This is a genomic window from Mycolicibacterium palauense, assembly GCF_002592005.1.
GTDB lineage: Bacteria > Actinomycetota > Actinomycetes > Mycobacteriales > Mycobacteriaceae > Mycobacterium > Mycobacterium palauense.
Genome location: NZ_NVQF01000020.1, coordinates 1 through 55,511, shown reverse-complemented (window position 1 = coordinate 55,511; position 55,511 = coordinate 1). Strand labels below are relative to the sequence as shown.

Below are 55,511 nucleotides of genomic sequence, written 5' to 3'. Positions count from 1 at the left end.
GCTGCTCAACGGCCAGAAGATCTGGAGTTCGCGAGCACCGTTCGGCGAGCGCGGTTTCGGGCTGTTCCGCAGCGATCCCGACGCCGAACGGCACCGCGGCCTGACCTATCTGATGTTCGACCTCAAGGCCGACGGTGTCACCGTGCGGCCCATCGCCCAGCTCGGTGGTGACACCGGCTTCGGCGAGATCTTCCTCGACGACGTCTTCGTGCCCGACGCCGACGTGATCGGCACCGTCAACGACGGATGGCGGGCGGCGATGAGCACCTCCAGCAACGAGCGCGGGATGTCGCTGCGCAGCCCGGCACGCTTCACCGCCCCGGCCGCCCGACTGGTAGAACTGTGGAAGTCTCAGCCCGACAGCGGCACCCGCGAAAGATTCGCCGACCGGGTGGCCGACGCGTGGATCAAGGCGCAGGCCTACCGGCTGCAGACGTTCGGCACCGTGACCCGGCTGGCCGCCGGCGGTGAGCTCGGTGCGGAGTCCTCGGTGACGAAGGTGTTCTGGTCCGAGCTCGACGTCGCGCTGCACCAGACCGCACTGGATCTGCGCGGTGCCGACGGCGAAATCACCGATGCCTGGACCGACGGGTATCTGTTCGCTCTCGGTGGCCCGATCTATGCGGGCACCAACGAGATCCAGCGCAACATCATCGCCGAGCGGCTGCTGGGTCTTCCCCGGGAAAGCCAGGTGAAAGCGAAATGAGATTCGACCTCGACGAACAGCAGCGCGACTTCGCCGCGAGCATCGACGCTGCACTCGGCGCCGCCGCGCTGCCCGCCGCCGTGCGGGCCTGGGCGGCCGGCGACACCGCCCCGGCCCGCAAGGTGTGGTCGACACTGGCCGACCTCGGGGTGACGGCGCTGATGGTGCCCGAGCGGTACGACGGGATCGACGCGCACCCGGCCGATCTGGTGGTGGCCTGCGAGCGGCTGGGCTACTGGTGTGTTCCCGGGCCCGTCACCGAATCCGTCGCGGTGGCACCGGTGCTGCTGGCCGCCGATGACCGCGGCGCCGCCCTGGCCGCGGGTGAACTCGTCGCCACCGTCGCGGCGCCGCCGCTGCAGCCACGCGCGGTCGGCACCGAGATCGCCGGGCTGGTCCTGTTCGCGAGCGACGGGCGGGTGCACGAGGCCACCGCGAGGGCGCGGCACGAGTCGGTCGATCCCAGCCGCACCCTGGCAGACGTGACGACCGACGTGACGACCGACCACGAAGGCGGCCCGGCCGGATGGTCGGCCGACACCGGACGCGCCGTCGAACTCGGCGTCCTGGCGACCGCCGCCCAACTGGTCGGAGCCGGGCAGGCCCTGCTGGACGCCTCGGTGGACTACGCCAAACAACGCACCCAGTTCGGCCGGGCGATCGGCTCCTACCAGGCGATCAAACACAAGCTCGCCGACGTGCACATCGCACTCGAACTGGCCCGTCCACTGGTCTTCGGCGCCGCACTGGCGCTGGCCGCCGGCCCACCCGAGGCGGCCCGCGACGTCAGTGCGGCGAAGGCGGCCCGCGACGTCAGTGCGGCGAAGGCGGCCCGCGACGTCAGTGCGGCGAAGGCCGCAGCCGCGGACGCGGCGCTGCTGGCGGCCCGCTCCGCGCTGCAGACCCACGGGGCGATCGGCTTCACCCAGGAGCACGATCTGGGCCTGCTGCTGCTGCGGGTCCAGGCCCTGCGCCCGGCCTGGGGCGATCCGACGACCCACCGGCGACGCGTACTGGAGGCGCTCTAGATGTCCGGCCCGACCAACGAGGAACGAGAACTGCTGGCCCGGACCGTGCGCGACCTGGTCGCCCGGCACGCCGGCCCCGAGGCGGTGCGCGCGGCCATGGAGTCACCGCGCGGCTACGACGAGAAGCTGTGGACGGTGCTCTGCGAGCAGGTGGGCGCGGCGGCGCTGGTGGTCCCCGAGGAGCTGGGCGGGGCCGGCGGCGAACTCGCCGATGCCGCGGCGGTGCTCACCGAGCTGGGCCGCGCCCTGGTTCCCACTCCGCTGCTGGGCACCACGCTGGCCGAGCTCGCCCTGCTCGGCGCCGACGAACCCGACGCCCAGACGCTGGAGCGGCTCGCCGCGGGTGAAGCGACCGGGGCGCTGGTGCTCGACCGCGGCTACGTCGTCAACGGCGACATCGCCGATGTGGTGGTCGCCGCCGAGGATGGCAAGCTCGTGCGCTGGAAAGAGTTCCGCGCCGAGCCGATCCGGCCGATGGATCCGACCCGCCGGCTGGCGCGGCTGACCGCCACCGACACCACCGTCATCGGCGCCGACCCCGGGGTGGCCGACGCCGCGGCGCTGCTGCTGGCCGCCGAGCAGGTGGGGGCCGCCACCCGCTGCCTGGAGCTGACCGTCGAATACACCAAGGAGCGGGTGCAGTTCGGCCGGCCGATCGGCAGCTTCCAGGCGCTCAAACACCGGATGGCCGACCTGTACGTCACGGTGCAGACCGCCGGTGCGGTGGTCGACGAGGCCCTGGAGTCGCCGTCGCCGACCACGGCCGCACTGGCGCTGTTCACCGCGTCCGAGGCCTTCACCGACGTGGCCGCCGAGGCCATCCAGATGCACGGCGGCATCGCGATCACCTGGGAACACGACATCCAGCTGTACTTCAAACGGGCGCACGGCAGTTCACAGCTGCTGGGCCGGCCCAGCGAACAGCTGCGCCGGCTGGAGGCCGAGGCACTTTCCGGCGCCGCCGGGCTCACCTAATGTCGAACGGGTGAAGACCGCGCTGCGGGCCGGGATCCCGCCGTTCTACGTGATGGACGTCTGGCTGGCCGCCGCCGAACGGCAACGCAGCCACGGCGACCTGGTGAACCTGTCGGCCGGGCAGCCCAGCGTGGGTGCGCCCGGGCCGGTGCGCGCCGCGGCGGCCGAGGCGCTGGCCGCCGGCCCGCTCGGCTACACCGTCGCCCTGGGCATTCCCGAGCTGCGCGAAGCGATCGCCGCGTCCTACGCCGACATCCACGGACTGGCCGTCGACCCCGCCGACATCGTGATCACCACCGGCTCCTCCGGCGGCTTCCTGCTCGCCTTCCTGGCCTGCTTCGACGTCGGGGACCGGGTGGTGGTCACCAGCCCCGGATATCCCTGCTACCGCAACATTCTCTCGGCGCTTGGCTGTGAGGTCGTCGACCTCCGGTGCGACGCCGGGACCCGGTTCCAGCCCACCGCCGCGATGCTCGACGAGATCGACCCGCCGCCCGATGGCGTCGTGGTGGCCAGCCCGGCCAACCCGACCGGCACCGTGATCGCCCCCGACGAACTGGCCGCCATCGCGTCCTGGTGTGCCGAGCGCGGGGTACGGCTGATCAGCGACGAGGTCTACCACGGCCTGGTGTACCCGGGTGCACCGTCGACCAGCTGCGCCTGGGCCACCTCGCGCGACGCGGTGGTGGTCAACAGCTTCTCGAAGTACTTCGCGATGACGGGGTGGCGGCTGGGCTGGCTGGTGGTGCCCGAGTCGCTGCAGCGAGCCGTGGACCGTCTGACCGGCAATTTCACCATCTGCCCCCCGGTGCTCTCGCAGTTCGCCGGTGTCGCGGCGTTCACCCCGGAGTCCCGCGCGGAGGCCGATGCGCACCTGGCGCACTACGGCGCCAATCGGCAGCGGCTGCTGTCGGGGCTGCGCGGGATCGGCATCGACCGGCTGGCCCCCACCGACGGCGCCTTCTACGTCTACGCCGACGTCTCGGAGTTCACCGACGACTCGCTGTCGTTCTGCGCGAAACTCCTCGACGCGACCGGGGTCGCGATCGCGCCGGGCATCGACTTCGACACCACCCGCGGCGGGTCGTTCGTGCGGCTGTCGTTCGCGGGGCCCTCCGCGGACATCGACGAGGCGGTGGCCCGCATCGGTGACTGGCTGCCGCGCCGGTAGCCGGACCGTTTGAGTCCCCGGGGTTGCCCCGACCGGCCGCGCCTGGTGGGGTCGAGGCATGCCCTTCATCGACACCGACGCCGGACCGGTCTACTACCGACACTGGGCGGCCGAGCGGCCCCGCGCCGCGGTCATCTTCCTGCACGGCTTCGGCGAGCACACCGGTGTCTACCACCGGCTCGGCTTCACCCTCAACGCGGCCGGGATCGACCTGTGGGCCGCCGATCAGCTGGGCCACGGCCTGTCGGGAGGCGCACGCGGCGACTTCGGCTCCGTGCAGGCCAGCTCCTCGATCGCGGCGGCGCTGACCGACCTGGCCGAGCGCGCCACCCCCGGCATCCCCCTGTTCGCCCAGGGGCACTCCTTCGGCGCGGTGGTCACCCTCTTCCGGCTGCTGGAGAACCCGAACCGGTACCGGGCCGGGGTGATCTCCGGCGCCCCGCTGGTACCGATCCCGGGAATGCTCGAAGACCAGGACGCCGAATTCGAGCTGGAGCCGTCGGCGCTGTCGGCCGACCCGTTCTACCTCGACTCCATGGAGAACGATCCGCTGGCGTTCGTCGACGCCGACGGGGCCCCGCTGGCCCGCGCCCTGGACTGGGCCTGGGACCGGATGGGTGACGCGCTGCCGACGCTGACGGTGCCGACCCTGGCAGTGCACGGCGAGTCCGATCCGGTCGCCGATATCGGGGCGGTGCGCGCCTACGCCGAACAGGTCGGCCCGCTGCGGCTGGCGGCCTTCCCCGGGGCCCACGACATCCTCAACGAAACGGTGCACCGGCAGGTGGCCGCCACGATCAGCGATTTCATCACCACCCACCTGTAGACCGCGCGGTCATCCCCAGGACGTATCCACACTGGGGATGAATCACAGCGGTGTTATTCACCGGGAGTCCGCGGAAGCCGGTCGGGCGGCTCGGTAGGGTCGGCGCATGCGCAGGATCCGAACCCTGGCCGCGGGGGCGGCACTGATCACCGGGCCGATGCTGGCCGCCGGCGTCGGGTTGGCGGCCCCGGCCGTCGCCGAGCCCGGACCGCCCCCGTGCGGCCCGTCACTCTTTCCGATCTGCAACTTCCTGCCGATCGCGCCGCAGCTCGACGGGGATGTCGACCTGACCACCAACCAGCCCGAGGCCCCCGGGCTCGAGGACGTGCCACCGGTCGACCCCTGCGCGGCGGGATGCATCTAAGGGCGGGGACCCGGGGGCCCGGCCGTCGCGACGTGGAACCGGTTCTTCACAGCCAGGTGTCGGGTGTGGTCGCGGTGAGGAAGGCCTCCAGATCGTCGCGCCACTGGGCCGGGCTGTTCTTGTCCGGTTCGATCCCGGTGTACTCGCCCCGATAGAACAGCAGCGGGCGCGGCTTCTTCTTGGGCACCTCGGAGAGCGACTGCACGGCACCGAAGACCACGAAGTGGTCGCCACCGTCGTGCACCGAGTGCACGGTGCAGTCGATATGGGCCAGCGCGCCGTCGATGACCGGCGAACCGAGCTCGGAGGGACTCCAGTCGATCCCGGCGAACTTGTCCGGTTCCCTGGAGCCGAACCGCGCCGAGACGTCCTTCTGATGCTCGTGCAGGATGTTCACGCAGAAGCGGCCGCTGGCCTCGATGGCCTGCCATGACCGCGACACCTTCGTCGGGCAGAACAGGACCAGCGGCGGATCCAGCGACAGGGCCGCGAAGGACTGGCACGCGAACCCGATCGGGGTCTCGTCGTGCACGGTGGTGATGATCGTGATGCCGGTGCAGAACTGGCCGAGCACGGTGCGGAACGTGCGCGGGTCGATCTGGGCATTCGTCACTGGGCGTGGGCCCCCACCGAGAAGTCGTGGCCCCACAGGCTCACCGCGGTGCTCTCCCGGGCGATCCAATCCTGGTCGTCGACCTGCCTTCCCTCACAGCCGAACTCGACGTCGAAGCCGCCGGGTGTGCGCATGTAGAAGGAGAGCATCAGGTCGTTGACGTGCCGGCCCAACGTCGCCGACATCGGAACCTTGCGCCGCAACGCGCGGTCCAGGCACAGGCCCACGTCGTCGCTGTTCTCCACCTCGACCATCAGGTGCACGATGCCGCTGGGGGTCTCACCGGGCATGAACGCCAGGCTGTGGTGGCGCGGATTGACGCCGAAGAAGCGCAGCCACGCCGGCTCGCCGTCGGCTGGCCGGCCCACCAGCTGGGGCGGCAGCCGCATCGAGTCACGCAGCGCGAACCCGAGCACGTCACGGTAGAAGTGCAGCGACTCCGCGTCGTCACGGGTGGTGAGCACCACGTGTCCCAGGCCCTGGTCCTCGGTGACGAACCTGTGGCCGTAGGGGCTGACCACCCGGCGGTGCTCCAGGGCGGCGCCGTGGAACACCTCCAGCGTGTTGCCGGACGGGTCGTCGAAGACGATCATCTCGGCCACCCGACGGTCGGCCAGTTCGACCCCGCCGGCCTCCTTGTATGGGGTGCCCTCGACGTCGAGGCGGTCGCGGATGTCCTGCAGGTCGGCGGCGTTGGCGGCCTCCCAGCCCGAGACCAGCAACCGGTCGCGGTCGCCGGGCACGATCACCAGCCGGGCCGGGAAGTCGTCCATCCGCAGGTACAGCGCGCCCTCGGTGGCACCCTTGCCCTCGACCATGCCGAGGACCTTCAGCGCGTACTCGCGCCACGCGGCCATGTCGGTGGCCTCGATACGCAGATACCCCAGTGAACGGATGCTCATCAGGTACCTCCCAGAAAGTCCATCGTGAGCTTGTTGAACTCGTCGAATTTCTCCAGCTGCGCCCAGTGCCCACACTGCCCGAAAACGTGGAGCTGCACACGCGGAATCTGTTTCAGTGCCACCAGGGCCCCGTCGAGCGGGTTGACCCGGTCCTCGCGGCCCCAGATCAACAGCACCCGCTGGCGCAGTTTGTACACCTCGCGCCACATCATCCCCAGCTCGAAATCGGGGCCCGCGAACGACTTGCCCATCGCCTTCGCGGCGGCCAGCGACTCCGGGGTGCTGGCGATCGCAAAGCGCTCGTCGATGAGCTCGGGGGTGACGAGCTTCTGGTCGTAGACCATGATGCGCAGGAACTTCTCCATGTTCTCGCGCGTGGGATCGGCGGTGAACCGGCCCAGCAGCTTCACGCCCTCGGTGGGGTCGGGTGCGAACAGGTTGACGCTGAGCCCGCCCGGACCCATCAACACCAGCCGGCCGGCGCGATCCGGGTTGTCCAGCGCGAAGCGCACCGCGGTGCCGCCGCCGAGCGAATTCCCCACCAGCGCAGGGCGGTCGATAGCGAGGTGGTCGAACAGGTTGAGCAGCGCGGTGGCGCTGTACCGGTTGTACTGCTCGTGTTCGGTGTGCTTGTCGGAGTGCCCGTAGCCGGGCTGGTCGACCGCGAGCACGTGGAACTTCTCGGCGAGCACCCCGATGTTGCGGCTGAAGTTCGACCAGCTGGAGGCCCCGGGCCCGCCGCCGTGCAGCAGCACCACCGTCGGCGACTCGGGGTCGCCGGCCTCGTGGTAGTGCAGCTTCATGTCCTCGCGGACCTGGGCGTAGCGCGAGGTCGACTCGAAGGTCACCTTCTGCTGGTGCTGCGTTTCGGAGATGAAGGAAGTCATCGGTCGTCGATCAGACCATCGTGTCCTGCGGCGGCAACCCGAACTCGTTGTTGCCGAAGATCAGGTAGGCCCGTTCCGGGTCGTTGGCCGCGTGCACGCGGCCGGCATGGGCGTCACGCCAGAATCGCTGCACCGGAGCATCGTTGACCAACGCGGTGGCACCGGAGGCCTCGAAGAGCCGGTCGATCGAGGCGATCGCGCGGCCGGTGGCGCGCACCTGGTCGCGTCGGGCGCACGTCCGCAGCGCGAACGGGATCTCCTTGCCCTCGCGCAGCAGCGTGTACTCGTCGCCGACGTTGCCGATCAGCTGGCGCCACGCCGCATCGATGTCGCTGGCCGCCTCGGCGATGCGGATCTTGGCGAACGGATCATCCTTGGACTTCTCGCCGGCGAACGCCGCGCGCACCCGCTTGCCCTGGTGCTCGACGTGGGCCTCATAGGCGCCGTAGGCCATGCCGACGATGGGCGCCGAGATCGTGGTGGGATGCACGGTGCCCCAGGGCATCTTGTACACCGGGGCGGTATTGTTCTCATACCCGCCGGCGGTGCCGTCGTTCATCGCCTTGTACGACAGGAACCGGTGCCGGGGCACGAACACGTCCTTGACCACCACGGTGTTGGAGCCGGTGCCGCGCAGGCCCACCACGTGCCAGACGTCGTCGATGGTGTAGTCGGTGCGCGGGATCAGGAAGCTGCCGAAGTCGACGGGCTTGCCGTCCTTGATGACCGGCCCACCGAGGAACGCCCACGTCGCGTGGTCACAACCCGAGGACCACTGCCAGGCACCGCTGACCAGGTAGCCGCCGTCGACGACGGTGCCCGCCCCCATGGGCGCATACGAGGAGGAGATCCGCACGCCGGGATCGTCACCCCAGACGTCCTCCTGGGCCTGCTGATCGAACAGCGCCAGGTGCCAGTTGTGCACGCCCAGGATCGACGACACCCAGCCGGTGGAACCGCAGGCGCTGGCCAGCCGGCGGACCGCCTCGTAGAAGATCGTCGGGTCACACTGCATGCCGCCCCACTGTTCGGGCTGCAGCAGCGCGAAGAAGCCGATGTCCTCCAGCGCCTTGATGTTCTCGTCGGGCAGCCGGCGCAGATCCTCGGTGGTCTGGGCGCGGTCCCGAAGCTGCGGGAGCAGCTCGTCGACACCGGCCAGCACCGACTGCGCGTCGCGTTGTTGAATGGACGTCACGGCATTGCCTCCCACGATCTTGAGCCGCCGCGGCTGTTGAGCGGCTACTGCGCCAACTATGTTGTGTCGTTAGGGCTAACACTAGAACACGTTACGATTTGTGTCGAGTAGCGCACACCTACAGGGACTGGACCTGCGGAAGTGCATTTTTGTAACCTGTTCTAGTTCTTGTTCTGGTTCGACAGTCGAAAGGAGGGGCCCGGTCGTGACCGACGAGCCGCTCGGCAACCACGTGCTCGAACTGGAGATAGCCGAGGTGATCGCCGAAACCGACGACGCCCGGTCCCTGGTGTTCAGGGTGCCCACCGGGGCCGACGGGCCCAGCGTCCCGGCCGACAAGCTGCGCTACGCGCCCGGCCAGTTCCTGACGCTGCGCGTCCCCAGCGACCGCACCGGGTCGGTGGCCCGCTGCTACTCGTTGTGCAGCTCACCGCACACCGACGACGCGCTGGCCGTGACGGTCAAGCGCACCGCCGAGGGCTACGCCTCGAACTGGCTGTGCGACAACGCCCACGTGGGGATGCGCCTGCACGTCCTGGCCCCCTCGGGCACCTTCGTGCCGCGGACCCTGGACACCGATTTCCTGCTCGTCGCGGCCGGCAGCGGGATCACCCCCATGATGGCGATCTGCAAGTCCGCGTTGTCGGAGGGCTCCGGTCAGGTGACGCTGCTCTACGCCAACCGCGACGAGAGCTCGGTGATCTTCGCCGCCGCGCTGCGCGAGCTGGCCGCCAAGTACCCCGACCGCTTCTCGGTGGTGCACTGGCTGGAGTCGGTTCAAGGGCTGCCCACCGCTGCGGCGCTGGCCCGGCTCGCCGCGCCCTACACCGCCCGCGAGGTCTTCCTGTGCGGCCCGGGCCCGTTCATGGCCGCGGCCCGCGACGCGCTGACGGGCCTGCAGGTGCCCGAGAACCGGGTGCACATCGAGGTGTTCCGCTCCCTGGACTCCGACCCGTTCGCCGCGGTCGTCATCCCCGACGAGGGCGAGGGTGCCGAGCCTCCCGCCACCGCGGTGGTCACCATCGACGGGCAGACCCACGAGGTCAGCTGGCCACGCTCGGCCAAGCTGCTCGATGTGCTGCTCGACAAGGGGATCGACGCGCCGTTCTCCTGCCGCGAGGGGCACTGCGGCGCGTGCGCGGTGCTGAAGAAGAGCGGGGAGGTCGAGATGGAGGTCAACGACGTGCTCGAGCAGTCCGACCTCGACGAGGGCCTCATCCTGGGCTGCCAGGCGCGACCGACGTCCGATTCGGTCGAAGTCACCTACGACGAATAGGGAGCGGCTAGTTTCGTGACGATGAAGCGCTGGACGAAGCACGGTGGGTCACCGGCAACCGGCCTGGCGATCGGTACCGCGGCGCTGACCGCGGCGTCGCTGCTGTGCCCCGGTGTCGCCGCGGCCGCCGACCGCGCCGACTCCTCGGTCCCGGTGGGCCCCGACACCCAGCTGGAGATCCACACCACCGCCGACTGCGTCGCGGGTACGAACACCTGTCACTTCACCACCGGCGCCAACCTGATGACCCCGCAGGGCCCCGTCGGCTTCCCCGGCGATCTGTGGGCCCGCCAGACGGTCACGGTGCGCAGCTCGAACCGCGACGTCTGGCAGGAGACCAGCTACAGCGCGCCGGCGGGCACGCCCCGGGAGACCAAGGGCGCCAACCATGACAACGCGCTGTCGGAGATGTACCGCTCGCTGAGCTCCAACGAGATCTCGGTGACCTACTTCGGGGGCGGCCCGATCGAACGGTTCACCGTCGAGGGCGATTCGGCGCCGATCGACTGGGCCAGCGGCCGCCCCGACACCGAGGCCACGTTCATCGTGTGCAGCAACATCCACGTGGTCTACGGCGGCCACGATCTGATGTCGCCGACCGCCTGCAGCCAGACCGGCTTCTGAAGCTTCTGAACCCGCCGATTTCGGTGCAGTGGGTCCCGCCCAGCGGGACCCACTGCACCGAAATCGCGGTCAGCGGGGCAGCCCCAGCAGCCGTTCACCGGCCATGGTCAGCAGGATCTGCTCTGAGCCACCGGCGATGGTCAGGCACCGCGAATTCAGGAAGTCGTGCACGTTGGGGTTGAACACCAGACCCCGGCCCTCCGAGAGCTCCATTCGGAATTCCGAGAGGTTCTGCCGGTACCGCACGCCGATCAGCTTGCGGGCGCTGGCCTGTGGACCGGGATCACCGCCACCGACGGCGAGCTGGGCGATGCGCTGATCCAGCAGCGCACCGACCTGCGCGGCCACGATCAACGCACCCAGCCGGTCCTGTTCGGCGGCATCGATGTCGAGCTCGTCGACCCGCTCCAGCAGCTGCTCCATCGGGTTGCCCAGCGCGGTCCCCTGCGCCATGGCCACCCGCTCGTTGGCCAGCGTGGTGCGGGCCAGCCGCCAGCCGTCGTCGACGGTCCCGACCACCATCTCGTCGGGCACGAAGACGTCGTCGAAGAACACCTCGTTGAACAGCTCGTCGCCGGTGATCTCTCGCAGCGGGCGGACCACGATGCCCGGCGCTGTCATGTCGATGAGGAAGTAGGTGATCCCCTTGTGCTTGGGGGCGTCGGGGTTGGTCCTGGCCAGGCAGACACCCCAGTGCGCCTTCTGCGCCGCGGAGGTCCACACCTTCTGACCGGTCAGCCTCCAGCCGCCGTCGGTGCGCACCGCCTTCATCCGCAGCGAGGCCAGATCCGAACCGGCACCGGGTTCGCTGAACAGCTGGCACCACTGCAGCTCGCCGCTCAGCGTGGCCGGCACGAAGCGGTCGACCTGGGCGGGGCTGCCGTGCTCCAGGATGGTCGGTGCGGCCCACCACCCGATCACCAGGTCGGGCCGCTGCACCCCGGCGGCGGCCAGCTCCTGGTCGATGAGCAGCTGTTCGGCCGGTGCGGCGTCGCGACCGTAGGGCCGCGGCCAGTGCGGTGCCTGCAGGCCCGCTTCGGCCAGGGCGGCCTGCTGCCGTTCGGCCGGCAGCCCGGCGACCTCGGCGACCGCGGCCGCGATGTCGGGGCGCAGGTGCTCCACCGAGCTCAGGTCCACGTCGAGACTGCGACGCACCCCGGCCCGGGTGAGCTCGACGACGGTGCGCAGCCAGCGGGAGCGTCCCCCCAGCAGCTGGGAGATCCCGTAGGCCCGGCGCAGATACAGATGCGCGTCATGCTCCCAGGTGATGCCGATACCGCCGAGCACCTGGATGCAGTCCTTGGTGTTGGCCTTGGCGGCGTCGATGCCCGCCGCGGCGGCGACCGCGGCGGCCAGCGACAGCTGGCGGGCGTCCTGCCCGCCGGGACCGGACGTCTGCTCCCCCGCGTGGGCGGCGTCGCCGGCGGCCACCGAGACCTGCTCGGATCGCAGCAGCATCTCCGCGCACATGTGCTTGATGGCCTGGAAACTGCCGATCGGCCTGCCGAACTGTTCGCGGACCTTCGCGTAGTCCGCGGCGGTGTCCAGGGCCCAACGCGCCACCCCGGCGGCCTCGGCCGCCAGGATCGCCGCGGCCAGGTCGAGCACCCGCCGCGGGGCGGTCGACAGCGCCGTCACCGGCGCGCCGTCCAGGACGACACGGGCCAGCGGACGGGAGAAGTCGGTGGCCTGCAGGGCCGCCACGGAAACGCCGGACTCACCGGCGTCGACGAGCACCCACGCCGATCCGGCCGGCAGCAGCAGCAGGCCGTCGGCGGTGGCGCCCAGGACGTGCTCGGCCGCCCCGGTGGCGCGGCCGTCGGTGACGGTGATCTCGGCCGACAGCGCGACACCGGCGGTGCGCTCGCCGGCGGCCAGCGACTCCAGCAGGGCCGGATCGTCGAGCACCAGGGTGGCCAGCGCGGTCGGGGCGACCGGCCCGGGCACCAGCGCCCGCGCCGCCTCCTCGACCATGGCGCACAGGTCGGCGACGGTCCCACCGGCGCCTCCGGCCTCCTCGGGTACGGCGACCCCGAAGATCCCCAGCTCGGCCAGCGCCGCGTACACCGGGCGCCAGGCATCCGGTTGCCCGTGCTCGACGTCACGGGTGGCCGCGATGGCGCCGGCCCCAGCGGCCCAACTGCGCACCAGATCCCTGGCCGCAAACTGCTCGTCGGTGACGGTCCCTGACACCCCAGCCACGTCGGGTCTCCTCAAATCGCCGCGAAGAAGGTCCGTACGACCCACTAGAACGTGTTCTAATATTGCCAGTGAACCAGCGTCAAGTCGAATGCCATCACGCCAGCACACGGGCGTGTCCGGCAAGGGGCGCGGGACGGACACGGCGAGCAGGGAGGTGAGCAATTCCCAACGGCCATGCGTATCGTTTCGAGCAGATACGCCAGAAGAAGGAGCTGCCCGCCGCATGTCGACGTCAGCCCGCTCGCAACCACGAGAGGTCATGACCGTGGCCGTCCTTGCCGAGTCCGAACTCGGTTCCGAAGCTCAGCGGGAGCGCCGGAAACGCATTCTCGACGCCACCATGGCCATCGCCAGCAAGGGCGGCTACGAGGCCGTCCAGATGCGCGCCGTGGCCGACCGCGCCGACGTGGCCGTCGGCACGCTGTACCGCTACTTCCCGTCGAAGGTGCACCTGCTGGTGTCGGCGCTGGGCCGCGAGTTCGAACGCATCGACGCCAAGACCGACCGCACCGCGGTCGCCGGCGGAACACCCTACGAGCGGCTGAACTTCATGGTCAGCAAGCTCAATCGGGCGATGCAGCGCAACCCGCTGCTGACCGAGGCGATGACCCGCGCCTACGTGTTCGCCGACGCGTCGGCCGCCGGTGAGGTTGATCACGTCGAGAAGATCATCGACTCGATGTTCGCCCGGGCGATGGCCGACGGTGAACCGAACGAAGACCAGTACCACATCGCCCGCGTCATCTCCGACGTCTGGCTGTCCAATCTGCTGGCGTGGCTGACCCGGCGCGCCTCGGCCACCGATGTCAGCAAACGTCTGGATCTGGCCGTGCGGCTGCTCATCGGCAACAGCGACGGAAACGGCGACGGGAACGGGGACCGGGACCGCCCTAAGATCTGAACACGTGGGCTCACTTCCTCCCGATCTGCGCCAGGCGCTGACCACCGCCGCACGGGTCACGCGGCTGCTGATCACGTCGGACTTCGACGGCACCCTGGCGCCCATCGTCAGCCATCCCGCCGACGCCCGGCCGCTGCCGCGGGCCGCCGACGCGTTCCGGACGCTGGCCGGGCTGCCGTCGACGACCACCGCCCTGATCTCCGGACGTTCGGTGCACGACCTGGCCGTACTGTCGGGCCTGGGTGGCGAGGCCGTGCTCGTCGGCAGTCACGGTGCCGAGTTCGACACCGGTTTCGCCCACGAGATCGACGAGCTGCTGCTCGAGCGCATGCGCACGACCCTCGACGACATCGTCTCGCGCCATCCCGGTGCCACCGTCGAGACCAAACCCGCCAGCGTCGCACTGCACGTCCGCAACGCCTCGACGACCGACGCCGAACGGGCCCTGGCCGAGGCGTGGCGCGCCTCCGGCGACTGGGACGCCCACATCACCGAGGGCAAGGCCGTGCTGGAGTTCGCCGTCATCGACACCGACAAGGGCGAGGCCATCGACATCCTGCGCGAGCGGACCTCGGCCTCGATGGTGGTCTACTTCGGCGACGACGTCACCGATGAGAAGGCGTTCCGCCGGCTGCGCGGCGAGGACATCGGAGTGAAGGTGGGCCCGGGGGACACCCTCGCGCGGTACCGGGTCGATTCGCCCGAGGACGTCGGGGAGGCCCTGGACTTCGTCTACCGGCAGCGCTCCGGGGCTCACTGAACCGTCCCGAACCGTCCCGAACCGTCCTGAGCCGTCCGGTCAGGGCGCCCGGCCGGCGGTACGGCCGCGGATCAGCTCCGTGGGCAGCTCCTCGATCACCGGCAGGCCGGACCGGGGTGGGCTGTGCAGCAGCCGGCCCGCGGCCCGCCCCTTCTCCATGTTCGGCTGCCGGACGGTGGTCAGGCCGCGCCGCACGGCCTCGCTCACGCCGTCGAAACCGGTGACGGTCATCTGACCGGGGACGTAGATGCCCTTGGACCGCAGGTGATCCATCGCCGACAGCGCCAGGACGTCGGCGGTGCTCATCAGGGCGGTGATCCGCGGATTGGCCGTGAGCGCCAACTCGGCGGCGACTCCACCGGAAAGCGGTCCGTGCTCGTAACTCTCGACGACGGTCAACGTGTCGGGGTCCAGCCCGGCGGCCGCCATCGCGTCCCGGACGCCCTCGACACGCTCGCGCTGAGCGTGAAAGTGGCTGGCGGACAGACGCTGCGTCGACACCACCGCCGCCGGGGCGTCCCCGTGCCGCTCGCGCCCCAGCCGCATGGTCAGCAGACCGATCTCGCGGTGTCCCAGGCCGGTGACGTAGGAGGCCAGTTCCCGCATGGCGCAACGGTCGTCGATGCCCACATAGGAGGCCCCGGGGATCCCGCGCGGCTGGTCGACGACGACCAGCGGCAGCCGACGCTCCAGGACGACCTGCAGATAGGGGTCGTCGTCGGAGGCCGCGTACACGACGAATCCGTCGACACCGGCCGAGAGCACCGCCCGGGACCCCTCGGCCAGGCTGCGGCCCGGCCCGACGGCCACCAGCAACAGGCCCAGGCCGGCGTCCTCGCACGACTCCGCCAGCCCCTCAACGAAGTTCAGGGCCGCGGGATCACTGAAGGAGTACGTCAACCGCTCGGTGACGACCAGGCCGACCGCCCCGGCCTTGCGTGTCCGCAGCGACCGGGCCACCGGGTCCGGCCCGGCGTATCCCATCCGTTTGGCGGTGGCGAAGACCCGCTCGCGCAGTTCCGCCGAGAGCTGGTCGGGCCGGTTGTAGGCATTGGAGACGGTGGTCCGCGAGACCTTGAGCTCGGCGGCCAACGAGGCCAGGGTGGCCCGGCGCCTGGGCGTCGGACTCCGGGACATGCCTCATGAGACTAGCCCATGTCGACACGGTCGTCGGTGTGCTGAGCACCGTGGCCCGTCGTCACCGGCCTGGGTGCGGCACCTACGCTGCGCACGGCGAGCCAAACCAGCAGCCAGATCGCACACACGATGGTGACGATCGCGAAGCTCGGCGGCACGTTGAGGACGGCCGAGATGACCAGCCCCGCCCACACCGACACGAGGGCGAGCACCGTCGAGACCACCATCGCGACGGCCGGCCTGGCGGTCACCATAATCGCGGTCGCGGCGGGCGTGACCACCAACGCGAACAGCAGCAGCGTTCCGACCGCCTGCACGGCCATGGTGACGGCCAGACCCAGCAGCACCATGAAGATCACCGACAGTGCGCGCACCGGGACACCCTTGGCCTCGGCGACCTCGGCATTGACCGAGGCGAACAGCAGCGGCCGGTAGATGAAGGCGACGACGACCGCGAGCAGGACCACCCCCACAGAGAAACTGACCAGCTGTTGATGCGTGACCGCCAGCAGATTTCCGAACAGCACGTTCGTTACGACACTGCTGCTCTTGGTGGCCAGCGAGCTGAAGAACAGCCCCAGCCCCATCGCGGCGGCCAGCACGGTACCCGTGGCGACCTCGCGTTCGTCGGCCCGCTTGCCGAGCGCACCGATCACCAGCGCGCCGCCGACACAGAACGCCGCCAGCCCGGCCGAGACGGGCAGGCCGAGCAGCAGCGCGCCGGTGGCCCCGGGAAAACCGATGTGTGCCAGCGCGTGCGCGGCGAAGGCGCTGTTGCGCACCACGATGAAATACCCGATCAGTCCGGCTGCCAGGGCCACGAGCGTGCCCCCGATCACGGCGTTGCGCATGAAAGAGGAGGTCAGGATGTCCAACCAGTTCTCCTGGTAACCAAGGGCGATCAGGTCGGTCCGCATCAGGCACTCCGTACGAAGAGGTCGCCCTGCGGGGTATGAACGACCCGAATCCTCGTTCCGTAGAGATGACTCAACAGATCTTCGTTGACAACCTCATCCATAGTGTCGAAATGAGCATGGCCGTCCAAGAGGTAGATCGCACTGTCGAGAATCCCCAACAACGGGTTCAGATCGTGGGCCACCACCAATATCGTCACGCCGAACTCGGCCCTGATGCGCGCGACCAGCCCCACGATGTCGCGCTGGTTCCGCAGATCGAGCGATGTCAACGGTTCGTCGAGGATCAGCAGCTGTGGGCGTCCGACGAGGGCCTCGGCGATGGCGATGCGCTGTCGTTGCCCACCGGACAGGTTGGACAGTCGCTGGTGGGCAAACGCCGTCGCGTCCACGGCGGACAGGATCTCCTGCACCTGCTGGCGTTGCGCAGCGCCCGCACGGCCGAATCCCCAGCGGTGACCAGTCAGGCCGAGCAGCACCGCGTCACAGGCCCGGATCGCGTTGCCCGCCGTCGCGGCATAATTCTGCGGCACGTAACCGATCAACCCGGTGGCCTGGCCCGGGGGCCGGCCCAGCACCCGGACGGTGCCCGAGGCCACCGGAATAAGGCCCAGCAGGACGTGCAAGAGCGTGGTCTTGCCCGCCCCGCTGGGGCCGATCACCGCGGAGATCCCGCCCACGGGCACGTCGAAGGTAGCTTCCGACCAGATCACGTGGCCGCCACGAACCACGCTGACGTTGTCCAACGACAGCGCGGTCGCAGCATCGGCGCGTGATGGGCGTTGGTCAGAGAGTGACACCGAGCGCCTTGGCCAGGGAGGTGAGTTGGTCCACCTGCCAAGCCTCGAACGAATCGGCTCCCGGCGCCACCGTTTCGGTGACTTCCACGACCGGGATACCGGCACCTTCGGCGGCGCTGCGGATCTGCTGGGGAACCGACCCCTCGGTCTGCGTGTTGTAGATCAGCACGTCGACCCCCCTGTCGCCGAGCAGGGTCAGGAAGGCGTTCAGATCGGCCGGCGAGGGGTCGGTTTCGTTGCTGGAACTGGCCTGATACCCCTGGGGCGTCTTGTTCTGCAGGCCCAGCGCCGCGGCCATGTCGTCGAAGACGCTCTCGGTGGCCGCATAGCTCTTGCCGGTGGCTCCCGCCTTGATTTTGGCGATCGCGTTGTCGTACGGCTGCATGGACTCGGCGAACTCGCTGCGCCGTCCCTTGAAGTAGTCGGACGCGTCGGGGGCGATGGTGCTCAGTTGCGCGGTCACAGCATCGACGACCGCGGTCACTGTGGAGGGGTTGTACCAGACGTGCGGGTTGATCCCGTCGGCGTGGTCGTGGTCGTGCTCGTCGGCATGTTCGTCGGCATGTTCGTCGGCACCGTGCGCTCCCTCGGTCAGTTCGATGGCGTTGACCACCGGGGCGTTCGGGGCCGAGCTTTCCGCCAGTTTGGCGGCCCACTCGTCGTAGTGGCCACCGTTGAGAACCACGAGTTGCGCGCCATTGAAGGCTGCAGCGTCGGCCGGGGAGGGTTCGTAGTCGTGCGGGTCGACCGAGGAGCTCTGCAGCACGGTGGTCACGTCGGCGCAGCCACCGCCGAGGGCAGAGACGATATCGCCCCACTGGTCCACGCTGGTGGTCACCGCGACCGGTTCCGTCGGGCACGACCCGGCCGCCACCGCCGAGGTCGTCCCCGACGTCTCGCTAGTCGGTGGGGTTTCGCTGCTCGACGAGCACGAGGCCAGCACGAACGGTGCGGCGAGAACGGTGGCGGCGGCCAGGGCGCGCAGCGGGGAGAGACGCAGAGAGTGGGGAGACTGTCGGTTCACGGCGATAATGGTAATCGTTTCCATTAGCGACCGCACACGGAGGGGCCTTAATGGAAATCGTTATCATTAAGGTTATGACCCTCAGCATCCCCGAACGCCTGCCCGTCACCGTCTTGTCCGGCTTCCTCGGTTCCGGCAAGACGACACTGCTCAACCACATCCTGGCCAACCGGGAGGGCCGGCGGGTGGCGGTGATCGTCAACGACATGAGCGAGGTGAACATCGACGCCGCCCTGGTCGCCGGGCAGGGCCATCTGGACCGCACCGAGGAGAAGCTCGTCGAACTGACCAACGGCTGCATCTGCTGCACGCTGCGGGAAGACCTCATCGAGGCGGTGGCCGCGTTGGCCAAGCAAGGCCGGTTCGACCAGCTGGTCATCGAGTCCACGGGCATCTCCGAACCGATGCCCGTGGCCGCGACGTTCGACTGGGAGTTCGAAGACGGTTTCAGCCTGGGCCGGCTGGCACGGCTGGACACCATGGTCACCGTCATCGACGCCGCGACCTTCCTGACCGAGCTGACCCGGGGCGAGGCGCTGGCCGAACGGGACCTGAGCGCCGGGGAAGGGGACGCCCGCAGCATCGCCGACCTGCTCGTCGACCAGGTCGAATTCGCCGACGTCCTGATTCTCAACAAGACCGACCTCGTGGGCGTGCAGCAGCTCGGCGCCGTCGAAGCGGTGGTGCGCCGGCTCAACCCCAACGCCGAACTGATCCACACCGATCACGGCAAGGTCGACCTCGCCGAGGTGCTCGACACCGGCCTGTTTGACCCGATCACTGCGGCACAGGCACCGGGGTGGGACGAGGAAATCGCGGGCGGCCACACCCCCGAGACCGAGGAGTACGGAATCGGCTCGATGACCTTCCGCGCCCAACGTCCGTTCCATCCGCAACGGCTCGTCGGTGTTCTGGCACGGATGAACGGCGTACTGCGCAGCAAGGGGTTCTGTTGGATCGCCAGCCGGCCGGCGATCGCCGCCATCTGGTCGCAGGCCGGCCCGAACCTGGTCATCGAACCCGCGCAGTACTGGGCGACGACCGAGATCCCGCCGGGCCAGGAGATCGTCTTCATCGGCGTGCGCATCGACCGCGCGGCGATCACCGCACAGTTGGAGTCCGCGCTGCTCACCGACGACGAACTCGTCATCGGAGAACAACACTGGCAGCGATTTCCCGACCCGCTACCGGCGTGGGGGGCGACGCATACCCATTCCGACTGACCTCCGTAGGCGGCCCGCGGCAGGTCCCACAGCGCCTAGGCTGATGCCTCGTGGGCGCGGAATCCTCGGTCGACCTCAACGCCGACCTCGGTGAGGGGTTCGGCGTGTGGCAGCTCGGCGACGACGAGGCCATGCTCGACATCGTCACCAGCGCCAACGTCGCCTGCGGATTCCATGCCGGCGACCCCACCAGCCTGCTGCGGGTGTGCCACGGCGCCGCCGGCCGCGGTGTCCGGGTCGGCGCCCAGGTCAGCTACCGCGACCTGGCCGGTTTCGGCCGCCGCTACATCGACGTCGCGCCGACCGACCTCACCGCCGACGTCGTCTATCAGATCGGCGCCCTGCAGGCGCTGGCCACGGCCGGCGGAACCACCGTCAGTTATGTCAAACCCCATGGCGCGCTGTACAACACGGCGATGACCGATCCGCGTCAGGCCAGGGCCGTCGCCGAGGCGGTCCGCGCGGTCGACCCCGGGCTGCCGGTGCTCGGGCAGGCCGGGTCGGCGTTCTTCGCCGAGGCCCGAAACGCCGGACTGCGCACGGTCGCCGAGGCCTTCGCCGACCGCGCCTACCGGCCCGACGGCCGGCTCGTGCCGCGCGGCGAACCCGGCGCCGTTCTGCATCAGCCCGAGGAGATCGCCCAGCGCGTCATCGACATGGTGACCACCCGCCGGGTGACGGCCATCGACGGCACCGACATCGACATCGACGTGGAATCGGTGTGCGTGCACGGCGACTCCCCCGGCGCCATCCACATCGCCGGCGCGGTCTGGGAGCAGCTGCGCGACGCCGGCATTCACCTGCGGGCGTTCTGCTGATGCGTCTCAAGCCCGGCCGGCCGGACCTGACCCGGCACGCGGCGCTCTTCGGGGTGCCCGCGGCCACCTCCTCGTCGCCGTTGTCCGCCACCTGGCTCGGGGTGTCGACGCTGCTCCTCGACGACGGCGAGTCGGCGCTGATGACCGACGGGTTCTTCTCCCGGCCCGGCCTGTTGCGGGTGGGCGCCGGGCGGATAGCGCCCGCACTGCCGCGCATCGAGGGCTGCCTGTCCCGCGCCGGGGTCCGCAAGCTCGACGCCGTGCTGTGCGTGCACAGCCACTTCGACCACGCCATGGACTCCGCGGTGGTGGCCGAGCGCACCGGGGCGCCGCTGGTGGGCGGAACCTCGACGGCCAACGTCGGACGCGGTCACGGGCTGCCCGACGACCGCATCCGGGTGGCGACACCGGGTGTACCGATGAGCCTCGGCCACTTCGAGGTCACCCTGGTCGAATCGAGCCACTGCCCACCCGACCGCTACCCCGGTGTCATCGACCACCCGGTCCGGCCGCCGGTGCGCGCATCGGCCTACCGGTGCGGCGAAGCGTGGTCGATGCTCGTCGAGCACCGGCCCTCGGGGCGGCGGTGCCTGATCCAGGGCAGCGCCGGTTTTCGGCCGGGAGTCCTCGACGGCTACCGGGCCGAGGTCGCCTACCTGGGGATCGGTCAGCTCGGGGTGCTGCCACGCCGCTATCTGACCGACTACTGGGAGCACACCGTCGCCGCGGTCGGCGCCCGCACCGTCGTCGCCATCCACTGGGACGACTTCTTCCGGCCGCTGTCCAAGCCGCTGCGCGCGCTGCCGTTCGCCGGTGACGACCTGGACGTCTCGCTGCGGGTGCTGACCGAGCTGGCCGGCCGCGACGGCGCGGCCCTGCACCTGCCCACGGTCTGGCGCGCCGAGGACCCCTGGGCGTGAACGCCGCGTTGCTGCTGGCGCTGGCCCTGCTCGCGCTGGTCCTGGCGTTCGCCATCGCGCGGCCACGGGGGTGGTCCGAGGCGGTCGTGGCGGTGCCCGCGGCGGGGATCCTCATCGCCGTCGGTGTGGTGACGACGACCGAGGCCGTGGCGGAGGCCCGCCGGCTGCTGCCGGTCGTCGCGTTCCTGGCCGCGGTGCTGGTGCTGGCCAAGCTGTGCGACGACGAGGGCCTGTTCCGGGCGTTCGGGGCGTTGATGGCGCGCTCGTCCGCCGGGAACCCGCGCCGCCTGCTGGGCCGGGTCTTCGTGATCGCCGCGGCCACCACCGCGGTGCTGTCGCTGGACGCCACCGTCGTGCTGCTCACCCCGGTCGTGCTGGCCACCGCCCGCACCCTGGACGTGCCGGTGCGTCCACACGCCTACGCCACCGCGCACCTGTCGAACACCGCGTCGCTGTTGCTTCCGGTGTCCAATCTGACCAATCTGCTGGCCTTCGCCACCGCCGGGTTGTCCTTCCTGCATTTCAGCGCACTGATGGCGCTGCCGTGGGCGGTGGCGATCGCCGCGGAGTACCTGCTGTTCCGCCGCGTGTTCGCCGTCGACCTGCGCCCGGTGCCGCCGCCACCGGCGGTGGATCCGCCGCGGCTGCCCCGGTTCACGCTGGCGGTGCTCGGGTTGACGCTGGCCGGTTTCGCGGTGACCTCCATGCTGGGTGTCGAGCCGGTGTGGGCCGCGGCGGCGGGGGCCGCGCTGCTGGCCGGGCGGGCGCTCTGGGACGGGCGCAGCTCGGTGGTCGGCATCGCCCGGGCCGCCAACCTGCCGTTCCTGGTGTTCGTTCCCGCGCTGGGCATCGTGGTGGCCGCGGTCATGGCCAACGGTCTGCAGAGCTGGATGCGGTGGATCCTGCCCGAGGGCAGCGGCCTGCTCGCGCTGCTGGGTTACGCCGCGGTGGCGGCGGTGCTGGCCAACGTCGTCAACAACCTGCCCGCCGTGCTGGTGCTGCTACCGCTGGTCGCGCAGGCGGGACCGGCCGCGGTGCTGGCGGTGCTGATCGGGGTCAACATCGGCCCGAACCTGACCTATGTGGGGTCGCTGTCCAACTTGCTGTGGCGGCGGGTGCTCAACGCCGACGGGGTGCCGACCCGGGTCGGCGAGTTCACCGTCCTGGGACTGTTGTCGGTACCGCTGACGTTGGTGCCGGCGGTGCTGGCGTTGTGGGGTGGCTGGTGGCTCCTCGGCTCCTGACGCGCGCCGGCCCGGTGCGGCGACTTGACGGCGGGCACGGCCCGCGTGCTTTGCTCACACCCGATATGCCACGTCTGATGATTCTGCTGATGCTCTGGGCGGTAGCGGCGGGCGCCGCGGGATGCTCGTGGTCTGCCACCGGCCCGGAGTCGGCGTTCGAGGGGTTCGCGCACGCGGTGCAGGGGCGAAATGCCGAGGCCGCCGCCGCCGAGACGGACGATCCCGCTGCGGCCCAGCCGCCGATCCGGTCCATGCTGGACGGGATGGGCGCCGACGCGCGGGTGGGCGTCTCCGTCGGCGACGTCCGGGACGACGGCGACACCGCACACACCACCCTGGCCTACACCTGGTCGTTCGGTGGCGACCGTGAGTTCCGTTACGACGCCGAGGCCACCGCGTCACGGGCCGACGGCCGCTGGCGCGTCGACTGGTCGCCCACCGTGCTGCACCCGAAGCTGCGGCCGGGCCTGACGTTTCGGTTCAGCGACGACAAGGACCTCCTGACGCCGATCGTGGACCGCGACGGTCAACCGCTGATGGACTGGCAGACCGTCGGACTGGTCACGTTGGACCGCGCACACCGGGATTCGGCGGCGGCCCTGGCCGATGTGCTGGGCCGCTTCGACACCGTCAGCGCCGACTCGATCCAGGCACAGTTCGGCGCCGGTGCTCCCGGAGACGACGAAGACGCCGAGGACACCGTGACCGTGATGACGCTGCGCCGGGCCGACCTCGACCAGGTCTCGGCGCAGCTGGACTCGATTCCCGGGGTCGCGGTCCGCCGCCAGGGTGCGTTGCTGACAGCCAACCCGCAGCTGTCCTCGCCGGTGATCGACGGCCTGAAACCACTGTGGCAGCGGGCGATCGACGCGACGGCCGGCTGGTCGGTGGCGCTGGTGTCCGAGGACGGCTCACCCGCCGAGGAGCTGACGTCCACGCCTGCGCGCGACACCCCGCCGATCCGGACCACCATCGACACCCGCATGCAGCTGCTGGCTCAGCAGGCGGTGGCCACCGATCCGCGGCCGACGGTCCTGGTGGCACTGTCCACGACCACCGGCGGGATCCTGGCGATCGCCCAGAACGACGCCGCCGACGCCCAGGGACCGATCTCGGTCACCGGCCTGTACCCGCCGGGGTCGACGTTCAAGACCATCACTACCGCCGCCGCGATGCAGGCGGGCCTGGTCACCCCCGATACCGCGGTGCAGTGCCCCGGACAGATCACCATCGAGAACCGGACCATCCCCAATGAAGACGAATTCGATCTGGGCACGGTGCCGCTGCGGGAGGCGTTCGCACACTCGTGCAACACCACCATGGCCCGGCTTGCCGACCAGCTGTCCCCCGACGCGCTGGGCAGGACCGCGCGAATGTTCGGGATCGGGGTCGACTACGTCATCCCGGGCCTGACCACCGTCACCGGCCGGGTACCCGATGCCGACACCCCGGCGCAGCGGGTGGAGAACGGGATCGGGCAGGGCACCGTGACGGTCAGCCCGTTCGGCCTGGCGGTGGCCGAGGCCAGCCTGGGCCACGGCTCCACCGTGATCCCGACGCTGGTCATCGGCGATGCGGCCGGGAGTCAGACCGATACTCAGACCGGTAGTCAGACACGGGCCGACGCCGACCCGCAGACCATCCCCACCGATGTCGCCGCCGGCCTGCGGGAGATGATGCGGCTGACGGTCAGCGAGGGCACCGCCACCGAGCTCGCCGACATCGACGGCCTGGGTGGCAAGACCGGGACCGCCGAGTACGGCGACAACACGCACTCACACGGCTGGTTCGCCGGGATCGCCGCCGACGTGGCGTTCGCGACCCTGGTTGTCGGTGGTGACAGTTCCGCGCCGGCGGTCGAGGTCTCCGGGGCGTTCCTGCGCCCGATGCTGGCCGGCTGAGGCCGCTGACAGCGCTGACAGCGCTGACAGCGTTGTCGGTGTTGTCGGTGGGTGTCAGTAGGGTGTCGGTGCGTCTCAGTGCCGGCGCTGACGGGCGATCTCGGCCAGCACCACCCCGGCGGCCACCGAGGCGTTGAGCGACTCCGTCGGGCCGGCCATCGGGATCGAGACGATGGTGTCGCAGTTCTCGCGGACCAACCGGGACAACCCCTTGCCCTCGGAGCCGACCACCACCACGATCGGGCCGGACGCGTCGAGTTCGTCGACGGTGGTGTCGCCGCCGGCGTCGAGCCCGACGACCTGCAACCCGGCCCCGGCCCAGTCCTTGAGGGTGCGGGTCAGGTTGGTGGCCCGGGCCACCGGCAGCCGGGCCGCCGCACCGGCGCTGGTGCGCCAGGCCACCGCGGACACCGAGGCCGAGCGGCGCTGGGGAATCACCACACCGTGGCCGCCGAACGCGGCCACCGAACGCACGATCGCCCCCAGGTTGCGGGGGTCGGAGATGTTGTCCAGGGCCACCAGCAGCGCCGGCTCGACGTCGGTGTCCGCCGCCCGCAGCAGATCGTCGGGGTGGGCGTAGTCGTAGGGCGGCACCTGCAGCGCCAGCCCCTGATGCAGCCCGTTGGCCGCGATCCGGTCCAGGTCGGTGCGGGGGACCTCGAGGATCGCGATGCCCGCGTCGGCGGCCCGGGTGACCGATTCGGTGAGCCGCTCGTCGGAGTCCGCACCGAGGGCGACGTAGAGCGCGGTGGCCGGAACACCGGCCCGCAGACATTCGACCACCGGGTTGCGGCCGAGGACGATCTCGGTGTCGTCGGTCTTCTTGGGCCGCCCCTGCTGCTGCCGGGCCGCCTTGTCGGCACGCTTGGCCGCCGGGTGCCCGGGGCGCATGTGCGCCGGGGGGGTGGCGCCGCGACCCTCCAGCCCGCGGCGGCGGACACCGCCCGAACCGACCGTCGGGCCCTTCTTGCTGCCGGGCTTGCGCACCGCGCCCCGGCGCCGCGAGTTGCCGGCCACTACTTGCCGTCCGCGTCGGAAAGGGCCCACTGCGGACCGTCGGCGGTGTCGGTGACCTCGATGCCCGCCTCCTTGAGCCGGTCCCGGATCTCGTCGGCCTGCGCCCAGTCGCGGCGGGTCCGGGCCTCCTGGCGGCTGGCCAGCGCCCACTGCACCAGGACGTCGATGGCGGCCAGCGCCGCCGACGTCTCGTCGCGGGTCTCCCAGCGTTCGTCGAGCGGGTCACAGCCCAGGATCCCCATCATCGCCCGGATGGACGTCGCGGCGCTCATGGCGCCGTTGTGATCACCGGATTCCAGCGCGCGGTTGCCCTCGGCCCGGGTGGCATGCACTTCGGCCAACGCGGCCGGCACGGCCAGGTCGTCGTCGAGCGCGGCCCCGAAGCGGCCGCTCCACTGCCCGGGTACGACGGCGCCGACCCGGACGCGGACCCGGTGCAGGAACTCCTCGATGCCGCTGTAGGCGCGCACCGCGTCCTGCAGCGCGGTCTCGGAGAACTCCAGCATCGACCGGTAGTGCGCGCTGCCCAGGTAGTAGCGCAGTTCGGCGGGCCGGACCCGTTGCAGCACCGCGGGAATCGACAGGACGTTGCCGAGCGACTTGCTCATCTTCTCGCCGCCCATGGTCACCCAGCCGTTGTGCAGCCAGTACTGGGCGAACCCGTCACCGGCGGCGCGGCTCTGCGCGATCTCGTTCTCGTGGTGCGGGAACACCAGGTCCATCCCGCCGCAGTGGATGTCGAAGGCCGGTCCGAGATAGGTGTGCGCCATCGCCGAGCACTCCAGGTGCCAGCCCGGGCGCCCGCGTCCCCACGGCGTCGGCCAGGACGGCTCACCGGGTTTGGCGCCCTTCCACAGCGTGAAGTCGCGCTGGTCGCGCTTGCCGGTGGCCACGCCCTCGCCCTGGTGGACGTCGTCGATGCGGTGCCCCGACAGGGCCCCGTACTCGGGATAGCTGAGGACGTCGAAGTAGACGTCTCCCCCGCCGGCGTAGGCGTGACCGGTCTCGATGAGCCGATCGATCAGCTCGACCATCTGGGTGATGTGGCCGGTGGCACGGGGCTCCGCCGACGGCGGCAGCACGCCCAGCGCGTCATAGGCCGCGGAGAAGGCGCGCTCGTGGGTGGCCGCCCACTCCCACCACGGCCGCTGCGCCGCGGCGGCCTTGGCCAGGATCTTGTCGTCGATGTCGGTCACGTTGCGGATGAACGCCACGTCGTAGCCCTTGGCGGTCAGCCAGCGCCGCAACACGTCGAAGGCCACCCCCGAACGCACGTGGCCGATGTGCGGTAGGCCCTGGACGGTGGCGCCGCACAGGTAGATCGAGGCGTGGCCGGGCCGCAACGGGGTGAACTCGCGCACGGCACCGGTCATGGTGTCGTGGAGTCTCAGGCCCCCCAGGTGGCCAGCGCTGTCGGTCACGACGTGCCAGCTTACCGGTCTGTCGCCGACGGCTTGACCGCCGTGCGGCCCCCGCTCACCGAGTGTGCGCGGGGATCGCCGCTTTCGAGTGGACAACGATCGGGATACACGCTCGGTGCGCGCCGGCCCCCGCGACGGGGCGATCCGGCGACATCGCGGCGTTCAGCGCACGTCAGCCGGCGATCACCAGCGCGGTGGCGATCGCCGCCAGCCCCTCGCCGCGCCCGGTGAGCCCCAGCCCGTCGGTGGTGGTCGCCGACACCGACACCGCGGCGCCCAGCAGCTCCGAGAGCACCCGCTGGGCCTCTCCACGGCGCGGGCCGATCTTGGGGCGGTTGCCGACCACCTGCACGACGGCGTTGCCGACCCGAAAACCGTTGTCGGTCAGCAGCCCCCGGACATGCTCCAGCATCTGCGCGCCCGTCACCCCGGACCAGCGTGGATCGTCCACACCGAACACCCCGCCGATATCCCCGAGGCCCGCGGCCGACAACAACGCATCGCAGAGTGCGTGGGCGGCGACGTCACCGTCGGAATGGCCGGCGCACCCGTCGGCGCCCTCGAAGTGCAGGCACAGCAGCCGGCACGGCCGGCCCGGTTCGATCGGGTGGACGTCGACGCCCAGGCCTATCCGCGGCACTGAATCGATGGGGTTGTTGATCGGCGTGTTCACGGGGGTGTTCTACCGCGACAGCACCGCGGTGGCCAGCGTGAGGTCCAGCGAGGTGGTGATCTTGAACGCCAGCGGATCGCCCTCGACGGTCTGCACCTGGCCTCCGATGTTCTCGACCATGGACGCGTCGTCGGTGAAGCCGCCGGACCCGGCGCGCTGGTAGGCACGACGCAACACCTCGGCGGTGAAGCCCTGCGGCGTCTGCACCGCACGCAACCCGGCCCGCTCCGGCGTGCCCAGCACCACGCCGTTTCCGTCGACGGCCTTGATGGTGTCGGCCAGCGGGATGACCGGAACGACGGCACTGTGACCGGCGCGCAGCGCCTCCACCACCCGAACCACCACCGCGGGCGGGGTCAGCGGGCGGGCGGCGTCATGCACGAGCACCAGCTCGGCGTCACCGGCGGCGTCGAGGGCCAGCCGAACCGACTCGGTGCGGTCGGCGCCGCCGGCGACCACCGTGGCATCGTCGCCGAGGATCAGCGTGGCTTCATCGGTGCGCGCGGGCGGCACGGCGACGATGAAGTCGTCGACCACACCGGAGTCACGAAGACCGGCCAGCGCCCGTTCGATCAGGGTCTGACCGCACAGTTCGACGAACGCCTTCGGCACACCCGCGGCCAGACGCAATCCCGATCCGGCGGCCGGGATGATCGCAACCGTGCGCATCCGGGTCAGGATGCGGCGGCGAGCACCTCGTCGAGAATGGTCTCGGCCTTGGCGTCGTCGGTGTTCTCGGCGAGCGCGAGCTCACCCACGAGGATCTGCCGGGCCTTGGCCAGCATCCGCTTCTCGCCCGCGGACAGGCCGCGTTCCTGATCCCGGCGCCAGAGGTCACGGACCACTTCGGCAACCTTGTTCACGTCCCCGGAGGCCAGCTTTTCCAGGTTGGCCTTGTACCGCCGCGACCAGTTCGTCGGTTCTTCGGTGTGCGGGGCGCGAAGCACCTGGAACACCTTGTCGAGACCCTCTTGCCCAACGACATCACGCACGCCGACATACTCGGCGTTCTCTGCGGGAACCCGAACGGTCAGATCGCCCTGGGCCACCTTGAGAACCAAATACTCTTTCTGTTCTCCCTTGATGGTTCGGGTTTCGATCGCCTCGATCAACGCAGCACCGTGATGTGGATAGACAACGGTGTCTCCGACCTTGAAAATCATCAGATTCGAGCCCCTTTCGCTCCTCCAGGATAGCACGGGGCCCGACACGGCGCGGAACAACTATGCAGGTCAGGGGCACAACGGGTTAAGACTGGGGGTTGACACGGTGACGAAACCGTGCAACGGGCGGCCGCAAAATCGAACATGTGTGCCCATACCGTACCCATACCGTACCCAACCCGCACCGGCCCCGCACCGGCCCCGCACCGGCCCCGGGTTGCCGCGCGCCGGCCGTGAGGGCGCGCCGGCACCCACGGCTTCCGCTCGCCGTGGCCTCCTACTACGCTGCGTACTAGGGTCCGTTCAGGAAGTCCGCCGGGACCGACCCTCCCGGGAATTCCGACAGGAATTCCGACATGATGTCCGAACGGCTCTTGTCGACCACCGGGCCATCGACCGCGATGACCCACAGCACGGCGCCACGAGGAGGCTCTCAGTGCTTTCAGCGCTTTCAGCGATTTCAGCGATTCCCGCGATCGCTCACGACATCCGCCGGGCGTCGACGAGCCGGGGCGTCCTGATGGTCGGCGCCGCGCTGGCCGCCACCGCGCTCACCGCGTGCAGCGCCGGCCAGGTCTCACAGGTCGCCATGCAGGAGCCCGCGGTCAACGGCACCACCGGCAACGTCGGGGACATCGCCCTGCGCAACGTCCACATCCAGGCGGTGCAGACCACCGACGCACTGGAGCCGGGCACCGAGGTCGACCTCGTCCTGACCGCCTCCAACGAATCGCCCACCACCGGTGACCGCCTGGTCGGGATCACCACCGACGTCGGGACCGTGGAGCTGTCCGGCGACACCAACCTGCCGGCCACCGACGTGCTGATGATCGGCACCCCCGACGGCATCACCGCGCTGAGCAACGTCGAGGTCGCCGACGCCGCCGAGGCGACGGTCACCCTGGACAAGCCGATCCAGAACGGGTTGACCTACGACTTCACCTTCGAGTTCGAGAAGGCCGGGGAGGCCACCCTGGCCGTTCCGATCTCGGCGGGCAACGCCCCGCGCCAGGAAGCGCACTAGACCGGCCCCGGCCGCGCGTCCTGCCGGGATCTGTCACCCCCTGCCGATAACGTCACGACGTGGCCAGATCGGGTTCCAAAGCGCGTCCGCAGTACCGCTGTTCGGAGTGTCAGCACGTCACCGCCAAATGGGTCGGCCGCTGCCCCGAGTGCGGCACCTGGGGCGCCGTCGACGAGGTCGCGGTGCTCACCTCGCTGGGCGGCCGCGCCCAGCGCCCGGTGGCCCCCTCCTCGGCGGCCGTGCCGATCAGCGCCGTCGACGCCGACCACACCCGCCACCTGGCCACCGGCGTTCCCGAACTCGACCGCGTCCTGGGCGGGGGCATCGTCTCCGGCTCGGTGACGCTGCTGGCCGGGGAGCCCGGGGTCGGCAAGTCCACGCTGCTGCTCGAGGTGGTACACCGCTGGGCCCAGGCCGGCCGGCGCGCGCTCTACATCTCCGGTGAGGAGTCCGCGGGCCAGATCCGGATGCGCGCCGAACGCACCGGCTGCACCCACGACCAGGTGTATCTGGCCTCCGAATCCGACGTGCACACCGTGCTCGGCCACATCGAGCAGGTGCGCCCGTCGCTGGTGGTCGTCGACTCCGTGCAGACGCTGTCCACCACCGACACCGACGGCGTCACCGGCGGTGTCACCCAGGTCCGTGCGGTCACCACCGCGCTGACCGGCTTCGCCAAGTCGGGCCCGGGCGTGGCGATGGTCATCGTAGGTCACGTCACCAAGGACGGCGCCATCGCCGGGCCCCGCGCTCTGGAGCACCTCGTCGACGTGGTCCTGCATTTCGAGGGTGACCGCAACACCACCCTGCGCATGGTGCGCGGCGTCAAGAACAGGTTCGGCGCCGCGGACGAGGTCGGCTGTTTCGTCCTGCACGACAACGGGATCGAGTGTGTCGCCGACCCGTCGGGGCTGTTCCTCGACCAGCGCGGAGAGGCGGTCCCGGGCACCGCGGTCACGGTCACCCTCGACGGCAAGCGTCCCCTGATCGGTGAGATCCAGGCGCTGATCGGACGCGACGAGGTGCCCTCGCCGCGGCGCGCGGTCAGCGGACTCGACCAGGCCCGTGCGGCGATGACCGCCGCGGTGCTGCAGGCCCGCGCCGGGCTGAAACTGGGCCGCAACGACATCTACCTGTCGACGGTCGGCGGCATGCGGCTCACCGACCCCTCATCGGACCTGGCGGTGGCCCTGGCGATGGCGTCGGCCTACGCCGACCTGTGCCTGCCGACGTCCACCGTCGTCATCGGCGAGGTCGGGCTGGCCGGCGACCTGCGCCGCGTGACCGGGATGGATCGCCGGCTGGCGGAGGCGGCCCGGCTCGGATTCACCTCGGCGATCATCCCGAAGGGCGCCGGTCCGGCTCCCCGTGGCATCAAGGCCCTCGAAGCGGCGACCATCGGCGAGGCGCTGCGGATCCTGCTGCGCATCGCCGCGCCGCCGGCCAGCACACCCCCGGAGGTCAAGGCGGCGCCGCGGCCCGGACTGACACTGGTCGACGGTCGCGCCGGGGGCGGCCCCGCGGAGGAGAATGAACGGTTGTGAGCCCCACCGGCCGTCCCACCCTGCGCGAGACCGTGGGTCGTCTCGCGCCCGGCACCGCGCTGCGTGACGGCCTCGAACGCATCCTGCGGGGTCGCACCGGCGCCCTGATCGTCCTCGGCTACGACGACAGCGTCGAGGCCATCTGCGACGGCGGCTTCGCTCTCGACGTCCGCTACGCCCCCACCCGGCTGCGGGAGCTGTCGAAGATGGACGGGGCGGTGGTGTTGTCCACCGACGGCGGCCGGATTCTGCGGGCCAACGTGCAGCTGGTGCCGGATCCCTCCATACCGACCGACGAGTCGGGTACCCGGCACCGCTCCGCCGAACGCACCGCGGTCCAGACCGGCTATCCGGTGATCTCGGTGAGTCATTCGATGAACATCGTCACCGTCTACGTCGGCGGGGGGCGTCACGTGGTGGCCGACTCGGCGACCATTCTGTCGCGGGCCAACCAGGCGATCGCCACGCTGGAGCGCTACAAGGCCCGCCTCGACGAGGTCAGCCGCCAGTTGTCGACCGCCGAGATCGAGGACTTCGTCACGCTTCGTGACGTGATGACCGTCGTACAGCGCCTGGAGTTGGTGCGCCGCATCGGCGCCGAGATCGACAACGACGTGGTCGAGCTCGGCACCGACGGCCGCCAGCTGCGCCTGCAGCTCGAGGAGCTGCTGGGCGGCAACGACACCGCCCGGGAGCTGATCGTGCGTGACTACCACGCCAAGCCCGATCCGCCGTCGAAGGCCGAGGTGGCCGGGTTGCTGGAGGAACTCGACCGGCTCTCCGACACCGAGCTGCTGGACTTCCGGGCGCTGGCCCGGGTCTTCGGTTACCCCTCGACGGCCGAGGCCCAGGACTCGGCGCTCAGCCCACGGGGCTACCGGGCCATGGCCGGCATCCCGCGCCTGCAGTTCGCCCACGTCGACCTGCTGGTGCGCACGTTCGGTTCGCTGCAGGACCTGCTGGCCGCCAGCGCCACCGACCTGCAGTCGGTCGACGGCATCGGCGCGATGTGGGCACGCCACGTCCGGGAAGGCCTGTCGCAGCTCGCCGAGTCCACGATCACCGAACCGCTGAACTAGAGAGCGCGGGCCTGCGGCGGCCGGACCGCGGGGATCAGCCCGGCGGGGCCGGGGGCACGTCCGGCGGCGGGAGCGCGTCGGGCGGTGGCGGCGCCGGTGTCTCCACCGGGGCGGCGGGGTCGGAGAGGATGAACGGCACCGTCGCCGACCTCAGATTGCCCAGCTGGACCACCAGGTTGTAGGTGCCGGGACCGATCGGCTGCCGCGGCAGCGGGCATCCGGGCTCCGAACCCATACCGGTCCAGGTCACCTCGGTGGTGACCTGCTCGCCCGGATTGAACGTCTTGACCAGGGTTTCGTTGGAGGGTGCGCAGTCCAGGTTGGACCACAGCCGCTTGTTGTCGAGGCTGTAGACGTAGGCGGCCAGCACCGCCGCACCGACGTCGCGCTGGCAGGCGGTCAGTCCGATGTTGGTGACCACCATGGTGAACTTCGGCTGGTCGCCGATCGCGTAGCGCGGTTCGTTGGTCAGGCCCTTGACCGCCAGCGTGGAGTCCGGGCAGTCGTCGCCGGGCTGCAGGATCGGCGGCGGCTCCACCGCCGCGGTCGCGGTGGGTGTCGGTTCGGGGTTCGGTGACGGCGGTGCCACCACCGGGGACTTGCCCTCCGGGGTCGGTGTGGGCGCCAACGGGCCCTGGGCGGTGTTCGGTTCGCCCGTGGGTTCCTGCGCGGCGGGTTTGGTGTCGGCGGACGAGGATCCCTTGACCACCACGATCACGATCGCGGCGACGATAGCGACCACCAGAACCGCGATCCCGATCGCCAGGGCACGCCGACGCCGGTAGATCTCCGGCGGCAGCGGGCCATGCGGCTCCAATTCCAGCACGTTCTCACGGTAAGGGCAGGTCACCGCGAGCCTGACGACCTGCACCGGCGTGTCGCCTGAGGATCAGCTGAGCCTCGGCGGGCGCCCGGCGTGGCGTCAGGCCACGGTTTCGCGGCGCGGGCCCTCGTAGAGATCGATGACGCGCCGCTCACCGTTGTCGAATGCGCGCATCCGCACCGACCGGCGGCCCGCCGAATCCAGCAGCGCCCGCAGCCCGGGCAACGCCGCGGCCAGCTCGGCGCGGGCCTGCTCGGGCGGGATGTCGTCATGCGCCGCCTGGTCCAGCTTGGCCGTCAGTGTCGTCATCCAGCGCTGCCGCAGCGTCAACAGCAGGCCTTCCTCGTTGCCGAACAGGCGGTCGATGTCGCAGCGCTGGTCGTCGGAGAAATCCAGCGCCGCCTCCGGATCCACGGCCGCCCGCTCGATCAGCGCGGCCATGAAGTCCATGCGTTCGTGTAACTGTTCCCAGCTCATGACAGCCGACGCTAGGCGGCGGGCACGCGCGGCGCGTCGTGCCGGGGACCGGTTCCGGCGTCCTACCGTGGGCGGAGACCGAACCCGACCGCGGCATGACGCCGCCGCGCGGCCGGCTCCCTACGATGAACGGGTGCCACGCACGGCCAGGGACTATGTGCGCGACCGGTTGCGCAAACGGGCGGAACTCATCCCGCTCGGCTTCAACTGGGCCTTCGTGGTGACGGTGGACGCGACTCTGCTGCTCGTCGTCGCCGTGATGGTCGTGCAGCGCCCACTCTCCGACCTGCCCGTGGCGTTGCCGGCGGGCGCGCTGGCCCTCTCGCCGCTGGCGGCGTTCTTCGTCTCGGGCGTGAAGTTCAGATCGCTGGTGCTGTGGGGCACCTCCACGGCCGCCGCCGCGCTGTTCCTGTTCACCACCTCGGCGCCGGTGGGCGTCGACTACACACCGTTTCTGCTGGTGCTGATGGTCAGCGTGGTCAGTTCCCTGAGCGGCCACCTCGGCGGCATGCTGGCCGCGGCGTCGGCGGCCGCGCTGCTGGTCGCGGCCTCCCTGACGCACCGTCTCGACGATCTGTTCCTCTACCTGCCCGTGCTGGCCATGGGCTGGCTGGTCGGCTTCCTGATGCGCATCCAGCAGCAACTGATGATCAAGCAGCAGGAGGCCCAGGAGGCGTTGGCGCAACACGCCGTGGCCGACGAACGCCGCCGGATCGCCCGCGAGATCCACGACGTCATCGCGCACTCACTGAGCGTGACGCTGCTGCACGTCACCGGGGCGCGGCGGGCTCTGGAGCAGGACCGCGACGTCGAGGACGCGGTCGAGGCGCTCGGCGACGCCGAGCGCCTCGGCCGGCAGGCCATGGGCGACATCCGGCGCACCGTGGGACTGCTCGACAGCGGCCCGCTGGGTCTGCCGCCCGAGCCCGGTGTCGACGACATCCCGCGGCTCGTCGACGATTTCGTCACCGCGGGCCTGCCCGTGACCCTGTGCAGCGACGGGCGCACCGACCGGGTGTCGGGCGCGGTGGGCCTGGCGCTCTACCGCATCGCCCAGGAGTCGCTGGCCAATATCGCCAAGCACGCGCCGGAGTCCGAATCCGCTCTGCGGCTGCATGTCTCCAAATCCACCGCGACGATGTCGGTGGCCAACACGGTGCCCGCGGCCCGCCGCCGGGTCGGCGCCGTCTCCGACGGGCGGGGACTGCGCGGGATGCGCCAGCGGGTGGAGCTGCTGGGAGGCGCGATCGACGCCGGACCGGACGACGACGGATGGGTGGTGCGCGCGGCCATACCCCTGGAGAGCAGGCCGGGCTGGCGGCCGCCGTGGTGCGGGGGCTGAGATGGACGACGAGATCACGGTACTGCTGGTCGACGATCAGGACCTTGTCCGTTCGGGCCTGCGCCGAATACTGCGCCGCAAGGACGGATTCGCGATCGTGGCCGAATGCGCCGACGGCGACGAGGTGCCCGCGGCCGTCAGCGCGCACCGGCCCGATGTCGTCGTGATGGACCTGCGGATGAAACGTGTCGACGGCATCGAGGCGACGCGCCGGCTGGCCGGACCGGACGCGCCGCCGGTGCTGGCCCTGACGACGTTCAACGAGGACGAGTTGCTCTCCGGCGCGCTGCGGGCCGGAGCGGCCGGGTTCGTGCTCAAGGACTCCTCGGCCGAGGAACTGATCCGGGCGGTCCGGGCGGTCGCCCGCGGCGACAGCTTCCTGGACCCCGCGGTGACCTCCCGGGTGCTCAGCGCCTACCGGCAGGCCGCGCGTCCGGCCGGTCCGCAGGAGCCGACCGACCTCACCGCGCGCGAGCTCGACGTCCTGCGGCTGATCGGCAGGGGACGCAGCAACGCCGAGATCGCCGACGATCTGTTCATCTCCGAGGTGACGGTCAAAACGCACATCGGGCGTATCTTCCTCAAACTCGGCCTGCGGGACCGGGCCGCGGCGATCGTCTACGCCTACGACCACGGCATCGTGGCGCCGCGCTGACCGGGGTACCGCCCGTTCCCCGGTGCCTATTCGCCGGTGTCTGTTCCCCGGTACCTATTCCCCGATACCTATTCCCCGATGTCGCCCAGGTGCTCGCGGAGCACCACCTTGCCGTCCGACAGGTGGTAGGTGAGGCCGACGATCGCCAGCTTGCCCGCGTTGACCCGCTCGGAGATGGTGGTCGACCGGGCCATCAGCTGCGTACCGGTCTCGATGACGTGGCGGGCCTCGAACTCGTCGACGCGCCGCAGCCCTTCGCGGCGGCCCACCAGAATCGACGGGGTGACCCGCTCCACCACGTCGCGCACATAACCGCCCGGCACGGCGCCGTCGTCGAGCGCCGTCAGCGTCGCCTGGACCGCGCCGCAGCTGTCGTGACCGAGCACGACGATCAGCGGAACGTTGAGCACCGCGACGGCGTACTCGATGGAACCCAGCACCGCGGCGTCGATGACGTGCCCGGCGGTGCGCACCACGAACATGTCACCCAGGCCCTGATCGAAGATGATCTCGGCGGCCACCCGGCTGTCCGCGCAGCCGAACACCACCGCGGTGGGCTTCTGCTCGGCGGCCAGGCTGGCCCGGTGCTCGATGCTCTGGCTGGGATGCTCGGGTTTGCCGGCGACGAAGCGCTCGTTACCCTCCTTGAGTGCCTTCCATGCGGTCACGGGGCTGGTGTTCGGCATACCCGTCATTCTGCCTTGTCGTCCCGGGCAGGTCTTCGTGAGTGCCGGAATGAACTCCCGAAACGGCGCGGGAAACGGGGTTGCGGCCGGGGAGCTGCTCGGCTGGTTCGACCGGGAACGTCGTGAGCTGCCCTGGCGGGCGCCCGGCGTCAGCGCGTGGCAGATCCTGGTCAGCGAATTCATGCTGCAGCAGACGCCGGTGTCCAGGGTGCTGCCGGTCTGGCTGGACTGGGTGGCGCGCTGGCCCACCCCGTCGGCGACGGCCGCGGCCGGGGCCGCCGACGTGCTGCGGGCGTGGGGCAAGCTGGGCTACCCACGCCGCGCCAAGCGACTGCACGAGTGTGCGACCGTGATCGCGGCCGAACACGGCGACGTCGTCCCCGACGATGTCGAGACGCTGCTGACCCTGCCCGGGGTCGGCAGCTACACCGCGCGGGCCGTCGCGTGTTTCGCCTACCGGCAGTCGGTGCCGGTGGTCGACACCAACGTGCGCCGCGTGGTGGCCCGCGCCGTGCACGGCCGCCCGGAACCCGGGTCACCGTCGGCCCGGCGCGACGAGGCCGATGTCGCCGCGCTGCTGCCGGCCGACGAGTCCGCGCCGCGGTTCTCGGCGGCACTGATGGAGCTGGGCGCACTGGTGTGTACGGCCCGCTCGCCGAAATGCGGTGTGTGCCCGTTGAGTTCGTGTGCCTGGCGGTCGGCCGGTTCGCCGCCCGCGACCAATCCGGTGCGGCGGGTGCAGAAATACGCGGGCACCGACCGGCAGGTGCGCGGCCGGCTGCTCGACGTGCTGCGCGGCAGCGGGATGCCGGTCCCCCGTGCGCAGCTGGATGCGGCCTGGCTGACCGACACGGCCCAGCGCGACCGGTCACTGCACTCGCTGCTCGTCGACGGGCTGGTGGAACAGACCGCCGACGGCCGCTTCGCCCTGGCCGGCGAGGGCGACTGAGCCCACACCTCGAGACTGCAACTCGTGACACGAAACCCCAGGTAGGGGTGTCACAACGTGCAGTTTCGGCGGGTCAGGCGGTCTCGCGGGTGGCGCACGCGAAGCTGCGCCGGTAGTCCGACGGCGTCACGCCGATCACCCGGCGGAAGTGGTGACGCAGCAATGTCGCGGTGCCGAAACCGGCCCGGTCGGCGACGCGGTCGATCTCCAGGTCGGTTTCCTCGAGCAGCCTGCGGGCGTAGAGCACGCGCTGATCGGTCACCCACTGCATCGGCGTGGTTCCCGTCTCCTCGACGAAACGGCGGGCGAAGGTCCGGGCCGACATGGAGGCCCGGCGGGCCAGGGTGGCCACGGTGTGCGGCTTGTCGAGGTTCTGCAGAATCCAGTCGAGTTGGGGGGCAAAGCCTTCCGAGCACCGCAACGGGATCGGCTGGTCGATGTACTGACGCTGGCCGCCGTCGCGCTGGGGCGGCACGACCATGCGCCGGGCGATGGCGTTGGTGACCGCGCTGCCCAGTTCGCGCCGCACCAGGTGCAGGCAGGCATCGATGCCGGCGGCGGTGCCGGCGCTGGTGATCAGGTTGCCGTCGTCGACGAACAGGACGTTGCGGTCCACCTTGGCCGTGGGATACATCCGGGCCAGCTGGTCGGCGTGCATCCAGTGGGTGGTGCACGCCCGCCCGTCGAGCAGACCGGCGGCACCGGCGACGAACGCCCCGGAGCACACCGTGAGGATCACCGAGCCGGCATCGGCCGCGGCGCGCAGCGCGTCCAGCGCGGCCCGCGGGTACTCCTCGACGCCGCTGATCGCCGGCACCGCCACCAGGTCGGCGCCGACCAGGGCATCGAGGCCGTGGTCGGGGATGAGGCCGGCGCCGACGCTGGTGCGCACCGGCCGGCCCGCCTCGGGGCCGCAGACCTTGAAATCGAAGTTCGGGACGCCGTCGTTGGACCGGTCGATGCCGAACACCTCGCAGATGACCCCGAATTCGAAGGGGGCCAGACCGTCCAGCACCAGCGCTGAAACCGTGTTGATCATGGCAGTATTTTCTCGTAGAGCGTCAGTAGCGCCACTGTTGGCGGCATATTCTCGTCGCAACACTTTCTGCCATGAGCGCATTCCCGAGTTTCCTGCCGATCCTGGCCGTCCTGCTGACCCCAATCGGGCTGGTGGCCGCGCTGACGCTGCGGTCGCGCCGCCGAGGCCGGCTGCGCCGGCCCACCCGGCGGTTTCGCTTCGCGGTACCCGCCGTGAGCCAGCTGCCCGGCGACGATCCCGACATCCGGCGGGTCAGCCACGACGTCGACGCCATCCGCACCCGGTTCGAGAACCAGCCCGTATGGCCCCATCCGGGCTCCCGTGGCGAGCGGCGGTAGCCGAACGCTGCAGCGAATGTCGGTGAGAATCGTGGGGCGAATGCCGGTCAGCCGCGCCCGACCAGCGGCCGCAGAAAGTCCTCGACGGCGGTGCGGTACACCCGCGGCGCCTCGTCGTGGATGAGATGGCCGGTGCCCGGGACCCGCACGTAGCTGCTCCGCCGGCCGGCCTCGTGCATCTGGGCCATCTGGCCGGGCGGGGCCACCGAATCCTGCGCCTCCAGCAGCAGGGTGGGAGCCCGCACGTCACGCCATTGCCGCCAGTAGGCCCGCGTCCCCCATTCCGCGGCGATCTGCACCCAGCGCTCCGGGCGGCCGTGCAGCCGCCACCCGGTGACGGTGCGGTCGAAGGCGTCCAGGAAGTACCGGCCGGCCGTCGGGCCGAAGATGTCGAGCACCGACCGCTCGGAGTCGAACTCGGCCGGCAGCGCCGTCAGCCACGGCTCCCACGGCCCGGTGGTGCGCCCCCGGAAGTCCGGGGCCATGTCCTCGACGACGACCGCGGCGACCAGGTCCGGGCGGTCGGCGGCCAGGCACCAGGCGTGCAGGGCGCCCATCGAATGGCCCACCAGCACCGCCGGCGCCCCCAATCCGGCCACCGAGTCGGCGAGGTCGGCCACGAATCGCTCGGTGCTGATCGGGTGCGGATCGGCGACGTCGCGACCGCGGTGCCAGGGCGCGTCATAGGTGAAGACCGCACCCAACCCGGTCAGCCAGGGCACCTGCCGCGACCACGTGCTACCGCGCCCCATCAATCCGTGCACCAGGACCAGCGGCGTGCCGCGGCCACCCCGGAAGGTCAGGTGGGTCGAGTGGTCCGACGTCATACCTGCCATCTTGCGTGCTCTCCCGTCGGGCAGATCAAGCACGGTAGCCTGACGACATGGCCGTGGTGAAGATCAACGCAATCGAGGTGCCCGAGGGCGCCGGCCCCGAACTGGAGAAGCGGTTCGCCCACCGCGCGCACGCCGTGGACAACCAGCCCGGCTTCCTGGGCTTCCAGTTGCTGCGGCCGGTGAAGGGCGAGAACCGCTACTTCGTGGTCACCCAGTGGGAGTCCGAGGAGGCATTCCAGGCCTGGGCCACCGGGCCGGCCATCGAGGCGCACCGCGGTGAACAGCGCAACCCCGTGGCTTCGGGTGCATCGCTGCTGGAGTTCGAGGTTGTGCTGGACGTTGCCGGTTCAAGCGCAGACGCTTAGGTCCCGCCGCGCGATCCGGCACACCGCGGCGCTCCTGTGCGGCGCCGCCCTGGTTGTTTCGCTGGTCGGCGGTTGCGGAGCGAATTCGTCACCCTCGGCCAGCGCCGGGGATTCCGGTACCCGGATCAGCCTCAACACCCCGCAGGGCCTGCGCGCCAAGCAGGTGATGGACATGCTCAACTCCGACTGGCCCATCGGGCCGCCCGGGGTGAGGACGCTGGCGGCACCCGACACCGTCGACTACATCGCCACCGTGATGGACGGAATGTGGTGGGAGCGGCCCTACACCGTGGCCGGCGTGGACATCGGCGCCGGGTCGGCGACGCTGCACCTGATCACGTCCTACGGAGCCCGGCAGGACATCGAACTGCACACCGACGACACCACGATGGTCGACAAGTTCATCGTCACCACCCAGACACCGCCGGTGCACACCTGGGCCGATGTCGATGCGGCACTGCAGCGCTCGGGCGCGCGCTACTCCTATCGGGTGTCCAAGGTCGTCGACGGCCGCTGCGAACAGTTCGCCGGCAGCAACACCGAGCAGTCCCTGCCGCTGGCCTCGATCTTCAAACTTTATGTGCTCTACGCGGTGGCCGAGGCGGTCAAGGCCGGCACCCTGTCCTGGTCCGACACCGTCACGATCACCGACGAGGGCAAGACCGTGGGCTCCTCCGCCTACGACAAAGTGCCTGCGGGAACACAGATCTCGGTGCGCGACGCCGCACAGACGATGATCTCCAACAGCGACAACATGGCCACCGACATGCTGATCAACAAGGTCGGAACCCGCGCCGTCGAACGCGCCCTGGCCGACGCCGGTCACCATGATCCCGCAAGCATGACCCCGTTCCCCACCATGCACGAGCTGTTCTCGATCGGCTGGGGCGAGCCGGATCTGCGCGAGCGGTGGAAGAACGGCTCACCGCAGGTACGTGCCGAGCTGTTGAAGGACACCGGCTCGCGCCCCTACGAGCCGGACCCGTTGCGGACCCACTCCCCCGCGTCGGCCTACGGCGCCGAGTGGTACGGCAGCGCCGAGGACATCTGCCGCGTGCACGCCGCCCTGCAACAGATCTCGACGGGTGCGGCCGCCCCCGTGCGCGACATCCTCTCCGCGCTTCCGGGAATCGACCTGGACCGCACCCAGTGGCCCTACATCGGCGCCAAGGCCGGAAACCTGCCGGGCGAACTGACCTTCAGCTGGTACGCCGTCGACCGTTCGGGCCAGCCGTGGGTGGTCAGCCTGCAGACCAATTGGGATCGCTTCCACGGCACCCAGACCGGCGGTTGGCTGATGTCGATCATCAAACAGATGTTCGCGATGATCCCCGCCTGAACCTCGACCGGCCCGAACCACTGCCCCCCGCCGACACGCGTCATGCGAGGTATGCTCCGTCTGCTGCGGTGTACGGGAACCCGGTGTGAGACCGGGGCGGCCCTCGCCACTGTGAACGGGAAGTCAGTGTCCTGCGTGCCACTGCCCGCGCCCTTGGGTGCGGGCGGGAAGGCGGGCACCGGCGTTCCGGCCCACCTGCTCGGTGGTCCGGGAGACCCGTGAGCCAGGAGACCGACCGCAGCACCGACATCGATGCCCACGAGGTGCTGGGCGGAAAGGCATATCAGATTCATGCACATCGCAGAGGGGTTCCTCCCCCCGGCGCACGCTGTGGCCTGGACCATCGCGGCGGCGCCCTTCGTCATCCACGGGGCCAGGCAGGTCGCGCTCACCGTCAGGCGGCAGCCGTCGTCGGGTCCGCTGCTCGCCGCCGTCGGCGCTTTCTCGTTCGTCATGTCGGCGATCAAGCTGCCGTCGGTGACGGGCTCCAGCTCGCACCCGACCGGAACCGGCCTGGGTACGGCGATTTTCAAACCGCCGGTGATGGCCTTCCTGGGGACCATCGTCCTGCTGTTCCAGGCGCTGCTCCTCGCGCACGGCGGAATCACCACCCTCGGCGCGAACGTGTTCTCGATGGCCATCGCCGGACCGTGGGCCGGGTTCGCCGTGTTCTTCGCGCTCCGCAAGGCCGGGCTCGGGGTACTTCCGTCGGTGTTCGCGCTGGCCTTCGTCGCCGACCTGTTCACCTACGTCGTCACGAGTTTCCAGCTCGCGCTGGCATTCCCCTCCTCCGAGGGCGGCTTCTCCGAGAGCTTCGCCGAGTTCATGACCGTCTTCGCCGTCACGCAGGTGCCGCTGGCGATCGTCGAGGGGCTGATCACCGTCGTCATCGTCCGCGTGCTCATGCAGGTCGCCTCCTCCGAGCTGCTGAACCTCGGTTTCCTCAAGGGCAGGGAGGTTCCCGCCGGCGCCGGCGACGAGCACCGTAGCGACGATCGTCAGGAGGTGTAGGCGATGGGCAACCGCACCGACAGGCCCGGCACGGGCAGGAGCTCGGTTCTCGTCATGTCGATCGGGTTGCTGGTCCTCGCGGCCGCGATCGCCGTGGGATCCCTGCTCTACGGTTACTCCCGGGACGCCCAGGCCGAATTCGGCGGCGCCGACGGCCAGGCCGAAGAGGTGATCGCCACCATCGACGAGAGCTACGAGCCCTGGTATTCCCCGCTGGTCGGAGAGCTCCCCGGGGAGGTGGAATCCGGGCTGTTCGCGCTGCAGGCGGGACTCGGCGGGATCGTCCTGGGCGGCGCGGTCGGCTGGTACGCCGGGCGCCGACGGGGGCGGGCCGAGGCGCTCTCCGCCACCCCGGCCGGCGACTCCGCCCGGGGGACCCGCGGCAGCGACTGATCCGCCGCGGTGAACCCACTCGAGACCAGCGCGGCCCGCAGTCGGTGGGCGAGCGACCCCGCCGCCGAGAAGGTGTGGCTGTACGGGGGGCTGCTGCTGTGCGCGATGGTGCTGCCGCCGCGAACGGGGGCGCCTCTCGTACTCCTCGCGGTGCTGGTGGCGACCCTGGGCCTCGCCCGGGTGCGGGTGCGCCTCTTCGTTCTCGCGTTGCTGGGGCCGGCCGTGTTCATCGCGATCGGGTCGGTCCCGATCGCCGTCAGCCTGCGCGGGGGCCCGCACCTGGAGCCCGGCGGGCTGAGCCTCGCCGTGGACACGGCGCTGCGGGCGATCGCCGCCTCGGCGGTGACGATCGGCCTGGCCGCGACGACGTTGATGGCGGACCTGCTCGGCCTGTTCCGGCGGGGCGGCGTGACGGCCGCGCTGTGCCACGTCGCCGATCTGACGTACCGACTGGTCGGCATCCTCATCCGCTCCGCGCGCACCGCCCGGGAGGCGGTGGATCTGCGGTTGGGCCTGCGGAATCCGCGGGTGGCCATCACCGTGGTCGGCTCCCAGTCCGCGCTGGTCTTCGTGCGGGCGACACAGCGCGCTCGCGCCATCTCGGAGGCGATGTCCCTGCGCGCCGAACCCGGGATGACGGCGGTTCTCACCGCGGACCGCCCGGTGCGCCCGGCCCGGCTCGCCACCGCCGCCGTCGCGTTCGCGGCGATCGCGGTGACATCGGAACTGACCTGGAGGGCCTGGAATGGCGGATGACGACGGGCCCGGGATTCTCGGGCTCCGCGGCGTCGGCTTCGCCCACCCGCAGGGACCACGGATCTTCGAGGGCGTGGACCTGTCGCTGCGGGCGGGACAACGGATCGCGCTGCTGGGCGCCAACGGCTCCGGCAAGACGACACTGCTGCGGCTGCTGGTCGGTCTGGCCAAGCCGACGACCGGGACGGTGCGGCTGCACGGCGCGCCGCTGACCGGCTCGCGGGCCGACCGCACCCGCCTGCGCACCCGGGTGCAGATGGTGCTCCAAGAGCCGGACGACCAGATCATCGGCGCGACCGTGCGCGCGGACGTGTCGTTCGGGCCGGTCAACCTCGGCCTGCAGCCGGCCGAGGTGGCGGCCCGCGTCGACGAGGCGATGACCGCGCTGGACATCGCCGAGCTCGCCGACCGCCCGCCCCACCATCTGTCCTTCGGTCAGCGCAAGCGGGTGACGATCGCCGGCGCGGTGGCGATGCGCCCGCAGGTGCTGCTGCTGGACGAGGCCACCGCGGGGCTCGACCCGAGAGCGGTCGAGGACCTGCTGGTCACCCTCACCGCGCTCGCCGACGCCGGGACCGCGGTCGTGCTGGCCACCCACGATGTCGACGTCGCCTGGACCTGGTCGGCCGAGACCCTCGTCCTCGCCGACCGCACCGTGCGCCGTGGGCGCACCCACGACCTGCTGACCGACGCCGAGCTGTTGACCGGCGCCCGCCTGGCCGTCCCGTGGGGTGCGGCCGTGTCGCGCAGGCTGAACCGGATCGTGCTGCGCCCCGACGAGGTCTGAGCAGGGGCCACCGAGACGGCTCCTACAGCCTCAGCGTCCAGCCCGCTCCCCGGTGGTGCAACTCGACACGCGCCGCGGGGGCAACGTCGATGCGCCAGAAGGACTTCGGCGGCCCCTGCAGTGCGGTCAGGACTGCGGCGCGGACAACGGCCGGGTGCGTCACGGCCAGCACCCGGCCGGAGGTCCCGGGGGTCTTCTCGGGGAACACGGTCAGGGTCCGCATCCAGCGGCGAACCCGTTCGATCAGCTCCTCCACCGATTCGCCGCCGTGCGGCGTGGCGGCGGGGTCGCGCAGCCACGCCGCAAGGTCACCGGGGTCGACCGCGTCGAGGGGCCGGCCGCGCCAGGCGCCGACGTCGAGGTCCGAGAGCGCGGCGTCGGGGGCCGCACCGAGCCCCAGTTCCTCGGAGGTCTGGCGGGTGCGCAGTTCCGGCCCGCACACCGCCGTCCATACCGCCGTCGGCTCCGGGATGCCGCCGGCCCGGTCCGCCAGCCGGCGACGCCCCAGCGCGTTGAGCGGCTCGTCGACGGGGAATCGTCCGGCCGCCATGGCGTCGGTCATTCCGTGCGACACCATGGTCAGGCGGACGAGCCCGCTCACGCGGCGATGGTCTCCCGGCGGTCGCTTTCGAGCAGCCGCGAGGCCATCACCCCGAACGTCAGGCCGATCGTCGCCCACATCAGCACCTGGACGCCCAGCGAATGCAGCCGGAACTCGTAGAGATCGGCCGCCGGAAAGCCGGGGAAGACGATCGTTCCGGTGTCATCGCGCATCGGGCCCGGAGTCTCAGCGATGCCTGGCAGGATGAGCATCACGATCGCGACGGCCACGACGTACGAGCCGACGGCGGCCAGGGTCGCGTTCCATGCCCCCAGCTTCGGTAGCAGTTGATGGCCGAGATAGGCGGCGGCCACCACCAACAGCGCGGAGAGCGCGACCATCAGCAGATAGAGCAGGGTCCGTTGGGTGATCGTCTCGTCGAGACTGGTCGCGGGCGGGCTCGGCGGGTACTTCAACGCCGGCACGATCCACAACGCGACCAACATCGCCCCGGCGAGCAGCAGCGCGAGCATCCGGGCCGAGACGTTGCCGATCCGGCCGTACAGCACGCAGAACGCCACCGCGAACAGCGCCGCCATCGCCACGCTGAACGCCAGCACCCCGAACCCCATCCCGATGGTGGACTGGACACCGCGGGTGAACAGTTCACCACCCTCGGAGCCGTGGCTGTGGCCACCGGCCGCGGCCTCCATCGCCTCGTGCGCCGCGCCGACACCGTCCTCGAAGTCAATGGCGCGGCCGACGATCGGTTCCAGGAACACCTTCGCGTAGGCGAACGCGAGCACACCCGCTATGGCGCCGGCCAACAGGCCGCGCCAGATCAATGATTTTTCCATGCTTGTCTACGTGCTGCCCGGCCGGCGGCGTTCAGCGGCTCAGTGGCACGGGAAGCCGAGCAGATGGCGGGCGTCATGCACGAACTCGTGGATGTACATGTTGTCGCCGAGGACCGAGGTCGCCCCCTGGTCGACGCCGACGAAGTAGAGCACCACCAGGGCCAGCACCGCCGTGGCCGACAGCCACAGCGCCGCCCTGGCGGCCGAGAAGTCAATGGGGGTGGCCCTTGCGGTGCGCGTACCCGAACTCATCATCGGTGTCCTCTCTCGAGAGCCCGCGTCTCGATCTTGGCTGACGGGTGTCGGGTCTGACTGTGGACAGTGGCGCGACCGTTCTGGACTCTCACCAGATTCCTCGACCCGTCGGGGTGACCTCCACATGCTAGACCCGCCGGCCGCTCGCCGTGCACCCGCGACCCGGAGTACTGACCTTTCGGTCAGTGCCCGCACACCCCCGCACGCGAAGCGGGCGGCCCCCCGAGGGGAGACCGCCCGCCTGGCGTGCCGAGTGTCTACTCCGCTGCCGTCTTGGCCAGATCCGACTCGTCGGTCGCGGCGGCCTTGGGCCCACCGGTGAAGGTGAACCGTGCGTCCTCGCCGGCGCCCTCGCCGTCCCAGTTCTCGACGTCGACGGTCACGAGCTGACCCGGACCGACCTCCTCGAAGAGGATCTTCTCCGAGAGCGCGTCCTCGATCTCGCGCTGGATGGTCCGGCGCAGCGGCCGGGCACCCAGGACCGGGTCGAAGCCACGCTTGGCCAGCAGGGCCTTGGCCTGGTCGGTGAGCTCCAGCGCCATGTCCTTGGCCTTGAGCTGCGTTCCGACCCGGCCGACCATCAGGTCCACCATCCGGATGATCTCGTCCTGCGTGAGCTGGTGGAAGACGATGATGTCGTCGATACGGTTGAGGAACTCCGGACGGAAGTGCTTCTTGAGCTCGTCGTTGACCTTGAGCTTCATCCGCTCGTAGTTGTTCTCACCGCCGCCCTGGGTGAAGCCCAGCCCGACCGCCTTGGAGATGTCGGAGGTGCCCAGGTTGGACGTGAAGATCAGCACGGTGTTCTTGAAGTCGACCGTGCGGCCCTGGCCGTCGGTGAGGCGACCGTCCTCCAGGACCTGCAACAGGGTGTTGTAGATCTCCTGGTGGGCCTTCTCGATCTCGTCGAACAGCACCACACTGAACGGCTTGCGGCGCACCTTCTCGGTGAGCTGGCCGCCCTCTTCGTAGCCGACGTACCCCGGAGGGGCACCGAACAGCCGCGACGCGGTGAACCGGTCGTGGAACTCGCCCATGTCGATCTGGATGAGGGCGTCGTCGTCGCCGAACAGGAAGTTGGCCAGCGCCTTGGACAGCTCGGTCTTCCCGACACCGGACGGGCCGGCGAAGATGAACGAGCCCGACGGGCGCTTGGGATCCTTCAGGCCGGCACGCGTACGGCGGATCGCCTTGGAGACGGCCTTGACGGCATCCTCCTGGCCGATGATCCGCTTGTGCAGCTCGTCCTCCATGCGCAGCAGCCGGGTGGTCTCCTCCTCGGTCAGCTTGAACACCGGGATGCCGGTCCAGTTGCCCAGCACCTCGGCGATCTGCTCGTCGTCGACCTCGGCGACCACGTCGAGGTCACCGGAGCGCCACTGCTTCTCCCGCTCGGCGCGCTGGGCGACCAGCTGCTTCTCCCGGTCGCGCAGGCTGGCGGCCTTCTCGAAGTCCTGCGCATCGATCGCCGACTCCTTCTCCCGGCGTGCGTCGGCGATCTTCTCGTCGAACTCACGCAGGTCGGGCGGAGCGGTCATCCGGCGGATCCGCATCCGGGCGCCGGCCTCGTCGATCAGGTCGATCGCCTTGTCCGGCAGGAACCGGTCGTTGATGTAGCGGTCGGCCAGCGTGGCGGCCGCGACCATCGCCGAGTCGGTGATGGACACGCGGTGATGCGCCTCGTAGCGGTCCCGCAGACCCTTGAGGATCTCGATGGTGTGCTCCACGGTCGGCTCACCGACCTGCACCGGCTGGAACCGGCGCTCCAGGGCGGCGTCCTTCTCGATGTACTTGCGGTACTCGTCGAGGGTGGTGGCGCCGATGGTCTGCAGCTCACCGCGGGCCAGCTTCGGCTTGAGGATCGAGGCGGCGTCGATCGCTCCCTCGGCGGCACCCGCGCCGACGAGCGTGTGCAGCTCGTCGATGAACAGGATGATGTCGCCGCGGGTGTTGATCTCCTTGAGCACCTTCTTCAGGCGTTCCTCGAAGTCACCGCGGTAGCGGCTGCCCGCGACCAGCGACCCCAGGTCCAGGGTGTAGAGCTGCTTGTCCTTCAGTGTCTCGGGAACCTCGCCGTGCACGATGGCCTGCGCGAGGCCCTCGACGACGGCGGTCTTGCCGACACCGGGTTCGCCGATCAGCACCGGGTTGTTCTTGGTGCGGCGGCTCAGCACCTGCATGACCCGCTCGATTTCCTTCTCCCGGCCGATGACGGGGTCGAGCTTGCCCTCCATGGCGGCGGCGGTCAGGTTGCGGCCGAACTGGTCGAGCACCAGTGACGTCGACGGGTTGCCCGTCTCGCCGCCGCGCCCGCCGGTCCCGGCCTCGGCGGCCTCCTTGCCCTGGTAGCCGGACAGCAGCTGGATGACCTGCTGGCGGACCCGGGTCAGTTCGGCGCCGAGCTTGACCAGCACCTGGGCGGCGACGCCCTCGCCCTCGCGGATGAGGCCGAGCAGGATGTGCTCGGTGCCGATGTAGTTGTGGCCGAGCTGCAGCGCCTCGCGCAGGGACAGCTCCAGCACCTTCTTGGCGCGCGGAGTGAACGGGATGTGCCCGGACGGCGCCTGCTGGCCCTGGCCGATGATCTCCTCGACCTGGCTGCGCACGCCCTCCAGCGAAATACCCAACGACTCGAGCGACTTCGCGGCGACGCCCTCACCCTCGTGAATAAGTCCCAGCAGGATGTGCTCGGTGCCGATGTAGTTGTGGTTGAGCATCCGGGCTTCTTCTTGAGCCAGGACGACGACCCGACGTGCTCGGTCGGTGAATCTCTCGAACATCCGTGATTACCTGCTCTCCTTGATCGGGCCCATCGCACCTCCCATCCGGGCGGCGCGTAGAGCCTTAGGTCCACTCTAATGGGCGCCCGGCCGGGGCGTCCTACCTTGGGCCCCGCCGACAAGGCGGGGCGCGACGATCGGGGTGGACGTACACAACCAACGTCGGGAAATACCGAATCGTTTCCCCGGCGAGCGGGAACGGCTTCGCCGCTAGCGAACGACGCGCCTGAGCGGGCGGGCCGGTGGGCGGGCCGGGTCTCGGCTCAGGTCGCAGCGTGGAAGGCGTCGATCACGTCGGCGGGGATACGGCCGCGGGTCGACACATTATGACCGTTGCGGCGGGCCCATTCCCGGATCGCGGCGCTCTGCTCCCGGTCGATGGCGGCCCGGCCCCGGCCCGATCCGGTGGCGCGACCCCGGCGCCGGCCGCCGACCCGGCGGCCGGCCTCGACCCACTGCCTGAGGTCGTTGCGCAGTTTGGCGGCGTTCTTGGCGGAAAGGTCGATCTCATAGGTCACGCCGTCGAGACCGAATTCGACCGTTTCGTCGGCGGCGGCCTCGCCATCGAAATCGTCAACCAACGTGACGGTTACTTTTTTGGCCATTTTCTTGTTGGTCCTTCTCTACCCGCCCGCAGGGGAAAACACCGACCGACCTCCCAACCGATCAGTATTCAACGTGCGTTACGAATGTACCGCACCCGAGAAGGTCGCTGCATAAACCCTGAGAAGTTGCCGTCAACTTTCACATGCGCTTGACGATCGGGAATAAAACGGTCTCGCGAATGGACAGCCCGGTCAATGCCATCAACAGTCGGTCGATGCCCATTCCGGTGCCGGTGGTCGGGGGCATCGCAAACTCCATGGCCGCCAGAAAATCCTCATCGAGCAACATCGCCTCGTCGTCCCCGGCGGCCGCGGCGCGGGCCTGGGCGGCGAACCGCTCCCGCTGCACCACCGGGTCGATCAGCTCCGAATAGCCGGTGGCCAGCTCGAACCCCCGCACGTAGAGATCCCACTTCTCGCTGACCCCGGCGACACTGCGGTGCTGACGCGTCAGCGGCGTCGTCTCCACGGGGAAGTCCTTGACGAACGTCGGTTCCCACAGGTTGTCGCCGACCAGGTGTTCCCACAGCTCCTCCACGAGCTTCCCGTGGCCGTACCCGCGGTCCCGCGGCACCTCGACCTCCAGACGGTCGGCGACACGCCACAGGTGTTCGGCCGGCGTGTCCGGGGTGATCTCCTCGCCGAGCGCCTCCGACAGCGAGGAATACATTTCGATGGATTTCCATTCGCCATCAAGATCGTAAAATTCGCCGTCCGGTAACGGGACTTGTCTGGTGCCGAGCGCCTCGTCAGCGACCTCCTGAATAACCTCACGCGTAACAGTCGCCGAATCGTCATAGGTGCCGTAGGCCTGGTAGGTCTCCAGCATTGAGAATTCGGGCGAATGCGTGGAATCGGCGCCTTCGTTTCGGAAGTTGCGATTCAGTTCGAACACCTTGTCCAATCCGCCGACCACGCAGCGCTTCAGAAACAGCTCCGGGGCGATCCGCAGGAAAAGGTCGGCGTCCAGCGCATTGGAATGGGTGACGAATGGCCGCGCCGCAGCGCCGCCGGCCTGGGTCTGCAGCATCGGCGTTTCCACCTCGAGAAATCCGCGACGCTCCAGCGCGTTGCGGACCGCGCGGACCACCGCGATGCGTTGCCGGGCGATCGTGCGGGCCTGCGGCCGCACGATGAGGTCGACGTAGCGCTGCCGGACCCGCGACTCCTCGCTCATCTCCTTGTGCGCGACGGGCAGCGGTCGCAGCGCCTTGGCAGCCATCTGCCAGGAGTCGGCGAGCACCGAGAGCTCGCCCCGCCGGGAACTGATCACCTCGCCGTGGACGAACACGATGTCCCCGAGGTCCACGTCGGCCTTCCAGGAGTCCAGCGCCTCCTGGCCCACCCCGGCGAGGCTGATCATCGCCTGCAGGTGGGTGCCGTCGCCGTCCTGCAGGGTGGCGAAGCACAGCTTGCCCGAGTTCCGGGAGAACACCACCCGGCCCGCGACGCCGACGACGTCGCCGGTCTCGGTGTCGGCGGGCAGTTCGGGATAGGCCGCGCGGATCTCCGCGAGGGTGTGGGTGCGCGCGACCTCGACCGGGTAGGGATCGCGCCCCTCGGCCAGCAGCCGCTCCCGCTTTTCCTGGCGGATCCGGAACTGTTCGGGCAGGTCATCCTCGGCAGAGCTCACGGCGTGCCAGCCTAAACGACGTCGGCTCCGTAAATTGAACGTGTGGCAGCCACCCTGGACCTCGCGGCGGTGGCCGCACTGGCCGACGAACGCCTCTCGTGGCGGTTCAAGGGCCTGCCCGCCGACTGGCAGGGCCGCACCGTGGCCGACGTCCGCGCCGAGCGGCCCCGCCTGTTCGAGGCGGGTGCCACCGGGCCGGTGTGCGTGCTGCAGGCCGACGCGCTGCGACACAACCTGGACACCATGGCGCACTGGTGCGCCCAACGCGGTGTGCGGCTCGCGCCGCACGGCAAGACCCACATGGCCCCGCAGCTCTACGCCGAGCAGCTCGCGGCCGGCGCCTGGGCGGTGACCGCGGCCACCATCCACCAGGTGCGCATGTACCGGGCGTTCGGCGCCAGCCCGGTGATCCTGGCCAACGAGCTCGTCGACCCCGCCGGGTTGCGCTGGCTGGCCGCCGAGATGGCCGCCGACCCCGGCTTCCGGCCGATCTGCTGGGTCGACTCCGAGAAGGGGGTCGAGTTGATGGGCAGGGCGCTTCACGGCGCGGCCCGCCCGCTCGACGTCTGCGTGGAGGTCGGCGAGCCCGGCGCACGCACCGGCTGCCGCACCGACGCCGACGTCGACGCCGTCGCGACGGCCGCCGCGGCCCGGCCACAGCTGCGGCTGATCGGCGTGTCCGGCTACGAGGCCGCCCTCGGGCACGACGTCACCGCGGCCAACCGGGACCGGGTGCGGGCCTACCTGTCGCGGATGCGCGCCGCGGCGCTGCGGCTGCGCGGGGTGTTCGAGGCCGACGAGATCCTGGTGACCGCCGGCGGGAGCACGCACTTCGACCTGGTCGCCGACGTCCTGGCCGAGGGGTGGCCCACCGGGATGACGGTGCGCACCGTGGTGCGCAGCGGCGCCTATCTGACCCACGACGACGGGCTCTACGCGCGGACCTCCCCGGTGGCGTTCCGGCCGGCCCTGAGCGTGTGGGCCCAGGTCTGCTCGCGCCCCGAACCGCACCTGGCGCTGCTGACCATGGGGCGCCGCGACGTCTCCTTCGACCAGGATCTTCCGGTGCCGCGCGGGTTTCCGCACAGCGAGGTCACCAAGCTCAACGACCAGCACGCGTTTCTGCGGCTGGGCCGCGGCGAGGCGCCCCGGGTCGACGTCGGTGACTGGATCGAGTTCGGCATCTCACACCCGTGCACGGTGTTCGACAAGTGGCAGCTGATCCCGGTGCTGGATGCCGAGGGCCGGGTCGTCGACCTGATCCGGACGTTCTTCTGAGCCCGTCCGGAGCGGCTTCCGCGGGCAACGGGCACCGGGGCCCGGCGTCACTTCGCCTGCTTGAGCCTGCCGCGGTTGTTGTCGCGGTTGCGTTCGAACACCAGCCGCAGCCCGTCCAGCGTGAGATACCGGTCGTAGTGGTCGACGGTCTGCAGATCGGGCAGCAGCAGCGGCGCCGTGTGGCCGGTGGCCACCACCACGACATCGTCGCCGTCGAAACCGTCGACGTCGTCGCGGATGCGGCGCACCAGCGCGTCGACCAGACCGGCGAAGCCGAACACCGCGCCCGCCTGCATGCATTCCACGGTGTTCTTGCCCACCACCGACCGCGGCCGGGTCAGCTCCACCCGGCGCAGCGCCGCGGACCGGGCGGCCGCGGCGTCCGAGGACAGCTGCACGCCGGGGGCGATGGCACCACCGAGGAACTCACCCTTGCCCGACACCACGTCCACGACGATCGAGGACCCGAAGTCGATGACGATGGCCGGGTTGCCGAACTTGTGGAACGCCGCGAGGCAGTTCACGATCCGGTCCGCGCCGACCTCCTTCGGGTTGTCGACCAGCAGCGGAATCCCGGTACGCACACCGGGTTCGATCAGCACGTGCGGCATCGAGGGCCAGTACTGGTCGAGCATCAGCCGCACCTCGTGCAGCACCGACGGTACGGTCGACAGCGCGACGGAGCCGGTCAGGCGCTCGGAGTCGTCACCGATCAGACCGTCGATGATCAGCGCCAGCTCGTCGGACGTGACCTCCGGTTCGGTACGAATCCTCCAGTGCTGCACCACTTTCGCGTGCTGGCCGGCGCCCGATATCAGGCCCACCACGGTGTGGGTGTTGCGTACGTCGATGGCGAGCAGCACTAGCTCAGCCCCCGCGGGGAGACGAGTTCGGTGTCGGCGGCCAGTTCGTCGGGCACGTAGGCCGGGTCGCCACCCAGGTCGATCCGGCGGTTGTCGGCGTCGACGAACACCACCCTGGGCCGGTGGGTCCGCACCTCGGCGTCGTCCATGGTCCCGTAGGCGATCAGGATGACCAGATCGCCGGGGTGCACCAGATGGGCCGCGGCACCGTTGATCCCGATCACGCCGCTGCCTCGCTGCCCGGTGATCGCGTAGGTCACCAGGCGGGCACCGTTGTCGATGTCCACGATGGTCACCTGCTCACCCTCGAGCAGATCCGCGGCGTCCATCAGATCCTCGTCGATGGTGACCGATCCCACGTAGTGCAGGTCGGCATGGGTGACGGTGGCGCGGTGGATCTTCGATTTCAGCATGGTCCGCAACATCAGTTCCTCCAGGGCATGTCGAGATGGTCCTCGGGGCCGGCGTAGGCGCCGCGGGGGGCGGCCGCGCCCAGCTGCACCCCGATGTTGTCCAGCAGCCGGGTCTCGCCGACCCGTGCGGCCACCAGCAGGCGGGCCGTCCCCGCCGCCGGCGCGGGCCCCAACGCGGGGTCGCGGACCTCCAGATAGTCGACGTCGACGGCCGGTACCGCGGCCAGTACCGAACGCGCGGCCTCCAGCGCCGCGTTTGCCCCGGCCGGCGCTGCGTGCATGCCGGCGACCAGCGCGGCCGACAGCGCGGCGGCGAGCTCACGCTGGGCGGCGTCGAGGTAGCGGTTGCGCGAGGACAGCGCCAGCCCGTCGGGTTCCCGCACGATGGGCACGCCGACGATCTGCACGTCGACGTTGAGGTCGGCCACCATCTGACGGATGAGCACCAGCTGCTGGTAGTCCTTCTCACCGAAGAAGGCCCGGTCCGGCCGCACGATCTGCAGCAGCTTGAGCACCACGGTCAGCATTCCGGCGAAATGGGTGGGCCGCGCCGCCCCCTCCAACTCGGCGCCCAGCGGACCGGGCCGCACCGAGGTGCGCGGCCCGTCGGGGTACATGCCGGCGGCGGTGGGGGTGAAGGCGATGTCGACGTGCTCGGCCCGCAGCAGCGCCAGGTCGGCGTCGAGGGTTCGCGGGTAGGCGTCGAGATCCTCGGTGGGGCCGAACTGCAGCGGGTTGACGAAGATGGAGACGACCACCACCGCGCCGGGGACCCGTTTGGCGGCCCGGACCAGGCTCAGGTGGCCGTCGTGCAACGCCCCCATCGTCGGGACCAGCATCACCCGGCGCCCCGTCCGGCGCAGCGCGCGGGTGACCTCGGCGACCTCGCCCGGCGCCGAGTAGGTGTGGAGTTCTCCGGGAACGAACGCCGGGGCCCGGCCGTCTCGGGTCGGGCTCATCGGGACAGCACCTCGAAGACCTCCCGTGGAGCGTGGGCGCGCTCGGCCGTGCGCCGGGACACCGCACGGTAGGCCTCGGCCAGTGCCGGGTCGACCTCCGCGAGGGCCTCGAGGTGACCGGCCACCGCCCCGGCGTCACCGCGGGCCACCGGCCCCGTCAGCGCCGCCTGACCGCGCTGCAGGGTGTTCTCCAGGGCCGCGCGGGCCAGCGGTCCCACCACCCGGGCGGCGAGCCCGCCGGGGTCGTCGCCGACCATCTCCTGGCCGAGCAGCTCCTGGCCGGACAGCGCGGCCCGCAGCGCCTCCAGCGCGTCGGCGATGACGGTGACGACGTGGTTGCTCGCGTGGGACAGGGCGGCGTGGTAGAGCGTGCGCGCGTCCTCCCGGACCCGGAAGGGTTCGCCGCCGATCTCCAGGACCAGCGACTGGGCGATGGCGTAGCCGATCTCGTCGGCGGCGGTGATCCCGAAGCAGGTGCCCGCCAGCCGGTCGATGTCCCCCTCGGCACCGGTGAACGTCATCGCCGGGTGGATCGCCAGCGGAACGCAGCCCAGCTCCGTCAGCGGGGCCAGGATGTCGACGCCGTTGGCACCCGAGGTGTGCACGACGATCGTGCCGGGCCGCACCGCCGCCGTCGCGGCCAGCCCGGCCACCAGCGACGCCAGCTCGGCGTCCGGGACGGCCAGCAGCAGCAGTTCGGCGTTGGCGGCCACCCGGTCGACGGGCTGCACCGCGGTGTCGGGCAGTCTGGTGGCCGCCCGGCGCCGCGACGCGGCCGACACGGCACTGCAGGCCACCACGACGTGGTCGGCGCGCTCGAGGGCGACACCGAGTGCGGTTCCCACCCGGCCGGCGGAGATGATGCCCACGCTGAGCCGCGCCGGCCGCAGTCCATTGGGGGTCCCCATGAAGACGACCTCACTGACGTCATGATTGGTTGGTTCCAGTTCCCGTTCCGGTCCACGGCGGGTACCGGTCGGTCGCAGAAAGCCTAGCTCAGTCCTCCCGGCGCCGGCGCCGGCCGCCTCCCGAGGAGCCCGTCTGCTGCAGGCGGGCCAGCAATTCGGCCACCGACTGCCCGCCGGTGGCCGGGCCGTCCTCGTCGGGACCGCGGTGCCGCGCCGGGGGTTCGGCGTGTTCCGGCGGCTCCGGCGATTCGGGCATCCCCATCGCCGGGGCGGCTGTCTCTTATACACATT

At 70.4% G+C, this 55,511-nt stretch carries 58 protein-coding genes, 1 pseudogene and 1 riboswitch (1 of these 60 running past the window's edge); of the genes and pseudogenes, 29 read left to right on the top strand and 30 right to left on the bottom strand.

What is annotated here, in order from left to right; all coding sequences use genetic code 11:
• From CSR00_RS10685 to CSR00_RS10660, 6 genes are all read left to right on the top strand, one after another.
• Nucleotides 1-706: the 3' portion of an acyl-CoA dehydrogenase family protein gene (locus tag CSR00_RS10685; protein WP_099022376.1), read on the top strand. Its footprint begins 449 nt before the window's first position; 706 of the gene's 1,155 nt are visible here — the last part of the coding sequence; its start codon lies beyond the left edge, outside the window; the stop codon is at nt 704-706.
• Entirely contained in the window at nt 703-1,734 is a 1,032-nt protein-coding gene (locus CSR00_RS10680; protein ID WP_099022375.1) for an acyl-CoA dehydrogenase family protein, read from the top strand. The genes CSR00_RS10685 and CSR00_RS10680 overlap by 4 nt, the downstream gene beginning before the upstream one ends.
• Nucleotides 1,735-2,709, top strand: a complete 975-nt coding sequence (gene ipdE2, locus CSR00_RS10675) for an acyl-CoA dehydrogenase IpdE2 (protein WP_099022374.1) — start codon at nt 1,735-1,737, stop codon at nt 2,707-2,709.
• 52 nt (nt 2,710-2,761) lie between these two features.
• Nucleotides 2,762-3,880 (top strand): pyridoxal phosphate-dependent aminotransferase, encoded by a 1,119-nt coding sequence (locus CSR00_RS10670; protein WP_099022402.1) that lies wholly within the window; start codon nt 2,762-2,764, stop codon nt 3,878-3,880.
• Between the two features lie 58 nt (nt 3,881-3,938).
• Nucleotides 3,939-4,706, top strand: a complete 768-nt coding sequence (locus CSR00_RS10665) for an alpha/beta fold hydrolase (RefSeq protein ID WP_099022373.1) — start codon at nt 3,939-3,941, stop codon at nt 4,704-4,706.
• A gap of 106 nt (nt 4,707-4,812) precedes the next feature.
• Nucleotides 4,813-5,070, top strand: coding sequence for a fibronectin-binding protein (locus CSR00_RS10660; protein WP_099022372.1), 258 nt, complete (start codon nt 4,813-4,815; stop codon nt 5,068-5,070).
• A gap of 46 nt (nt 5,071-5,116) precedes the next feature.
• On the opposite strand, the gene hsaB is transcribed toward CSR00_RS10660, so the two are convergent.
• The 4 genes from hsaB to hsaA are packed head-to-tail and all read right to left on the bottom strand — an operon-like array spanning nt 5,117 to nt 8,667.
• Complete coding sequence (gene hsaB, locus CSR00_RS10655) at nt 5,117-5,683, bottom strand: 3-hydroxy-9,10-secoandrosta-1,3,5(10)-triene-9,17-dione monooxygenase reductase subunit (protein WP_099022371.1); 567 nt, start codon at nt 5,681-5,683, stop codon at nt 5,117-5,119.
• Complete coding sequence (gene hsaC / locus CSR00_RS10650) at nt 5,680-6,585, bottom strand: iron-dependent extradiol dioxygenase HsaC (protein ID WP_099022370.1); 906 nt, start codon at nt 6,583-6,585, stop codon at nt 5,680-5,682. Before hsaC ends, hsaB begins: the two co-directional genes overlap by 4 nt.
• Nucleotides 6,585-7,472: a 4,5:9,10-diseco-3-hydroxy-5,9,17-trioxoandrosta-1(10),2-diene-4-oate hydrolase gene (hsaD, locus tag CSR00_RS10645; protein ID WP_099022369.1), complete on the bottom strand. Its 888-nt coding sequence runs from the start codon at nt 7,470-7,472 to the stop codon at nt 6,585-6,587. Before hsaD ends, hsaC begins: the two co-directional genes overlap by 1 nt.
• A 10-nt stretch (nt 7,473-7,482) precedes the next feature.
• A complete protein-coding gene (hsaA, locus tag CSR00_RS10640; protein WP_099022368.1) occupies nt 7,483-8,667 on the bottom strand; it encodes a 3-hydroxy-9,10-secoandrosta-1,3,5(10)-triene-9,17-dione monooxygenase oxygenase subunit in 1,185 nt (394 codons plus the stop codon).
• Between the two features lie 205 nt (nt 8,668-8,872).
• Here hsaA and CSR00_RS10635 point away from each other — a divergent pair, with 205 nt between their 5' ends.
• On the top strand, nt 8,873-9,943 hold the full coding sequence (locus tag CSR00_RS10635) for a ferredoxin--NADP reductase (protein WP_099022367.1): 1,071 nt from the start codon (nt 8,873-8,875) through the stop codon (nt 9,941-9,943).
• Between the two features lie 21 nt (nt 9,944-9,964).
• Nucleotides 9,965-10,567: a hypothetical protein gene (locus CSR00_RS10630; RefSeq protein WP_099022366.1), complete on the top strand. Its 603-nt coding sequence runs from the start codon at nt 9,965-9,967 to the stop codon at nt 10,565-10,567.
• Between the two features lie 69 nt (nt 10,568-10,636).
• Here the strand turns inward: CSR00_RS10630 and CSR00_RS10625 are convergent, their stop codons facing one another.
• Nucleotides 10,637-12,760, bottom strand: coding sequence for an acyl-CoA dehydrogenase family protein (locus tag CSR00_RS10625; RefSeq protein WP_099022365.1), 2,124 nt, complete (start codon nt 12,758-12,760; stop codon nt 10,637-10,639).
• 232 nt (nt 12,761-12,992) lie between these two features.
• Here CSR00_RS10625 and kstR point away from each other — a divergent pair, with 232 nt between their 5' ends.
• Both kstR and otsB read left to right on the top strand, forming a co-directional pair.
• Nucleotides 12,993-13,670, top strand: a complete 678-nt coding sequence (kstR, locus tag CSR00_RS10620) for a cholesterol catabolism transcriptional regulator KstR (RefSeq protein WP_099022364.1) — start codon at nt 12,993-12,995, stop codon at nt 13,668-13,670.
• 4 nt (nt 13,671-13,674) lie between these two features.
• A complete protein-coding gene (gene otsB, locus CSR00_RS10615; protein ID WP_245905935.1) occupies nt 13,675-14,430 on the top strand; it encodes a trehalose-phosphatase in 756 nt (251 codons plus the stop codon).
• 39 nt (nt 14,431-14,469) lie between these two features.
• Here otsB and CSR00_RS10610 read toward each other — a convergent pair whose 3' ends face one another.
• Genes CSR00_RS10610 through CSR00_RS10595 form a run of 4 tightly spaced genes read right to left on the bottom strand, consistent with a single transcriptional unit; the run spans nt 14,470 to nt 18,329 of the window.
• Nucleotides 14,470-15,567, bottom strand: a complete 1,098-nt coding sequence (locus tag CSR00_RS10610; protein WP_099022362.1) for an Rv3575c family transcriptional regulator — start codon at nt 15,565-15,567, stop codon at nt 14,470-14,472.
• Nucleotides 15,568-15,578: 11 nt separating this feature from the next.
• A complete protein-coding gene (locus tag CSR00_RS10605) occupies nt 15,579-16,484 on the bottom strand; it encodes a metal ABC transporter permease (RefSeq protein WP_099022361.1) in 906 nt (301 codons plus the stop codon).
• Nucleotides 16,484-17,281, bottom strand: a complete 798-nt coding sequence (locus CSR00_RS10600) for a metal ABC transporter ATP-binding protein (protein WP_099022360.1) — start codon at nt 17,279-17,281, stop codon at nt 16,484-16,486. Before CSR00_RS10600 ends, CSR00_RS10605 begins: the two co-directional genes overlap by 1 nt.
• The gene (locus CSR00_RS10595) at nt 17,268-18,329 is read right to left on the bottom strand and encodes a metal ABC transporter solute-binding protein, Zn/Mn family (protein ID WP_099022359.1); all 1,062 of its coding nucleotides are present in this window, start codon (nt 18,327-18,329) and stop codon (nt 17,268-17,270) included. The genes CSR00_RS10600 and CSR00_RS10595 overlap by 14 nt, the downstream gene beginning before the upstream one ends.
• Nucleotides 18,330-18,379: 50 nt before the next feature.
• Here CSR00_RS10595 and CSR00_RS10590 point away from each other — a divergent pair, with 50 nt between their 5' ends.
• From CSR00_RS10590 to CSR00_RS10570, 5 genes are all read left to right on the top strand, one after another.
• Nucleotides 18,380-19,528, top strand: coding sequence for a GTP-binding protein (locus CSR00_RS10590; RefSeq protein WP_176561996.1), 1,149 nt, complete (start codon nt 18,380-18,382; stop codon nt 19,526-19,528).
• Nucleotides 19,529-19,578: 50 nt separating this feature from the next.
• Entirely contained in the window at nt 19,579-20,346 is a 768-nt protein-coding gene (locus CSR00_RS10585; protein WP_099022358.1) for a LamB/YcsF family protein, read from the top strand.
• On the top strand, nt 20,346-21,266 hold the full coding sequence (locus CSR00_RS10580) for an MBL fold metallo-hydrolase (RefSeq protein WP_099022357.1): 921 nt from the start codon (nt 20,346-20,348) through the stop codon (nt 21,264-21,266). The genes CSR00_RS10585 and CSR00_RS10580 overlap by 1 nt, the downstream gene beginning before the upstream one ends.
• 8 nt (nt 21,267-21,274) lie before the next feature.
• Complete coding sequence (locus CSR00_RS10575; RefSeq protein ID WP_099022400.1) at nt 21,275-22,510, top strand: SLC13 family permease; 1,236 nt, start codon at nt 21,275-21,277, stop codon at nt 22,508-22,510.
• 77 nt (nt 22,511-22,587) lie between these two features.
• Nucleotides 22,588-24,411: a penicillin-binding transpeptidase domain-containing protein gene (locus tag CSR00_RS10570; RefSeq protein WP_407662420.1), complete on the top strand. Its 1,824-nt coding sequence runs from the start codon at nt 22,588-22,590 to the stop codon at nt 24,409-24,411.
• A 75-nt stretch (nt 24,412-24,486) separates the two neighbouring features.
• Here the strand turns inward: CSR00_RS10570 and rlmB are convergent, their stop codons facing one another.
• From rlmB to carD, 5 genes are all read right to left on the bottom strand, one after another.
• On the bottom strand, nt 24,487-25,428 hold the full coding sequence (rlmB, locus tag CSR00_RS10565; protein ID WP_099022355.1) for a 23S rRNA (guanosine(2251)-2'-O)-methyltransferase RlmB: 942 nt from the start codon (nt 25,426-25,428) through the stop codon (nt 24,487-24,489).
• Nucleotides 25,428-26,828 carry a cysteine--tRNA ligase gene (gene cysS, locus CSR00_RS10560; RefSeq protein ID WP_281259699.1) on the bottom strand — a complete coding sequence of 467 codons (1,401 nt, stop codon included), beginning with the start codon at nt 26,826-26,828 and terminating at the stop codon, nt 25,428-25,430. The genes rlmB and cysS overlap by 1 nt, the downstream gene beginning before the upstream one ends.
• A 193-nt stretch (nt 26,829-27,021) precedes the next feature.
• Nucleotides 27,022-27,498 carry a 2-C-methyl-D-erythritol 2,4-cyclodiphosphate synthase gene (gene ispF, locus CSR00_RS10555; RefSeq protein ID WP_099022398.1) on the bottom strand — a complete coding sequence of 159 codons (477 nt, stop codon included), beginning with the start codon at nt 27,496-27,498 and terminating at the stop codon, nt 27,022-27,024.
• Nucleotides 27,499-27,531: 33 nt separating this feature from the next.
• The gene (gene ispD / locus CSR00_RS10550; RefSeq protein WP_099022354.1) at nt 27,532-28,191 is read right to left on the bottom strand and encodes a 2-C-methyl-D-erythritol 4-phosphate cytidylyltransferase; all 660 of its coding nucleotides are present in this window, start codon (nt 28,189-28,191) and stop codon (nt 27,532-27,534) included.
• A gap of 5 nt (nt 28,192-28,196) precedes the next feature.
• On the bottom strand, nt 28,197-28,685 hold the full coding sequence (gene carD, locus CSR00_RS10545) for an RNA polymerase-binding transcription factor CarD (protein WP_003921720.1): 489 nt from the start codon (nt 28,683-28,685) through the stop codon (nt 28,197-28,199).
• A 520-nt stretch (nt 28,686-29,205) separates the two neighbouring features.
• Here carD and CSR00_RS10540 point away from each other — a divergent pair.
• From CSR00_RS10540 to disA, 3 genes are read left to right on the top strand one after another with little or no spacing between them, the layout of a single operon-like run.
• Nucleotides 29,206-29,709 carry a copper chaperone PCu(A)C domain-containing protein gene (locus tag CSR00_RS10540; protein ID WP_099022353.1) on the top strand — a complete coding sequence of 168 codons (504 nt, stop codon included), beginning with the start codon at nt 29,206-29,208 and terminating at the stop codon, nt 29,707-29,709.
• 59 nt (nt 29,710-29,768) lie between these two features.
• A complete protein-coding gene (radA, locus tag CSR00_RS10535; RefSeq protein ID WP_099022352.1) occupies nt 29,769-31,253 on the top strand; it encodes a DNA repair protein RadA in 1,485 nt (494 codons plus the stop codon).
• Nucleotides 31,250-32,332: a DNA integrity scanning diadenylate cyclase DisA gene (gene disA, locus CSR00_RS10530; RefSeq protein ID WP_099022351.1), complete on the top strand. Its 1,083-nt coding sequence runs from the start codon at nt 31,250-31,252 to the stop codon at nt 32,330-32,332. The genes radA and disA overlap by 4 nt, the downstream gene beginning before the upstream one ends.
• Before the next feature lie 34 nt (nt 32,333-32,366).
• Here disA and CSR00_RS10525 read toward each other — a convergent pair whose 3' ends face one another.
• Together CSR00_RS10525 and CSR00_RS10520 are read right to left on the bottom strand one after the other, a co-directional pair.
• Nucleotides 32,367-33,158: a hypothetical protein gene (locus CSR00_RS10525; RefSeq protein WP_218014467.1), complete on the bottom strand. Its 792-nt coding sequence runs from the start codon at nt 33,156-33,158 to the stop codon at nt 32,367-32,369.
• Between the two features lie 96 nt (nt 33,159-33,254).
• Nucleotides 33,255-33,632: a hypothetical protein gene (locus tag CSR00_RS10520; protein WP_099022350.1), complete on the bottom strand. Its 378-nt coding sequence runs from the start codon at nt 33,630-33,632 to the stop codon at nt 33,255-33,257.
• A gap of 133 nt (nt 33,633-33,765) precedes the next feature.
• Between CSR00_RS10520 and CSR00_RS10515 the strand changes: the two genes are divergently transcribed.
• Both CSR00_RS10515 and CSR00_RS10510 read left to right on the top strand, forming a co-directional pair.
• Nucleotides 33,766-34,974: a sensor histidine kinase gene (locus CSR00_RS10515; protein WP_099022349.1), complete on the top strand. Its 1,209-nt coding sequence runs from the start codon at nt 33,766-33,768 to the stop codon at nt 34,972-34,974.
• 1 nt (nt 34,975) lies between these two features.
• Nucleotides 34,976-35,629: a response regulator gene (locus CSR00_RS10510; protein ID WP_099022348.1), complete on the top strand. Its 654-nt coding sequence runs from the start codon at nt 34,976-34,978 to the stop codon at nt 35,627-35,629.
• 68 nt (nt 35,630-35,697) lie between these two features.
• Here CSR00_RS10510 and CSR00_RS10505 read toward each other — a convergent pair whose 3' ends face one another.
• Complete coding sequence (locus CSR00_RS10505) at nt 35,698-36,315, bottom strand: carbonic anhydrase (protein ID WP_099022347.1); 618 nt, start codon at nt 36,313-36,315, stop codon at nt 35,698-35,700.
• 49 nt (nt 36,316-36,364) lie between these two features.
• On the opposite strand from CSR00_RS10505, the gene CSR00_RS10500 reads away from it, so the two are divergent.
• Nucleotides 36,365-37,264 (top strand): iron-sulfur binding domain-containing protein, encoded by a 900-nt coding sequence (locus tag CSR00_RS10500; RefSeq protein WP_099022346.1) that lies wholly within the window; start codon nt 36,365-36,367, stop codon nt 37,262-37,264.
• A 73-nt stretch (nt 37,265-37,337) separates the two neighbouring features.
• Here the strand turns inward: CSR00_RS10500 and CSR00_RS10495 are convergent, their stop codons facing one another.
• Complete coding sequence (locus CSR00_RS10495; protein ID WP_099022345.1) at nt 37,338-38,303, bottom strand: helix-turn-helix domain-containing protein; 966 nt, start codon at nt 38,301-38,303, stop codon at nt 37,338-37,340.
• A gap of 71 nt (nt 38,304-38,374) precedes the next feature.
• Here CSR00_RS10495 and CSR00_RS10490 point away from each other — a divergent pair, with 71 nt between their 5' ends.
• Nucleotides 38,375-38,641, top strand: coding sequence for a hypothetical protein (locus CSR00_RS10490; RefSeq protein WP_099022344.1), 267 nt, complete (start codon nt 38,375-38,377; stop codon nt 38,639-38,641).
• Between the two features lie 47 nt (nt 38,642-38,688).
• Here the strand turns inward: CSR00_RS10490 and CSR00_RS10485 are convergent, their stop codons facing one another.
• Nucleotides 38,689-39,468: an alpha/beta fold hydrolase gene (locus tag CSR00_RS10485; protein WP_099022343.1), complete on the bottom strand. Its 780-nt coding sequence runs from the start codon at nt 39,466-39,468 to the stop codon at nt 38,689-38,691.
• A gap of 56 nt (nt 39,469-39,524) precedes the next feature.
• Between CSR00_RS10485 and mhuD the strand changes: the two genes are divergently transcribed.
• The 6 genes from mhuD (at nt 39,525) to CSR00_RS10455 (ending at nt 44,128) form a co-directional block, all read left to right on the top strand.
• The gene (gene mhuD / locus CSR00_RS10480; protein ID WP_099022342.1) at nt 39,525-39,842 is read left to right on the top strand and encodes a mycobilin-forming heme oxygenase MhuD; all 318 of its coding nucleotides are present in this window, start codon (nt 39,525-39,527) and stop codon (nt 39,840-39,842) included.
• Nucleotides 39,817-41,181: a serine hydrolase gene (locus CSR00_RS10475; protein ID WP_407662419.1), complete on the top strand. Its 1,365-nt coding sequence runs from the start codon at nt 39,817-39,819 to the stop codon at nt 41,179-41,181. The genes mhuD and CSR00_RS10475 overlap by 26 nt, the downstream gene beginning before the upstream one ends.
• Nucleotides 41,182-41,230: 49 nt before the next feature.
• A riboswitch (cobalamin riboswitch) is annotated at nt 41,231-41,435 on the top strand.
• Between the two features lie 37 nt (nt 41,436-41,472).
• Entirely contained in the window at nt 41,473-42,192 is a 720-nt protein-coding gene (locus CSR00_RS10470; protein WP_099022340.1) for an energy-coupling factor ABC transporter permease, read from the top strand.
• Between the two features lie 3 nt (nt 42,193-42,195).
• Nucleotides 42,196-42,585, top strand: coding sequence for an energy-coupling factor ABC transporter substrate-binding protein (locus tag CSR00_RS10465; RefSeq protein WP_099022339.1), 390 nt, complete (start codon nt 42,196-42,198; stop codon nt 42,583-42,585).
• Nucleotides 42,586-42,594: 9 nt separating this feature from the next.
• Nucleotides 42,595-43,341 carry a CbiQ family ECF transporter T component gene (locus CSR00_RS10460; protein WP_099022338.1) on the top strand — a complete coding sequence of 249 codons (747 nt, stop codon included), beginning with the start codon at nt 42,595-42,597 and terminating at the stop codon, nt 43,339-43,341.
• Nucleotides 43,331-44,128 carry an energy-coupling factor ABC transporter ATP-binding protein gene (locus CSR00_RS10455; protein WP_099022337.1) on the top strand — a complete coding sequence of 266 codons (798 nt, stop codon included), beginning with the start codon at nt 43,331-43,333 and terminating at the stop codon, nt 44,126-44,128. Before CSR00_RS10460 ends, CSR00_RS10455 begins: the two co-directional genes overlap by 11 nt.
• A gap of 22 nt (nt 44,129-44,150) precedes the next feature.
• Here the strand turns inward: CSR00_RS10455 and CSR00_RS10450 are convergent, their stop codons facing one another.
• The 6 genes from CSR00_RS10450 to lysS form a co-directional block, all read right to left on the bottom strand.
• Nucleotides 44,151-44,729, bottom strand: coding sequence for a histidine phosphatase family protein (locus CSR00_RS10450; protein ID WP_099022336.1), 579 nt, complete (start codon nt 44,727-44,729; stop codon nt 44,151-44,153).
• Nucleotides 44,726-45,526, bottom strand: a complete 801-nt coding sequence (locus tag CSR00_RS10445; protein WP_099022335.1) for a CbtA family protein — start codon at nt 45,524-45,526, stop codon at nt 44,726-44,728. Before CSR00_RS10445 ends, CSR00_RS10450 begins: the two co-directional genes overlap by 4 nt.
• Before the next feature lie 39 nt (nt 45,527-45,565).
• On the bottom strand, nt 45,566-45,778 hold the full coding sequence (locus tag CSR00_RS10440; protein WP_099022396.1) for a CbtB domain-containing protein: 213 nt from the start codon (nt 45,776-45,778) through the stop codon (nt 45,566-45,568).
• Between the two features lie 260 nt (nt 45,779-46,038).
• Entirely contained in the window at nt 46,039-48,561 is a 2,523-nt protein-coding gene (gene clpC1, locus CSR00_RS10435) for an ATP-dependent protease ATP-binding subunit ClpC (RefSeq protein WP_099022334.1), read from the bottom strand.
• Between the two features lie 263 nt (nt 48,562-48,824).
• A complete protein-coding gene (gene lsr2 / locus CSR00_RS10430; RefSeq protein WP_099022333.1) occupies nt 48,825-49,166 on the bottom strand; it encodes a histone-like nucleoid-structuring protein Lsr2 in 342 nt (113 codons plus the stop codon).
• A gap of 139 nt (nt 49,167-49,305) precedes the next feature.
• Nucleotides 49,306-50,799 (bottom strand): lysine--tRNA ligase, encoded by a 1,494-nt coding sequence (gene lysS / locus CSR00_RS10425; protein WP_099022332.1) that lies wholly within the window; start codon nt 50,797-50,799, stop codon nt 49,306-49,308.
• A 42-nt stretch (nt 50,800-50,841) separates the two neighbouring features.
• On the opposite strand from lysS, the gene CSR00_RS10420 reads away from it, so the two are divergent.
• Nucleotides 50,842-52,077 (top strand): alanine racemase, encoded by a 1,236-nt coding sequence (locus CSR00_RS10420; protein ID WP_099022331.1) that lies wholly within the window; start codon nt 50,842-50,844, stop codon nt 52,075-52,077.
• Nucleotides 52,078-52,124: 47 nt separating this feature from the next.
• Here the strand turns inward: CSR00_RS10420 and CSR00_RS10415 are convergent, their stop codons facing one another.
• The 5 genes and pseudogenes from CSR00_RS10415 to CSR00_RS31780 all read right to left on the bottom strand — a co-directional run.
• A complete protein-coding gene (locus tag CSR00_RS10415) occupies nt 52,125-52,940 on the bottom strand; it encodes a type III pantothenate kinase (protein WP_099022330.1) in 816 nt (271 codons plus the stop codon).
• A complete protein-coding gene (gene panD, locus CSR00_RS10410; protein ID WP_099022329.1) occupies nt 52,940-53,365 on the bottom strand; it encodes an aspartate 1-decarboxylase in 426 nt (141 codons plus the stop codon). Before panD ends, CSR00_RS10415 begins: the two co-directional genes overlap by 1 nt.
• A complete protein-coding gene (panC, locus tag CSR00_RS10405; RefSeq protein ID WP_099022328.1) occupies nt 53,365-54,312 on the bottom strand; it encodes a pantoate--beta-alanine ligase in 948 nt (315 codons plus the stop codon). The genes panD and panC overlap by 1 nt, the downstream gene beginning before the upstream one ends.
• Nucleotides 54,309-55,220 (bottom strand): Rossmann-like and DUF2520 domain-containing protein, encoded by a 912-nt coding sequence (locus CSR00_RS10400; protein ID WP_141564326.1) that lies wholly within the window; start codon nt 55,218-55,220, stop codon nt 54,309-54,311. Before CSR00_RS10400 ends, panC begins: the two co-directional genes overlap by 4 nt.
• 88 nt (nt 55,221-55,308) lie before the next feature.
• Nucleotides 55,309-55,473: pseudogene (locus CSR00_RS31780) on the bottom strand (DUF6779 domain-containing protein); the annotation flags it as partial.
• Nucleotides 55,474-55,511 lie beyond the last annotated feature (38 nt).

Bases quoted from the DNA above. Each gene is read 5' to 3' on its own strand.
- CSR00_RS10500 (WP_099022346.1), top strand. From the start codon at position 36,365: ATGAACTCCCGAAACGGCGCGGGAAACGGGGTTGCGGCCGGGGAGCTG.
- CSR00_RS10485 (WP_099022343.1), bottom strand. From the start codon at position 39,468: ATGACGTCGGACCACTCGACCCACCTGACCTTCCGGGGTGGCCGCGGC.
- CSR00_RS10505 (WP_099022347.1), bottom strand. From the start codon at position 36,315: ATGCCGAACACCAGCCCCGTGACCGCATGGAAGGCACTCAAGGAGGGT.
- CSR00_RS10440 (WP_099022396.1), bottom strand. From the start codon at position 45,778: ATGAGTTCGGGTACGCGCACCGCAAGGGCCACCCCCATTGACTTCTCG.
- mhuD (WP_099022342.1), top strand. From the start codon at position 39,525: ATGGCCGTGGTGAAGATCAACGCAATCGAGGTGCCCGAGGGCGCCGGC.
- CSR00_RS10445 (WP_099022335.1), bottom strand. From the start codon at position 45,526: ATGGAAAAATCATTGATCTGGCGCGGCCTGTTGGCCGGCGCCATAGCG.
- CSR00_RS10470 (WP_099022340.1), top strand. From the start codon at position 41,473: ATGCACATCGCAGAGGGGTTCCTCCCCCCGGCGCACGCTGTGGCCTGG.
- CSR00_RS10400 (WP_141564326.1), bottom strand. From the start codon at position 55,220: ATGGGGACCCCCAATGGACTGCGGCCGGCGCGGCTCAGCGTGGGCATC.
- hsaC (WP_099022370.1), bottom strand. From the start codon at position 6,585: ATGAGCATCCGTTCACTGGGGTATCTGCGTATCGAGGCCACCGACATG.
- CSR00_RS10490 (WP_099022344.1), top strand. From the start codon at position 38,375: ATGAGCGCATTCCCGAGTTTCCTGCCGATCCTGGCCGTCCTGCTGACC.
- carD (WP_003921720.1), bottom strand. From the start codon at position 28,685: ATGATTTTCAAGGTCGGAGACACCGTTGTCTATCCACATCACGGTGCT.
- CSR00_RS10580 (WP_099022357.1), top strand. From the start codon at position 20,346: ATGCGTCTCAAGCCCGGCCGGCCGGACCTGACCCGGCACGCGGCGCTC.
- CSR00_RS10570 (WP_407662420.1), top strand. From the start codon at position 22,588: ATGATTCTGCTGATGCTCTGGGCGGTAGCGGCGGGCGCCGCGGGATGC.
- CSR00_RS10595 (WP_099022359.1), bottom strand. From the start codon at position 18,329: ATGGAAACGATTACCATTATCGCCGTGAACCGACAGTCTCCCCACTCT.
- CSR00_RS10510 (WP_099022348.1), top strand. From the start codon at position 34,976: ATGGACGACGAGATCACGGTACTGCTGGTCGACGATCAGGACCTTGTC.
- CSR00_RS10520 (WP_099022350.1), bottom strand. From the start codon at position 33,632: ATGAGCTGGGAACAGTTACACGAACGCATGGACTTCATGGCCGCGCTG.
- CSR00_RS10610 (WP_099022362.1), bottom strand. From the start codon at position 15,567: ATGTCCCGGAGTCCGACGCCCAGGCGCCGGGCCACCCTGGCCTCGTTG.
- CSR00_RS10590 (WP_176561996.1), top strand. From the start codon at position 18,380: ATGACCCTCAGCATCCCCGAACGCCTGCCCGTCACCGTCTTGTCCGGC.
- panC (WP_099022328.1), bottom strand. From the start codon at position 54,312: ATGAGCCCGACCCGAGACGGCCGGGCCCCGGCGTTCGTTCCCGGAGAA.
- CSR00_RS10465 (WP_099022339.1), top strand. From the start codon at position 42,196: ATGGGCAACCGCACCGACAGGCCCGGCACGGGCAGGAGCTCGGTTCTC.
- CSR00_RS10455 (WP_099022337.1), top strand. From the start codon at position 43,331: ATGGCGGATGACGACGGGCCCGGGATTCTCGGGCTCCGCGGCGTCGGC.
- lsr2 (WP_099022333.1), bottom strand. From the start codon at position 49,166: ATGGCCAAAAAAGTAACCGTCACGTTGGTTGACGATTTCGATGGCGAG.
- CSR00_RS10605 (WP_099022361.1), bottom strand. From the start codon at position 16,484: ATGCGGACCGACCTGATCGCCCTTGGTTACCAGGAGAACTGGTTGGAC.
- CSR00_RS10630 (WP_099022366.1), top strand. From the start codon at position 9,965: ATGAAGCGCTGGACGAAGCACGGTGGGTCACCGGCAACCGGCCTGGCG.
- CSR00_RS10540 (WP_099022353.1), top strand. From the start codon at position 29,206: ATGGTCGGCGCCGCGCTGGCCGCCACCGCGCTCACCGCGTGCAGCGCC.
- CSR00_RS10670 (WP_099022402.1), top strand. From the start codon at position 2,762: ATGGACGTCTGGCTGGCCGCCGCCGAACGGCAACGCAGCCACGGCGAC.
- hsaD (WP_099022369.1), bottom strand. From the start codon at position 7,472: ATGACTTCCTTCATCTCCGAAACGCAGCACCAGCAGAAGGTGACCTTC.
- ipdE2 (WP_099022374.1), top strand. From the start codon at position 1,735: ATGTCCGGCCCGACCAACGAGGAACGAGAACTGCTGGCCCGGACCGTG.
- clpC1 (WP_099022334.1), bottom strand. From the start codon at position 48,561: ATGTTCGAGAGATTCACCGACCGAGCACGTCGGGTCGTCGTCCTGGCT.
- CSR00_RS10680 (WP_099022375.1), top strand. From the start codon at position 703: ATGAGATTCGACCTCGACGAACAGCAGCGCGACTTCGCCGCGAGCATC.
- CSR00_RS10665 (WP_099022373.1), top strand. From the start codon at position 3,939: ATGCCCTTCATCGACACCGACGCCGGACCGGTCTACTACCGACACTGG.
- ispD (WP_099022354.1), bottom strand. From the start codon at position 28,191: ATGCGCACGGTTGCGATCATCCCGGCCGCCGGATCGGGATTGCGTCTG.
- kstR (WP_099022364.1), top strand. From the start codon at position 12,993: ATGTCGACGTCAGCCCGCTCGCAACCACGAGAGGTCATGACCGTGGCC.
- CSR00_RS10660 (WP_099022372.1), top strand. From the start codon at position 4,813: ATGCGCAGGATCCGAACCCTGGCCGCGGGGGCGGCACTGATCACCGGG.
- CSR00_RS10495 (WP_099022345.1), bottom strand. From the start codon at position 38,303: ATGATCAACACGGTTTCAGCGCTGGTGCTGGACGGTCTGGCCCCCTTC.
- panD (WP_099022329.1), bottom strand. From the start codon at position 53,365: ATGTTGCGGACCATGCTGAAATCGAAGATCCACCGCGCCACCGTCACC.